The organism is bacterium (assembly GCA_035295165.1).
In the GTDB taxonomy this organism is placed as follows: Bacteria; Sysuimicrobiota; Sysuimicrobiia; order Sysuimicrobiales; family Segetimicrobiaceae; genus JAJPIA01.
In genome coordinates, this window is sequence record DATGJN010000103.1 from 56327 (window position 1) to 113997 (window position 57671).

Genomic DNA, 57671 nt, shown 5'->3' on the forward strand with positions numbered 1-57671 from the left:
TCCGGCTGATCGCGTCGGCGATGTCCTGCGCGGTAACCGAACCGAACAGGCGTCCCTCCTCGCCGGCGCGAGCGCGAACCTCGACGACGAGCGCTTCGAGCCGGGTCTTGAGCGTGGCGACCTCCTGGAGGACGCGGGTTTCGCGCTGCTGTGCGGCCTCGCGGGTCCGGGCGAGATTGTGCAGGCTGCTCTCCGTCGCCGGCGCCGCCAGGCCGCGCGGCAACAGGAAGTTCCGCGCGTAGCCATCCTTGACGTCCCGGACTTCCCCGGTGCGCCCGATCGACGGAACGTCTTTCAATAGAATGACCTTCATTATGGATGCACCGCCTTTGTCTGGTCGTCGCGCACGGCCCCGTCTGGGTCGGGTGCGTTGTTGGCCGGTTCCCGGCCTAGGGACTGGCCGGCGTCCGGGGCGTCGCCCCGAGCCTCCCCTGACGCTGTGGCGGGCGCGCTCAACCTGCGATAGTCGAACCACGTATCGAGCACTCCGATCATGGCAATGGCCGCAATGGGCAAGATGCCCCCCGAGATCAGGAGCATGCCTGCCAGCACGATCACAAATCGCGGGATCTGGCGCGCGGTGAGCCACGAGATGCCGACCAGGGCGCCCTGAAACCCAAAGACGAACAGCGTCACCAGCGTCGCGTCGAGCGGCGCCGTGGCCAGGAGCGGCACGCGCAGGCTCGCCAGCGAGAGGCCGCCGCCGGTCCAGAGCAGCACCGTCGCCAGCAGCGGCGGGACCCGCCACGCCAGAATCGGAGGCACACCGGGAAGCGTGTGGCCGATGCGGCGGAGCACGGTGCGGGCAACGACGTAGCAGAGATATGACCACAAGAGAGCGCCGAGTCCGAACATGACCGGGAGGGCAGCGTGCAGGAGCTTGGGCATCACCACAATCGCTTGCCGCAGCTCGTCGAGCTGCGGTGCGGGCGCCCCGAGCTTCTGCTGCAGAGAGATCGTCATCTGCATCGCGTCGACCTGGCTCTTGATGAACTGTCCGATGAGATCCTGGTGGAGCAGGGCCGTCGCGGCCAGGAGAGCGGCCACCGCTGACACGAGAAAGGCGACCGCGCCGGCCAGGATCGTGAGTTCGGCGCCGATTCCCCGCCACACCCCCCACCCAAGCGCGAGCCCGAGCGGGGCGAACGTGGCGGCGGCCGAGAGGGCGTTGACCGGACCGACGAACTGGAAAAGGACGGCCGATGCGACCACGGCGGCCAAGACTGCCGTGCGAGGTCCCCACCGGATGACTAACAGCATAATCGGGAGCGGGGCGAGCAGGACGCCGACGAACGGGGCGATCAGCCCCGCCGCGGCCACGATCACGGTGAGCGCGGCAAGGATCGCCCCTTCGGTCAGCCCTCGCGTAGGGTGGCGCCGTGCGTCCTTGGCCATCGCGGGGCTGGGCGAGGGAACCGATCGAGCACGGCCGCCGCGCAGACTACTCCCCCGTGTACGGCAGGAGGGCCAATTCTCTCGCGCGCTTGATCGCGACCGCTAGGGCGCGCTGGTGCTTGGCGCAGTTGCCGGAGACTCGGCGCGGCAGGATCTTCCCGCGTTCGGTGACGAACCGCCGCAGCCGATTCACTTCCTTGTAGTCGATGAACGTCGCCTTTTCCGTGCAGAACGAACAAACCTTGCGCTTAGGACGGCGGCGGTAGTCCCGGCGCGGGCGTGACTCTCCTCGATCCCTGCCTTCGGGCATTGCTCCCCTCCTTGCGTGATGTTTCGAGCCCACCGGTCGTCGAGTCCCGACGGCCGGTGGCGAGCACGGCCGTTAGAACGGGACGTCCTCGTCCTGGCTTGCTGGCGCCGGTTCCTCAGCAGATCCGGCCTCGCCAGCGCCCGCCGCGGCGCGCGTACGATCTGCGCGATCGAGGAACCGGACTCCATCCGCCACGACCTCGGCGACCTTTCGCTTCTGACCGTCCTGCGTCTCATACGAGCGGATCTGCAGGCGTCCCTCGACTGCCACCATCCGCCCCTTCGTCATATACTGGCTGACCTGCTCCGCCAGCTTTCGCCACGCGACGATGTCGATGAAGTCGGTCTCCCGGTTGCCCTGCTGGTCGCGGAATGGTCGGTCCACGGCCAGCGTGAACGACGCGACGGGGGCTCCGCTCGGCACGTACCGCAGTTCGGGGTCCCGAGTCAGGCGACCGATCAAAATGATCCGGTTATACATGGCCCGTGCCCGAAGGCGAGTCCGAGGGGTGCTCCTCCGTGGTCGGCGAAGCCGTCGCTGCCGGTTCGGCGGCGGTCGGGGCGGTGGGTCCCGCAGGGGGCGTGGTGGTGGGCGCCGCCGGTGCCGTCGCAGCGGGCGCCTGCGCCGGTGCCGTCGCAGCGGGCGCCTGCGTCGGTGTCGCCGCAGCGGGCGCTTGAGACGCCCGATGGGTGGCGACGGTAAACCGCAACAGCCCCTCGTGGAGGCCGAGCGTCTGGCGGAGCGGGCCCACCCGACCCGAATCGAGGTCAAAAACGGTCAGCACGTAGAAACCGTCGCGGTAGTTCTGGATGGGATACGCGATCCGGCGCTTGCCCCACCGATCGGTGGACTTGACGGTGCCCCCGTTCTCCGTGATCCGCTGGTGGATCCGCTCGATCGCGGCGTTCAGCGCATCCTCGTCGAAATCGGGACGAACAATGGAGACAATCTCGTAGGTGCTCAATCGCACCCTCCTTCCTCTGGGCTGTTCGGGTCTGGTCTGGATCCCGCGGCTCTGCTCGAACGACCCGGCGCGGCGTGCTCCGGGGCGGGGCAGGGCAGGAAGGCAGCGGCCGCGCAACACGCGGCCATCCGCTATGCAATTGTAAAGGGCTCGGCTAACCACGAGATTATACCACGTGCCCGATCGCGACCACAAGCGGCCATCCGCCTCGGAATGCGTGTGTTCCCCAGGCAGTCACGGTTACCTCACGGCCCGCGAAGGCAACCGCGGCGGTACGGTCGCCCGGTCACGACGCCGCGAACCGGAACGTGATCACGTCCCCGTCGCGGATTTCGTAGTCCTTGCCCTCGAGTCGCAGCAATCCGCGGTCGCGTGCCGCGGCGAGGGACCCGCAGACCACGAGGTCGTCCCACGCGATGACCTCGGCGCGGATGAACCCACGTTCCATGTCGGTGTGAATGCGTCCCGCCGCCTGCGGGGCGTGGGCGCCGGCCGGCACGTGCCAGGCCCGGACCTCCGAGGAGGCGATCGAGAAGAACGTCCTGAGGCCGAGGAGCGATTGGCACGCCCGCACCAGTCGCGGCAGCCCGCGCTCCGTGAGACCGAGCGCGGCGAGGAACTGGTGCGCCTCGTCGTTGGGCAGCTCGGACAGTTCCAACTCGAGTTTCGCGAAGATCCCCAACGCCGCCGCGCCGATGTGCGACGCGTAGCGCTCGACCGCCTCGAGGGCGGCCTGACTCTCGAGGTCGCGATCATCCAGGTTGGCGACGTACAACACAGACCGGGACGTCAGGAGGTGGAGCTGGTCGGTCACCAGCGCGGCGACGCCTCCGGCGCCCGGCATGACGAACGTCCGCGCCGGGCGCCCCGCGGCGACATGCGCCTCCAGCGCCGCCAGGATGGTGTCGTCCTCTCGCGCCGCGCGGTCGCCGCTCCGCGCCCGCGGCGTCACCTGCGCGCGCGCCCGCCCCACGGTGGCTAGGTCGGCGAGCAGCAGCTCCGTGTCGACGATACCGATGTCGCGCACCGGATCAACGCTGCCCTCCACGTGGGCGATGGAGCCGCCGAAACAGCGGACGACGTGGAGCAGGGCGTCCACCTCCCGGATGTGCCCGAGGAACTGGTTGCCCAGGCCCTCCCCGGCGTGCGCGTTTCGCACGAGCCCGGCGATATCCACCAGTTCGAGCGTCGTCGGTACGACGCGGTCGGGGTGCATGACCGCGGCGATGGCCGCGAGGCGGTCGTCTGGAATCCGAACGACGCCGACGTTCGGTGCGATCGTGGTGAAGGGGTACGGGGCGATGTCGGCGTCGGTGGCCGTGATCGCGCGAAAGAGCGTGGACTTGCCGGCGTTGGGAAGGCCGATCAGGCCGCAGGTCAGAGACACGGTGTATGAGGGGCCGTGCGCCGGATGCTCACCCGGACGTCGCCGCGACCGCGTTGCCGCCGGACTGCTTGACCGCGTACATCCGCCTGTCCGCCGCATCGACGAGGGCGTCCGGCGTCGCCCCGTCGTCCGGGTGGGTGGCCACGCCGAGGCTCAACGTGATCGACGCCGACTCAGTGCCGACGACGAACGGCGTGCGTTCGACCGTCCTGCGGATACGCTCGGCGACTGCGATCGCGGCGTCTTTGGCGGTGTGGGGCAGGCAGATCATGAACTCGTCACCGCCGTACCGGGCGACCACGTCCACCTGTTTCCGGTGCTCCCGCTCCAGCACGGCGGCGACCTTTCGCAGCACCTCGTCGCCCCGGAGATGGCCGTAGGCGTCGTTGTAGCGTTTGAACCGGTCGATCTCCACCATGATCAGCGACAGCGGCAGTTCGTACCGCTTCGCCCGCTCCAGTTCGTGGTCGAGGGCTTGCCGGAAGGCACGGTGGTTCAGCAGGCCCGAGAGCCCGTCCGTGATCGCCAGGTGCCGGGCCTGCTGGTACAGTTTGGCGTTCTCGATCGCCGCCGCACCGTACGCCGCGATCGTCGTGAGCAGCTGCCGGTCGCGGTCGCCAAACGATCCCGGCGTGTCGGAGCCGACACTGAGCACGCCCAGCACACGTCCTTCCCAGATCAACGGTGCGGCGAACGCGGCACCCGCCGGCCCGTGCGGGGTCCCGTCGCCCGCCGCCGACGTATCGGTGATCAACACGGGTCTCGCGTCCCGGGCGGCCCGGCCTTCGGCGCCCTGGCCAACGGCGATGCGCTCCCCGATCCGCGCCCGGCCGCCGTGGGCGGCGCGCACCTCCAGGCCGTCCAGCGCATCGGCCAGCGCGAACGTGGCGTGATCGTAGCCGAACCGCCGGCACGTCGCCGACGCGAGCGCTTCGGCGATCGTCGAGACCTCGAGGGAGGCGTTGAGTTCCTGGGCGATCTCGTACAGCGCCTGCAGGTCGTCCCGACGCTGCTGCGCCTCGGTGAACAGTTCGGCGTTGCGAAACGACGCGGTGACCTCGCTCGCCAACGTGGCGAGCAGATCGACATCCGCGCGGGTGAGCGTCGGCTCGACGACCTCGACGTTGAGCGCTCCGATCGCGCGTTCGTCCAACACGATCGGGACGCACGCCTGTTGGGTCACGCGCGGGTCGATCGCGACGTAGTCGGTATCGCGTGCCACGTCCTCCACGAGCTGCGGCCGTCCGGTGCGGATCGTTCGGCCGATCACGCCACGGGCGGCCGCCTCGGTGTCCGGCGGACGCGCGTAACCGCGATGGGCCATCACGTGAAGCTGGTCGCCCCGGACCAGGAAAATCGAGGCGAACGGGTACCCGCGCGCGGTGCGCAGTTCGTCGATGAGCGTCTTGCAGACTTCGTCGGGCCGGAGCGACGCGGCGACGCGGGTGACCGTTCGGTGCACCAACCCGAGCTGATGTGCCCGCTCCTCGGCCTGCCGCAGCAGGCGGGCGTTTTGGACCGCGATCGCCGCTTGGTTGGCGAAGGCCCGGCCGAGCGAGATCTCGTCGTCGCCGTACGCCCGGATGACGTCGTGATAGAACGACAGCAGGCCGATCACCCCGTCGCGGAAGACCAGCGGAAACATCGCGAGCGTTCGGTATCCGACCTGCCTGACGCCGGCCTGGTCGATCCGGGGATCCTCGAGCACGTCGGGGACGACTACCGGCTCACGCAGTCGCATCGCAACATTGCCGAGACTGGTCCCCGCCCGCAGCCGTTCCTCGGCGCTGCGCAGGTGGTCATCGGGCACGCCACGGGCATGCGTCTGAATGCTCCCCGTCTCCGATTCGACGAGGGAGATCGCGCAGCGATCGGCACCGAGCACATCGCGGGCGCTCTGCTCGATGAGCGCGAAGATCGCATCCAGATCGTGTTCGGTGTTGATCCGCTCGGAGATCTGTTCGAGCGCCTTCATCTGTTGCAGCTGGAGCGTGGTCGCGTGCGACAGCCGGGCATTCTCGATCACGATCGCGCCCTCGTTTGCGAGCGTCTGGAGCAACTCGATCTCCTCCGGAGTCCACTCGTGGGCCTCCGTTCGCCCCACGACGACGGTGCCGACCGGCCGGCCGCGAAACGACATCGGCACGGCGAGGAGCGCGATCGACCGTCCGGCCGGGAACGGCACGGGGGCGTCCGGCAGCCTGCGTCGGTCGGCGATGACCACCGCCCGCCCGGACTTCAGCGCCTCCGCGGAGACGCGCGTCTGCCAGAGGCCGCCGGGAGCCGCCGTGTTCCAGGCCGCCGTCTCCTCGGCTGTCAGGTTGTGAAACGCCACGCCCGTCAGCACGCGCGTCCCTGGATCGTACAGTGCCACGGCGCCGCGTTGAGCGCCAAGAGTCACGACCGCGGCGTCGACGATCGTCTGCTCGATCGCGTGCGGCCGGCTGTCGCCGACGGCCGCGCGGGCCACCTGTTGCAACGCGGCCATCCTCACCAGCGTGCGGCGCGACGCTTCATAGAGACGGGCATTGTGGATCGCGAGCGCGGCCTGGGCGGCCAGCGTGGTCACGACCCGCTCGTGGTACGGGGTGAAGTAGCCCGGGATGCGCTTGATCAGGTGCAGCGTTCCCAGGGCCGTCCCTCCGGCGAGGAGGGGAGCGACGAGCAGCGACCGCACCGCGCTGGCGCCGAAGACCTGCTGCGTGTCGGGCCTCCGGCGCACGTCCTTGGCGTAGTCGTCAACCGTGACCGCGCGCCGCGAGGCGACCGCGTCGCCCGCGACTCCGACGTCGCCGACCTCGAGCAGCGGCGCGACCGTCGCCGGGTCCACGCCTCGGGCGAGCGCGAGTCGTTTCGCGCCGCCGGATTCGTACAGGACGACACAGGTGATGTCGGGGGCGGCGAGACGCTGGATCCGATCGGCGAGCCTCCCGAGGAGCTCCTGCAGGTCGAGCGTCTGCAGGAGGTCGCTGACCGCGCGGCGGATGTCGGCGGACTCGCTGAGCGCCTGCCGCCGGACGCTGTAGACCAGCAGCACGAAACTCGCGATCATGAGCATCATCAGGGACGCCGCCTCGGACCGCGGCAGGCTTCCCGCGGTGACGAGCGAGATCGCCATGCCGGAGGCGCCGAGCACGAGGCTGATGGGGACCTGCCACGAGGCGTTTGCGCGCAAGATCGTCGCGACCGGTTCGCGGCGGCTCGCCGAAAGACGCAGCGTCACCTGCAGCGCGGTGGCCGCAGCGTACACGACCAGGGTCGCCGTCAGCGGGATTAAAATCAGTTGGTTGTCGGCCGCGCTCAGGCTTGGTCGGCCGAACTGGAGGTGGCCCGGCGAAAGCCCGGTCCATGCGACTCCGGCGAGCAGCATCGAGACGGCGCGCTGTCCGATGTTGAATACCGTCCGGACGAGGGACCGGTGCCTCAGCAGGCTGCCGCCGATCGCGGTCCCGACCACAGCTACGATCGTCGCCGGGACGGGGCCCAGGATCGCGATCGCGGGGATCGTGACGAGCGGGCCGAACGTGGTTGCGCCCCCAAACGCCAGCGTGACCTGGCACCACTCCGCGCCGACGGCGAGCAGGGCGAACAGGGCGAACGTGCTCGTCGGAGGGTATTCGACCGGGAGGAAGAGGTGGATGAGGAGCAGGGTGATCCCCGCGGCGATCGGGGCGCCAAACGTTGCGGTCCATTCCCAGCGGCGTTGTGTTCGGTCGTCCACGGTATGCCCCATGTGAGACGGCATTGACGCGAGCCCGCCTGTTGGGGCGGCGTCGAGCGGGGCGCACCGAGAAGACCCGGCGCGGCCAATACAGCCATTCTAGCATCTTTCCGTATCGGCGGCCGGGCGCGGAGGGCCGAGGTCAGCGCGTGTCGGAGGGCGCGGCCCCGGCGCCGGGGCCGCGTTTCGTAAACGCCTTGATCCGTCGCTCCAACTTCGTGCGCGGCATCAACACGTGCCGTCCGCAGCCGAGGCAGCGGATCCCGATGTCGGCGCCGAGGCGCACGATCTCCCACCGGTCGTCCCCGCAGGGATGGGCCTTGCGCGTCTGCACGACATCTCCGATCACGAGCTTGAGCACCGGCACGGCGCGTTCTCCGTCCTCGTCCCGGGTCACCGGCCGGCGGCGACGAGCACGTCGGTCGGCGCGTAGTCGTCGGTCAGCAATGGGACGTCTCCGGTCTCGATCGGGCCGTCGTAGAGGTCGCCCGCGTCGCGGACGAACCCGTCGATCCGGATCTGCCCGCGCGCCACCGCGCGCTCCGCGCGGGCGAGCACCTCCGCGCGGGTCTGTTCGGGGCCCGACGTACCGACCATGATGATGTTCTCCAACCCCTCGTCCCCGCCCCCGCCGACGGGAAACACGTACACGGCGGGGAACACCGATCGGAACGTCTTGTCGAACGCCCGGAAGAGCGGGCTCTGCGGCCCGCGGATCGCGCCGATCACGTTGCTCACGACGGCCCCACCCGGGGCGAGGTGGGCCGCAGCGCTCTCGTAGAACTCCCGCGTCGCGAGGTGAAACGGGATCGTGTCGATCAAGTACGCGTCGAGCACGATGAGATCGTATCGGTCCGCCGTCCGGCGGATCCACAGGCGGCCGTCCTGCACGTGCACCGCGAGGCGCGGCCCGTCGGGCAGGTCAAAGTACCGGCGGGCCGTCGCGACGACCGCGGGATCGATCTCGACCACGTCGATCCGGGCCTGCGGATAGTCCCGATAGAACCGGCTCGGCCCGGTGCCGCCGCCCATGCCGACGAACAGCACCCGCCGCACCGCCGGGACGAACAGCACGCCCAGGTGCAGGTAGTCCGTATACTGGAAGACCGTGTGCTGCGGCGCCCTCCGGTCAACGGCGCTCTGCCAGTAGCGGTCCAGTTTCAGGTACCGATACTCGCCTTCGTCGCTCACGCTGATCCGGTGGTAGATGGTATCGCGCGCGTAGATGACGTCCGGACCATCGGGAGGCACCACGCTGCCCGCGGCCACGACCGCCGCGATGATCGCGGCGGTGCCCGCAGCCGCCGGCACCCGCCGCGTCCACAGGAACCCGAGCAGGGCGAGCGCCATTTCCGTGGCCCCCAGGATCTGGACGATCGACCGGACGCCGAACATGGAGATCAGCACGAACGCGGCGAGCAGCGTGCCGACGATGCTGCCCAGCGTACTCAGCGCGTACAGGACCCCCGCGACGTTGCCGACCCCTTCCACGGACCTGGCGCTGAGGCGCACCGCGTAGGGAGAGATCGTGCCGAGCAGCGCGCTGGGGAGGAAGAAGAGCGCCGTCGCCCCCGCGATTGGGTTGGCGCGCGGTCCGTAGTCGTGCGCCGCGATCGCGCCGAGGATGTCCCCCGCGACGTGCGGGATCGGGTAGATGCACACGCCGGCGGCCAGCACCAATCCGAGAAACGGCCCCCAGGACGGCCAGCGCGTGGCGATGCGGCCGCCGACGAAGTAACCTAGGCTGAGCGCCGCCAGGAAGACGCCGATGAGACTCCCCCAGACGTAGATGGAGTTGCCGAAGTAGGGGGCCACGACGCGGCTTGCGACGATCTCGAGCGCGAGCAGGACGCCGCCGCTGACGAACACGATGACTTGAAGGATGGTCGCCCTCCACAGGAAGCGGGTGGGCAACACTTCCCCGCGAGGCGCGCGCCCCCTCCTGCGGGAGGAGGTGCGCGCCTCGCGGGGTGATGCAGGCGCGGTCAGACCGGGGTTGGGGCCGCCTTCTTGAACACGATCTCGCTCCCATGGGCGTCCACGAGGACCGTGTCACCCTCGCGGAACTCGCCGGCGAGCAGCTTGCGGCTCAACGGGTTCTCTACGACGCGTTGGATCAGCCGTCGCAGGGGCCGGGCGCCGAAATCGGGATTGTAGCCTTCCCGGGCCAGCAGCGCCTTCGCCGCGGGCGTCACGTCGAGCCGGACCTTCAGGCCCTCCAACCGTGCGACGAGCGTGCTCAATTGAAGCTCGACGATCTGCTCCAGATTTGCCCTGGTGAGCGGATGGAACACGATGATCTCGTCGATCCGGTTGAGAAACTCCGGCCGAAGCGTGCGCCGCAGTTCCTCCTGGATCTGGGCGCGGACCAGCTCGAACCCGGCCCGGTCGTCCGGCTCCAGATTGCGGAGGTATTGGCTCCCCAGGTTGCTCGTCATGATAATGATCGCATGCCGGAAGTCCACAGTGCGGCCGTGTCCGTCCGTCAGCCGGCCATCTTCGAGAATCTGGAGCAGGACGTTGAACACGTCCGGGTGCGCCTTCTCGATCTCGTCGAACAGGATCACCCGATACGGCCTGCGTCGCACCGCCTCCGTTAGCTGGCCGCCCTCATCGTAGCCGACGTACCCCGGCGGGGCGCCGATCAGGCGGCTCACCGTGTGTTTCTCCATGTACTCGGACATATCGATCCTGACCATCGCGTCTTCGTCGTCGAACAGGAGCACCGCCAGCGCGCGGGCGAGCTCCGTCTTCCCGACGCCGGTGGGCCCAAGGAACAGGAACGACCCCACGGGCCGCTTGGGGTCCGCGAGCCCCGCGCGCGACCGCCGGATCGCGTCCGCGACGGCCTGGACGGCGTCATCCTGGCCGACCACGCGCTCGTGCAGCCGCGCCTCCAACTGCAGTAGCTTCGCCATCTCGCCTTCCATGAGGCGCGTCACGGGGATGCCGGTCCAACGGCTGACGACCTCGGCCACGTCCTCCGCGCCGACTTCTTCCTTGAGCAGACGACCCTCGCCGAGCGCGGCCAGCTTGGCCTCCTGGGCCTTAAGCTGCTGCTCCAATTCCCGCAGCGTGCCGTACCGGAGCCGCGCCACCTTCTCGAGGTCAGCGGCGCGCTCGGCCTGGTCGATCTGGACGCGCGTTTCGTCGATCTTGGCCCGCGTCGCCCGCAGATCGGCGATGAGGGTCTTCTCCTGGTCCCATCGCACGCGCAGGGCCTGGCTCTGTTCGCGCAGCTCCGCGATCTCGCGCTCGATGCGGTCGAGCCGCTCGCGTGCGGCGGGATCCGTCTCCTTGCGGAGGGCCTCGCGCTCGATCTCGAGCTGCATGATCTTGCGGTCCGCCTCGTCGAGCGCGGCGGGTTTGCTGTCGATCTCCATGCGGAGGCGGCTCGCCGCCTCGTCGATCAGGTCGATCGCCTTGTCCGGCAAGAAGCGGTCGCTGATGTACCGATCGGAAAGCGTGGCGGCCGCGATCACGGCGCTGTCGGTGATCCGGACGCCGTGGTGGATCTCGTACTTCTCCTTGAGGCCGCGGAGAATGGAGATCGTCTCCTCGACCGACGGCTCCTCCACCAGCACCGGCTGGAACCGCCGCTCCAGCGCGGGGTCCTTCTCGATGTGCTTGCGGTACTCGTCGAGCGTGGTTGCGCCGATCGCGTGCAGCTCGCCCCGGGCGAGCATCGGCTTGAGCATGTTGCTCGCATCCATCGCGCCCTCGGCCGCGCCGGCGCCGACGACGGTGTGCAGCTCGTCGATGAAGAGGATGATCTCCCCCGCCGCGTCGGTCACCTCGCGCAGCACCGCCTTCAGCCGGTCTTCGAACTCGCCGCGGAACTTCGCGCCGGCAATCATCGCGCCGAGGTCCAGTTGCACGACGCGCTTGCGCCGGAGCCCCTCCGGGACGTCGCCGCGCACGATCCGTTGCGCGAGCCCCTCCACGATCGCCGTCTTGCCGACGCCCGGGTCGCCGATCAGGACCGGGTTGTTCTTGGTCCGGCGCGCGAGCACCTGGACGACGCGGCGAATCTCGTCGTCACGCCCGATCACCGGATCCAACTTGCCCTCGCGGGCCATCTTGGTGAGGTCCTTGCCGTACCGCTCGAGCGCCTGGTACTTCGATTCGGGGCTCTGATCCGTCACGCGCTGTCCGCCCCGCACCTGCGAGAGCGCGGCGTAGATCTTCTCGCGATCCACGCCCGCCTGGGCGACATCCCGACCCGCGGCGGTGTTCTGGTCGGCCGCGATGCCGAGCAGGAGGTGTTCTGTGCTGATGTACTCGTCCTTCAGGCGCTGCGCTTCCGCCTGCGCGGTCTCGAGCACCCGGCGCAGTTCCGGCGAGATCGTGGGATCCTGACCCCCGTGGATCTTGGGGCGCCGGGCGAGCTCCTGCTCGATGCGTGTCCTGAGCGCGCCGACGTCGGCGCCGACGCGCCCGAGCACCGCCGCGGGCACGCCATCCTGCGGCCCCAACAACGCGAGCAGCAGGTGATCGCTGTCGATCTGCGCGTGGTTCTGGTCGCGCGCCAGGGTTTGCGCCGCGACAAGCGCTTCCTGTGCTTTCTCGGTGAACCGGTCAAATTTCATCGCCATCTGCGTTTCCCTCGTCCCCTACGATTTCGCGGCGGGCTGTTCGTGCAGCCGCCGCATCTCTTCGAGCAACTCCCGGTCGCGCGGGGTCAGCGGATCCGGCAGCGTGAGCCGGACCTTCGCGAGGAGGTCGCCCGCGCCTCCACCGCGCAGGTGGGGCATGCCCTGTCCCCGCAGCCGGAACGTTCGTCCGTCACGGGTCCCGAGCGGGACCGTCATCATCACCCTCCCGCCGAGCGTCGGGACCTCGATTTCGCCTCCGAGCGCCGCAGTCCACACCGGTACGGCGACCTCGCACATCAGGTCGTCCTGGTCGCGCGTGAACCCCGGGTGCGGGAGGATCTGCACGACCAAATACAAGTCCGCGCCGTTCGCCTGGCCCGCCGCGCGGATCCGCTGACCGGCACGCACCCCCCGCGGGATCTTCACCTCGATCGAGCGGGGAGTCCCGCGGTCGTCGGGGATGGTCACCGTTCGGACGGTACCCGCGTACGCTTCCTCAAGCGTGATCTCGACGGTCCCCTCGACGTCCTCTCCTCCCGCGCGCCGTCCGGTTCTCGACGACCGGGTCTGCTGCCGGAGCACGTCCTCCACGTCCGGACCGGCGTCACGCCCCCGGCGCCGCCCGCCCGGCCGAAACGCGTTGCCGAACACCTGCTGAAAGAAGTCGCTGAACTGGCCGAGGCCTTCCGGTCCCATGCCCTCACTGAACACGGTGAACGTCCCGTCGCCGCCCGGCGCGGCGCCGCGCCGCAGCGCCTCTTCCCATCCACCGCCGCGCTGCCTGAGCTCGAGGAGCTGATCGTACTTCCCCCGGCGCTCGGGGTCGTTCAGGACTTGGTATGCCTCGTTGATCTCCTTGAAGCGCGCTTCCGCGTCCTTGGATCCGCGGTTGACGTCGGGATGGTGCTGGCGCGCCAGTTTGCGAAACGCCTGGCTGATCGCCTTTTTGTCGGCGGTTCGTTCCACGCCAAGGATCTTGTAGTAGTCTTTGAACTCCATCGCACCGTTCCCGAGCGGTTCGCCTCTCCGGACGAACGCGCTTCTCAGTCTAAAGGAGGTGACGCTCGGTTAACCCTCACGCGCTCCGTTCTCCCGTTCCGAGGCCACCGTCACCTTCGCCGGTCGAAGGACCTCGTCGTTGAGTCGATAGCCGCGAAGCACCTCTGCGACGATCGTGCCGGGAGCCTGGCCCCGTCCCTGCGGCGGGGCGATGCCCACCGCCTCGTGCAGGCGGGGATCGAAGGGCTTGCCGACCGATTCGATCGGCCGAACGCCGATCGCCGCGAGTTGGTCAAGCATCTGCCGGTGTGCCATGCGCAACCCATCGACCAGCGCCTTGCTCGCGCCATCGTGGTGCCCCGTGCCGAACGCAAGTGCGCGCTCCAGGTTGTCGAGGATGCCCAGCGCTACCCCGAGCACCTGCCGGCGCGTCCGTTCGACCGCGTCCTGCCGGTCGCGGATCGCGAGCTTCTTGTAGTTCTCCAGATCCGCCGCGGAGTGGAGAAACTGTTGCCAGTTCCGCTGCGCCTCGGCCCGAGCCTCGCGCACTCGCTCGCGCAGCTCCTCGGGAGACAGCCTGCCGAGATCGTCCGTCTCATCGGGCTGTCGCGCGGCCCGCGCGGCGCCTTCCCCCGCGGGGCTCGGTGTGCCCTCTGCCTCGGGTCGCCCGTCGGCGTGTTCGGTCGTCATGCCGCACCTCGATCGGTCTGAGCGTTGTCACTCGTGGGGCGGGCCGGCGCTACCCCGGCCCGCCCGTTGCGCGACGTGTTACGGCTTGTCGGACGGCTTGAACTCGGCGTCGATCACGTCGTCGCCGCCCGCGCTCCCTTGATCTCCCGCCTGTGCGCCGGGCCCGCCGGCGCCGGCTCCCGCGGTTGCCCCCGCGGTCGTCCGCTTGTACATCTCCTCGCCCAACTTGGAGCTGGCCTGCTGCAGCGCCTCGGTCGCCTGCTTGATGCGCTCGGCGTCGTCCGACTTGATGGCCTCCTTGAGCTCGGCGAGCGCGGTCTCGACCTTGCCCCGCTCGTCGGCGGAGACTTTGTCGCCGACTTCCTTGAGCATCCGCTCGGTCTGGTACGCGAGGCTGTCGCCGCGGTTCCTGGCCTCCGCGGCATCGCGCATCCGCTGGTCGTCGGCGGCGTGGGTCTCGGCCTCTCTGACGAGGCGGTCGACCTCCTTCTTGTCGAGGGTCCCGGTCCCGGTGATCTTGATCGACTGCTCGCGGCCGGTCGCCTTGTCCTTCGCCGACACGTTCAGAATGCCGTTGGCGTCGATGTCGAACGTGACCTCGACCTGCGGCGTCCCTCGCGGTGCCGGCATGATCCCGTCGAGGAGAAACTTGCCGAGCGTGCGGTTGTCCCGCGCCATCGGGCGTTCGCCCTGCAGCACGTGGATGTCCACCGCGGTCTGCCCGTCCTCGGCGGTGCTGAACGTCTCGGTCTTGCGCGTCGGGATCGTCGTGTTCCGCGGGATCAGCACCGTGTTGACCCCGCCGAGCGTCTCGATGCCGAGCGACAGCGGCGTCACGTCGAGCAGCACGACCTCCCGGACCTCGCCGGCGAGCACGCCGGCCTGGATCGCCGCGCCGACGGCCACGACCTCGTCCGGATGCACTTCCTTGTTCGGTTCCTTCCCGGTGAGGCGCCGGACGAGCTCCTGCACGCTCGGCATCCGCGTCGAGCCGCCCACCAGGATGACCTCGTCGAGATCCTTCTCGGAGAGCTTCGCGTCCGCGAGCGCCTGCTTGAACGGTCCGATGCACCGTTCCACCAGGTCGGCGGTCAGCTCGTCGAACTTGGCCCGGCTCAGCACCATGTCCAGATGTTTCGGGCCCGACGCGTCCGCCGTGATGAACGGCAGGTTGATCGACGTCTGCACCACGGTGCTGAGTTCGATCTTCGCCCGCTCCGAGGCCTCGCGCAACCGCTGCAGCGCCTGCCGGTCCGCCCGCAGGTCGATGCCCTGCTGCTTGCGGAACTCGTCGGCCAGCCAGTTGACGATCCGCTCGTCGAAGTCGTCGCCGCCGAGGTGGGTGTCCCCGTTCGTCGCCTTGACCTCGTACACCCCCTCGCCGATCTCCAGGACCGAGACATCGAACGTCCCGCCGCCGAGGTCGAACACGAGAATCGTCTTCGCGTGCTTCTGCTCGAGCTGCCGGCCGTACGCAAGCGCGGACGCGGTGGGCTCGTTGATGATCCGGAGCACCTTGAGGCCCGCGATCTCGCCAGCGTTCCGCGTCGCGGTGCGCTGGGCGTCGTTGAAGTAGGCGGGCACGGTGATGACCGCCTGCTCGACCTTCTCGCCCAGGTACGCCTCGGCGTCGGTCTTGAGCTTCTGCAAGATCATCGCGGAGATTTCCTCGGGTGTGAACGTCTTGCCCGCCGCCGGGATGTTGACCACCGCGGTGCCGTTCTTCCCCTCCTCGACCTTGTACGGCACGATCTTGCGCTCAGAGGCGACCTCGCCGAAGCGCCGGCCCATGAAGCGTTTGATCGAGTACACGGTGTTCTCGGGGTTGAGGATCGCCTGCCGCCGGGCCATCTGGCCCACCAAGCGCTCCCCGGTCTTGCTGAACCCGACGACGGAGGGCGTGAGCCGGCTCCCCTCGGCGTTCGGGATGACCGTGGGCTCGCCCCCAATCATCGCCGCGATCACCGAGTTCGTCGTACCGAGATCGATACCAACAACCTTTGCCATGCCCGTGCTCCTCCCGGCGGCGCCCCGCGCCGCGTGTAGGTGCCGGCCGGCGCCCGGCGCGAGCCGGGCGCCGGCCAGAGTGCGCCTAGCTGTCGATCTGGACCTTCACCGACGTCGGCTTCACCCGCTCCGACTTCGGCACGCTGAGCTCGAGGAGGCCGTCCTTGTAGGTCGCCTTGGCCTCCGCGCTCTTTACCTCGGTCGCGAGCGGCAGCGTCCGCGTGAACGCCCCGTACCGGAGCTCGCGCCGATAGAAGTTGCGGCCCTTCTGCTCTTCCCCGCGCTTCGTCTCACCCTTCAGGGTGATCGCGTCGTTGGTGACGGTGACATCGACCGTCTTCGGGTCGACGTTCGGCAGCTCCGCCCGGACGACGACGCTGTCCTGGGTTTCAAACATCTCCACGGCTGGCTCCCACACGATCGTCCCGGTCGCATTTCGCACCGCCTGCCGCGGTGTGAAGAACTCGTCGAACATCCGCTCCATCGACCGCCGCAGCGTGCCGACTTCGTCGAACGGATCCCAGCGCATAATGCTCATCGTCCTCGCCCTCCTTGCCTCCGTGTTCTATTGGTTTCGGCGTTGCCCATTGCCCGTGTGTCGTCGGGATGCCTCCCCTGCGCCTCGGTCTGCGGAAGCCCGCCCTCGAACACCCAGGTCAGCTCCTCGTGGTAGTGCTCCTGAATCTCCAGCAGCAGGCGCACCCCGGCGAGGTTCAGTCCCCGTTCCTCCGTCAAGAACCGGATCAGCCTGACCCGTTGGATGTCCTGCTCGGAGTACAAACGGATCCGGTGCCGGCGGACGGGCGTCAACAGCCCCCGCTCTTCATATATCCGCAGCGTCCTCGGGTGGCACCCCGTCAGGTCCGCGGCGATGCTGATCACATAGACCGGCGTATCCGGCGCTCGATCCTTCACGTTTCTCCCTCTGTCTTGTCCCAGGCACTACCCTAACACATGCTTCTATAGATGTCAATAGATCTGACAACGATAGTGTCAACCTTGTTGGACCCGCCGCCGCTCGCGTGCACCGCGCCGCCGGTGCTGCGGCCAAGGCCTGCGGAGGATCCTGGCCCCGGCCGGGGCGACGTCGGGACTCGAAGACTGGCGCCCGAGATCGTGTCGGCATCCCCCGGATGCGTCGTCCCTGGCGCGACCGCCCCCAACGGAAAGCGGCCACTCCGAGGAGTGGCCGCCCGACACCGCCGTGCGATTGCGCCGCTAGCTGAGCGCCGCGTCGATGCGCTTCTTGAGGGCCTCTTTCGGCATGTAGCCGACGATCCGCTCCACGAGTTCACCCGACCGGAAGATGCCGAGCGTTGGGATGCTCATGATGCTGTACCGCGCCGCGATCCCGCTGTTCTCGTCCACGTCGAGCTTCATCACGCGCAGCTTGCCTTCATATTCTCCCGCAATTTCCTCGACGATCGGGGCGATCATCTTGCATGGGCCACACCACGTGGCCCAAAAATCCACCAGCACCGGCGTGCCCGCCTTCAGCACATCGGTGTCGAACGTCTTCTCCGTCACGCTCGCAGGCTTCGTTGCCATACCCTGGCTCCTCTCCTTATGGGGTCACCCGATTCCTCACAACCCATCCCGGCCTCCATTTATTCCCTTTTCCCGACGCCTGTCACCACCGCGGCCAACGTGCCATCGCGACCAGCAGGAGGACGCTCATTCCCCCGGCGCCGAGGCATCCCATCCGGCCCGATCGCCCGGCGGCGGTGCCCTTCAGCGGGGCGTCCAGGCGGGAGCCTCTGGCCCCCGACCGGAGGGAGAGCCTCGTGGCAGTCTTGAACTCCCGCACCGCGTCGCCGACGCGGCCCTGCTGCTTGTACACGATCCCGAGATTCTGGTGGGCGATCCAGTAGTCCGGATCCATCGCGATCGCTTTTTGATAGCACGCCACCGCTTCGTCCAGCCGGCCGCGCTCGCGATAGACGTTCCCGAGGTTGCTGTGCGCTGGCGCGTATCGCGGGTCGAGTTGGACCGCCTTTGAGAACGACGCGTGCGCGTCATCCCACTGGCGCTTGTGGACGTAGGCGACCCCCAGTTTGCTGTGGGCAAGCGCCGACGACGGCGCGGCAGCGATGGCTTTCTGAAATGCCGCAACCGCACCGTCCCAATCCTCGACGGCCAGCCGCTCTTCTCCCTCAGCCAGAAACGGAGACGGACCTTGAGCGCTCATCTTCTCCAACGGTCACGCCGCCCGGGCGGATGCGGCGGTCACGGGACGCCCGGCGCGGCGTTGCTGCTAGGGTCTTCGCAAAGGGATTGTGGGGTTCCTTCGGTATCTCGGGGCGCGGAACGCGTGCGGGATGCGCGCCCGACGTACTATGCCGTCGAGCGTTCGAGAGGCGGCTGCGCCGCCCACAGGGGGAGATCTTCGACGGTGTCGTCCGTATCGTGTTCTCTCGCGGCCGCGGCCACGGCGGCCGCCTCATGCCCCCATGCGGTCGCGTCCGCTTTGACCCGGGCCGCGCGATATGCGTGCAGCAACGCGCGGATCTCCAGATACGGACCGACGTACGCCGGGTCGACGTCGCGGGTCCCGTTGATCTGCTCAACCACTTCGGGCGTGTCGCTGTGCACGACGACCCATCGCGATCCGAGGCGCCGGGAGTTCCACAGGGCGTAGAGGATGCCGCGGAACGCGGCAAGATCCCGGTTCTGAACCCCCTGGAGCGTGCGTCCGATGCGGCGCAGAATGCGCCCCTGCGCATCCACGAAGACCACGCCCATGCCGGCCCGGCCGTCGACTGGCGGTGCGGCGGCAACGTACACGTGGATCGTCTTTGTCGCGCTCACCCTACCCGTCGTCATCGCTGCACCATCCGTTCGAGCACGGCCGTTGCAATGACCAGTCCCGCCAGGAGCAGCAGCTTGACCCGTACGAGCCTGCGATCGTCCGCGAAGAGGCGGCACAGTTGCGCGACCGTCATCCGCGGCGCGGCCTCCGCCGGCACCCACGTCGCGTGGTGGAGTGTGGGATACGCGTGCCGCCGCGGCGACGATAGCGGTGCTCGCCTTACCGTTCGCCGCACGACCCGCCACCCCTGTGTCGACTCGGGGGCGGTCATGCCCATTCGGCGCGCCGTGCTTACGACCATCCGTGCACCCCCTGGTAGGCTCGGATGAGCCCGATGACCCGCCCGACGATTTGAAATTCCTCGCGGATGGGTCGGTACGCAGGGTTTGCGGGCATGAGCAGGGGCCGGCCTTCATCGAGTGCCAGCGTCTTCACCGTTGCTTCGTCCCCCAGGAGAGCGACCACGATCTCTCCCGGTGCGGCGACCGACTGTTTCCTGACGATGACCAGGTCGCCGGAGATGATCCCGGCCCCATTCATGCTATCCCCACGTACGCGCAGCAAGAAACATCCTCGAGCGTCACCGAGGAGGTGACGCGGTACTTCGACGTGCTCTTCGACATGTTCGTCGGCCAGAATTGGCGCCCCGGCCGACACGCGGCCGATGAGCGGGAGGGGGACGCTGTCACCGGTCTGGATGAGTGCCTTGTCGACTACTTCCAGGGCGCGCATCCGCTCGCCGTGGCGCCTGATACACCCCTTCTGTTCAAGGGCCACGAGGTGTTGGTGGACGGTGGACGGTGACTTCAGGCCGAGCGCATCACCGATCTCCCGAACAGACGGCGCATATCCCTTGTCCTGGACCTCTCTGACGAGGTAGTCCAGGATCTGCTGCTGCCGATCCGTGAGGCCCTGCCTTCTTCCCATGGATCCTGACCTCCCCCGCTGGTCCCTCGTCAATGTCATTATAGCGAACTAATGTACGGTATATCAATGTCAGATAATACGAACGTATGTACGAAACTATGGCGAAATCACCGTCATTCGGATCGAGATCTCCCAATGGCGACCTTGCTCGCTCGCGCGCCTGGTTTCTCGGATTCCCTCGTGGTTCTTGGCCTCATCGAGATGGTTCTTCGGACGGCGGTGGCGAGGTGCGATTCGGCGGGCCGACGAAAGTGAGGGATGCCTGGCCGTGGTGGGCGCCGAGGCGGCAGGACCGAATGCGGGGGAGGTCAGCGTGATGCGGTTGGCCGATCGTGTGGCATTGATCACCGGTGCCGGTTCCGGTATCGGCCGGGCCACGGCGCTCCTGTTTGCCCGGGAGGGTTCCCGCGTCGCCGTCGTAGACGTGGACGAGGCGGGCGGTCGGGAGACGGTCCGTGCGATCGAGGACGCGGGGGGATCGGCGATGTGGGCGCGGGCCGATGTGGCCGCACCAGAGGACGCGAAACGCGCGGCCGATGCGGTCGCCGCGTGGTACGGTCGGCTCGACGTCCTCTTTAACAACGCCGGCATCAGCCACGTCGGCGTGCTCCACGAAGTCCCGGAAGCCGAGTGGGACCACGTCATCGCCGTAAACGTCCGGGGTGTGTACCTGATGGCGAAGTACGTGGTCCCGCACATGCTCGTGCAGGGCCACGGGTGCATCATCAACATGTCGTCTGGCGCAGCGCTGTTCGGCCTCGAGCGGCGGGCGGCGTACTCGGCGTCGAAGGGGGCGGTGCTGGCGCTGACGCGCGCGATGGCCGTGGATTATGCGCCGCACCGCATCCGCGTGAACGCGCTCTGTCCGGGGACGGTCTACACCCCGTTTGTGGAGCGCTACCTTCACGCGTCGTACGCGGACCCGGCGGCGGCGCTCGAGCGACTCAACGAACGGCAACTCGCCGGTCGCCTGGGCCGCCCCGAGGAGATTGCGGCCGCGGCGCTGTACCTCGCGTCCGACGATGCCGAGTTTGTCACGGGGTCGCCGCTCATCATCGACGGCGGCATGACCGGCGGACGGCGCGCCTGAGGGGAGCATCGACGCGCAGGATTTGCACCGCCACGCGACGGAAGGAACGCAGCACGCCGCGACAGCGAGACACGGGCACGCGGCGGAAGGGAGCGGCGACGATGAAGATCACATATCTCGGCCATGCCACGTTTCTGTTGGAGAGCGATGCGGCCAGCGTCCTGATCGATCCGTACGACGAGAAGGTCGGATATCCCGTCCCGACCGTTCGCGTGGACGCCGTCCTGGTCAGCCACGATCATGGGGACCACACGAACGTGGCGATGGCGAAGGGGCAGCCCCGCGTGATTCGTGGTCTCGCCGACGGCCAATGGCGCACGGTGCACGAACAGGTCGATGGGATCAAGATCTCGTCGGTGCCGACCTATCACGATGACGTCCAGGGGGCGAAGCGAGGCCGGAACACGATCTTCATCTTCGACACCGAGGGCCTTCGCGTGGTGCACCTCGCGGATCTGGGCCACGGGCTGAGCCAGGAGGCGGCCAAGACGATCGGGCGCCCCGACGTGTTGATGATCCCGATCGGCGGACACTACACGATCGACGCCAGCCAGGCGCACGACGTCGTTGCGCAGCTCCGGCCGGGTATCGTCATCCCCATGCACTACAAGACCGAGGTGAACCCCGGGTCCCCGCTGAGCACCGTCGACGGGTTCACGGCGGGCGCGAAGACGTCGAAGCAGGTCGGCCACACCGTGACGGTCGAGAAGCGGTTGATCCCGAAGGAGTCAGAGGTTTGGGTCATGACGTGGAACTGACCGTCCCCCCAGCCGGAGGACGACGGTGAAGCTCGATTGCGCGTTGGCCATGGACGCGCTAGAAGATGCGCCCGCCGTCGCCCGCGCGGCGGAGGAGATTGGGTTCCAGGGTCTGTGGGCCAACGACACCAAGCACAACCCGTTCGTCGCCCTCGCTCTGGCGGCACAGGTCACCAGCCGTCTGGAGCTGGGCACGGGGATCGCCGTCGCGTTCTCGCGGAGCCCGATGGTGACCGCGCAGACGGCGTGGGACCTCGGCCGGCTCTCGGGTGGCCGGTTCCTCCTCGGGCTCGGCACACAGGTCAAGGCCCATATCGAGCGGCGGTTCGGGATGCCGTGGGATCCGCCGGTCCCCAAGCTGCGTGAGTACATCCACGCCGTCCGGGCGGTCTGGCGCACGTGGCAGGACGGAGCACCGCTGCGGGTCCAGGGGACGTTCTACAACCTCAATCTTATGGGGCCGTTCTTCAACCCCGGCCCGAACCCTCGCCCGCACATCCCGATCCTGATCGCGGGCGTCAACGAGGGGCTGTGCCGGCTCGCGGGGGAGGCGGCCGATGGGTTCATCGTGCACCCGATGCACTCGGTACCGTACCTCCGAGAGTTCGTGCTGCCGCATGTCGGGGAGGGGTTGGCGAAGGCCGGGCGAACGCGCAAGGACCTCGAGATCTACGCCCCGGTGATGATCGCGGCGGGAGAGACGCCCGACGAGCTCGCCGCCGCGGTGGCCCGGGCTCGTGCCCGCATCGCGTTCTACGGATCGACGCCGACATACCGGTTGCTGCTCGAGGTGCTCGGGCACGCGGACCTGGCGGACCGGCTCCGGCAGATGGTGGCGGCGAGGCGAGTGGATGACCTCGCCGCGCAGGTGCCGGACGCTGTCCTCGACGCGATTGTCGTCTGCGGTTCGTACGCCGAGATCGGCCGCCAGTTGAAGGCCCGGTACGCGGGACTCGCGGACCGCGTCGCGTCCTACTGGCCGTTCACCCCCGCCGACCGGGCGGGGTGGACGCGGATGGTCGAGGCCTTCCACGGAGCGAGGTGAGGCATGCGTGTCGCATATCAGGGGGAGCCCGGCGCGTACGGCGAGGAGGCCGTTCATCGGCTGTTCGGCGCGGTCCCGACCGTCCAGTGCACGTCGTTCGCGGGCGTGTTTGAGGCCGTGCAACGCGGTGACGCCGATCGGGGTGTGGTCCCGGTCGAGAACTCGCTTGCGGGAAGCATCAACGAGACGTACGATCTGCTCCTCGCGCACGAGCTGGTGATTACGGGTGAGCTGGATCTTCGCGTGAGCCACTGTCTGATGGGGCTGCCGGGACAGACGCTCGGCCAGATCAAGAAGGTGTACTCGCATCCGCAGGCGCTTGCGCAGGCGGACGCGTATTTGAAGCGGCTCGGGGCGGAGCTGGTGCCATACTACAACACCGCGGGTAGCGCGAAGATGATCCGCGAGCAGGGGCTGGAAGGGTGCGCGGCCGTGGCTAGCCGGCGCGCCGCCAGCCTCTACGGGCTCGAGATCCTTGCGGAGGCGATTGAGACCACGCCAAGCAACTACACCCGCTTTTTCGAACTGAGCACGACGCCGGCCGAGCGCGTGGAGCCGAGCAAGACCTCCATCGTGTTCATCGTGCGCAACACAGTCGGCACACTGTACGCTGCGCTCGGTGCGCTCGCGACCCGCCGCGTCAATCTCATCAAGATCGAGTCGCGGCCGGCGCGCCAGCGGCCCTGGGAGTACACGTTCTACGTAGACGTGGACGGACACGCTGACGTGGAGCCCCTGCGCGCGGCGCTCGTCGAACTCCGGCAGCACACGACGTTTCTGCGCGTGCTCGGATCGTACCCGAAGGCGTTGCCGCCAGACGCGACATAGCGGTCGAAGCCGGGGCCCGCCCGGACCCGGCACCGTCCTGACGTCCCATCGGATTCCGGGCTCCGAAGGCCGGTGCGGGGGATGCGGAGAATCTCCCTCCGACCTGCGAATGCGCGCGGACCCGTGTGCACGGCAGGAGGAGGCCGCAGATGGCCGCCCCGCGGTCCGGGACAACCACCGTACTCTTCAGCGACATCGAAGGGTCCACGGACCTGATCCAGCGCATCGGGGACGTGCGCTATTCGGACGTGCTCGCTGAACATCGTCGCGTGCTCCGCGCCGCGTTCACCGGCGGGGGCGGCACGGAGATCAGGACGGAAGGAGACGCGTGCTTTGCCGCGTTCCGCCGCGCCGGGGACGCGGTCGCCTCGGCGATCGCCGCGCAGCGGGCGCTCGCCGCACACCCCTGGGCTACGGACGTCACGCTGCGCGTGCGCATGGGGCTGCACACCGGGGAACCCGTCAACGTCGCGAGCGACTATGTGGGCCTGGACGTCCATCGCGCCGCCCGCATCTGCGCCGCGGGGCACGGGGGACAGATCCTCCTCTCGATCTCGACCGCCCTCCTTGTCGCGGACACGCTCCCGGCGGGGGCGAGCCTGCGCGATCTCGGACTGCATCGTCTCAAGGACGTGCGGGAGCCGGAGAGGATCTTCCAGGTTGTGCACCCCGTGCTCCCGTCCGAGTTTCCCGCGCTCCGGTCCCTCGATACGGTCGCGCACAACCTCCCCCGACAGCTCGATAGCTTCGTCGGCCGGGCGCGCGAGCTTGCCGAGGTGAAGCGCCTGCTCTCCACGACAGGTCTCCTCACGTTGACGGGGGCCGGCGGTTGCGGCAAGACGCGGCTCGCGCTGCAGTTGGCCAGGGACGTGCTTGCGGATCACGCGGATGGTGTCTGGCTGGTGGAACTCGCCGCGCTGACGGAGCCTGAGCTGGTGCCGCACGCCGTCGCGCACGTGCTCGGCGTGCGGGAGGATTCGGATCGGCCGCTGATCGACACCCTCGTCGACCACCTCCGCGCCAGACGTCTCCTGCTGATCTTGGACAACTGCGAGCACTTGATCGCCGCGTGCGCGGTCGTGGCCGAGCAGTTGCTCCGGGCGTGCCGATCGCTGACTGTCCTGGCCACGAGCCGCGAGCCGCTCCGCATCCCGGGGGAGATCGTGTGGAAAGTGCCCTCGCTGTCGTTTCCCGAGCACCAGCCGCTGCCGTCATCGGACACCCTGACCGAGTACGAGGCGATCCGGCTGTTCGTCGACCGTGCCACGGCCGCGCGCCCGGCGTTTGCGTTGACTCCGCAGAACGCGGCGCCGGTCGCCACGATCTGCCGGCGCCTCGATGGAATTCCCCTGGCGATCGAGCTCGCGGCGGCGCGCACGCAAGTGCTCTCCGTGGAGCAGATTGCGGCGCGGTTGAACGACCGGTTTCGGCTGCTCGGGGGCGCGAACCGGACGACCTTGCCGCGGCACCAGACGCTGCAGGGGGCGATGGACTGGAGCTACGCGCTTCTGCTGGAGGGCGAGCGCGTGATGCTGCGCCGGCTGTCGGTCTTCGCGGGCGGGTGGACCGTGGAAGCGGCACAGGCGGTCTGCACCGACGACGGCGACCCGAGTGACGTTCTCGATCTGCTGACGGGTCTGGTCTTGAAATCCCTGGTACTCGTGGGCGAGCAGGGGGGGCAGGCCCGGTATCGGTTCCTGGACACGGTCCGGCAGTATGCTTGGGAGCGATTGGTCGAGTCGGGCGAGGGGGACCTCTTTCGGGCGCGCCACCTCGCTTGGAGCGTGCGCCTCGCCGAGACGGCGGAGCCGGAGTTGGTCGGCGCCGGACAAGTGGAGTGGCTCAACCGTTTGGAGGCGGAGCACGACAACCTTCGGGTCGCGCTGGACTGGTCGTTGGACAGCAACGCGAGCGAAGAGGGGATGCGGCTGGCGAGCGCTGCGCGCCGGTTCTGGTACAGTCGGGGCTACCTCGCCGAGGGGCGGCGGTGGCTCGCGGCGCTGTTGGACGGAAGCCGCGGGGGCGCTCCTGTCCTGCGCGCCAAGGCGCTCAGAGCCGTCGGCGAACTTGCGTTTCTGCAGGCCGACTATGCCTATTGCCGCAGGGTGTATGAGGAGGGTCTGGCCCTATGGCGCCAGCAGGGCGACGCGCAGGGGATCGCGACCTTGCTGAGCGACCTGGCCGCTCTGGCCTTCAGCCAGGAGGACTTTCGGGCGGCGCACGACCTCTATCAAGAGAGTTTGGGGTTGCGGCGGGAGATGGGTGACACCTCAGGCGTCGCGGTCTCTTTGCACAACCTCGGACGCGTCGTCCACCGCGAGGGGAATCTCACGGCGGCACGCGAGCTGATGGAGGAGGCCCTCGCGCTGTCGCGGCAGCTTGGGGACAAGCAAAACGTCGCGGGGGCACTCACGAACCTGGGATTCATCGCGTTCAGCCGGCACGACTACGCTGCGGCTCGGTCACTCTTTGAGGAAGGCCTGACCATGCAGGAGGAGCTTGGAGACAGGCGAAGGATCGCCTATTCGCTCATGGGGTTCGCGTTTCTGGCCGCCGCCCAAGGACACGCCCGCCGGGCAGCGAGGCTCTTCGGAACAGAGGACGCCCTGCGCGAAGCCATCGGTGCTCCCCTCCCGCGCGTCGATCGAGCCGACTACGAGCGCATCGTGGCGTTGACACGCTCCGAATTGGGCGAGGAGGAGTTTGCCGCGGGGTGGACGGAAGGGCGCGCCACGACGCTGCGGTCGGCTATTGACGACGCGAAGAGGACCGATTGAGCGGGGCGCAGAACGAGCGACTGGTCGTCACGTTGGGGTCGCGCATCGCGGGCCGGAATGTCGGGAACCCACACAGCCGCCCCGTGAAGATGTGCCTGGGCAACCCCGTTGCGTTGCGCCCCTGTCGTTCCATGGAGGTGCCGAAGTGGGTTGCAACTTCGATCTGATTGTCGGGTACAAATTCAAGATCGCGAAGTACCTGTGCTGTGAACGGCTGCCGGCCGCCCAGACCGTTCATGCGGCGAGAGCGGAAATGCAGCGTGCGATCAACGCGTTAGAGGGCCCGGGGGGCGCGCATTTTCGGGTCGTCCGAGGCGTCGGGAACCCCTGCCACGGCATGCCGGGCGGCGGGATCGTCGACGACCTCGCCGAAGCGGCGGTGCAAAAGGCCTTCGGAACGGACGCGGCTCAGACATCGCAGCGGATCGTCGCCCTCGCGCTCGAGATCGCCGTGCGGAGCATCGCGAGCTCCGGGGCCACGCTGGAAGAGATCAAACGGGCGGGACGAGCGGTCTGCGATCTGCTGCGTGCCGCGTCCGTGCCGCTCGGTCCCTAGGCCGGTCGCGCCGCCTATCCCGCGATCAGCGGGAGCGATGCGACCGCGGCGACGATCCCGGCCGTCTGCGTGCGTGTCAGATGCTCGCGGAGCACCGCGCGCGCAAGCAGCGCGGTGAACGCCGGGTAGAGCGATCCGAGCACGGCGGCGACGTCCACGCGCCCCGCGTGCGCCGCGAGCACGAAACATGCGTTTCCGCCGGCGTCGAGCACCCCCGCGAGAAGCGAGATGCCGATGACGCCGCGGGGGACGCGTAATGTCTGGTGGCTCGCCACGGCGAGCCCGACCATGACCACGAGCGACGTGCCCGTCGAGACGGCCAGCGGCCAGAATACCGACGGCCCGTGCACCTGCGAGATCAGAAGGTAGAAACCTCCGAACGCAACCCCGGCCAGCGCGGCGAGGCCAAGACCGTGCGGCCGGCCCGCCCGCCCCACCGGACGGGAGAGGCACCAGACGCCGCCGAGCGCCAGGGCAAACCCGCCGAGGCGCACCGCCGGTGGCATCCCCTGGAACAGTGCGGCGAACAGCACCGGAAACGACGCGGCGAGCACCGCGGTGAGCGGGGAGTTGACGCCCATCTTGCCGACCGCCAGCGATCGGTAGAGCGCGACGAGCCCGATCGACCCGGACACGCCGGCGGCGACCGCCCAGGCCACCGCCGCCGACGACGGCGCGTGTTCCCGGAAAATGAGCGCGAGCGTGATCTGGGCCGCGATCCCCGTCACGCGGGAGAGGGGCGCCACGCTCAACACGTTCGCGCGGCGGGCCGAGAAGCCCCCGCTGAAGTCGCCGCCGCCCCACGACACCGCCGACGCGAGGCCGAACGTCGCGGCCGCCAGATGCGGTTCGCTCATGAGCGCGTGGATCCGCGGGAGCCGCCGCTACTCTTCAGGTCGCCAGCGTAGATTTGGCTTTCTCGCGGCCGTGACCTCGTCCAGCCGCGTGACGGCCGCCTCGTGGGGCGCCGTGCGCACCATCTCCGCGTCGGTTTCGGCCTCGTGCGCGATCGCCACCATCGCATCGACAAACGCGTCGAGCGTCTGCAGGCTCTCGGTCTCCGTCGGCTCGATCATGATCGCCTCCTCGACGATCAGCGGGAAGTAGATCGTCGGCGCGTGGAACCCGTAGTCCAGCAGGCGCTTCGCCATGTCCCGCGTGGTGACGTGGTGCAGATCGCGCTGCCACCGCCCCGAGAGCACGAACTCGTGCTTGCACACCCGGTCGTACGGGACCTCGAAATGGTCCCGGAGTCGGGCGAAGAGGTAGTTGGCGTTGAGCACCGCCATTTCCGAGGCCTCCCGCAACCCGGCCGCACCCATCGTGCGGATGTAGGTGTACGCGCGGACGAGGTTGCCGAAGTTACCATAGAATGCGCGCATCTTGCCGATCGTCTTCGGCCGGTCGTGGTCGAGTGTGAACCGCTGTCCGTCCCGCTCGACCGTCGGCGCCGGCAGAAACGGCACAAGGTGCGCCCGCACGCCGACCGCGCCCGCGCCCGGCCCGCCGCCGCCGTGCGGCGTCGTAAACGTCTTGTGCAGGTTCAGGTGCATGACATCGAACCCCTGATCGCCCGGCCGTGTGATCCCGAGGATCGCGTTGAAGTTGGCGCCGTCGAGGTACAGCTGCGCGCCGACGTTGTGGACCGCGCGCGCCACCTCGAGGATCTGCTCCTCGAACAGCCCGAGGGTGTTCGGGTTCGTGAACATCAGGGCGGCGACGTCGGGGTTCAGCGCGGCCCTGAGCGCGTCCAGATCGATGTTGCCCCGGTGGTCGCTCTTGACCTCGACCACCTTGTAGCCTGCGAAGGTCGCGGACGCCGGGTTCGTCCCGTGCGCCGAGTCGGGCACGATGATCGTGCCCCGGCGCTCGCCCTTCTCCTGGTAATAGCGGCCGATCATCAGGAGCGAGGTCAGCTCGCCGTGAGCGCCTGCGGCGGGCTGGAACGTGACGCGGTCCATCCCGGTGATCTCCGCCATGGCGTGCTCGAGCTCCCACAGCAGTTCCAGCGCGCCTTGGGCCAGGTCTTCTGGCGCGTAGGGGTGCAGCCGCGCGAACCCGGCTTGGCGGGCGGCGTCCTCGTTGATCTTCGGGTTGTACTTCATGGTGCACGAGCCGAGCGGATAGAACCCCTCGTCGATCGAGAAGTTGCGGTGGCTCAGTGCCGTGTAGTGGCGCACCACGTCGAGCTCGCTGACCTCCGGGAGCGCCGCCGGCCGCGAGCGGCGGTGCGCCGCGGGCACGACCGTGTCGAGCGGGACGTCGGGAACGTCGCTCTCAGGCAGGCTGTAACCCACGCGGCCGGGGGTGCCCCGTTCGAAGATCACGGGAACCGGTCGCTTCCGAAGCGAGGGCTTGCGCGTTGGGGCTTCCGATGTGCTCATCGCACGGTCTCCAGGTGGTCCACGAGATGGTCGATCTCCTGCCGCGAGCGCTGCTCCGTGACGCAGAGGAGCCAGCAGTCATCGTACTCCGGGTAGAATCGGCCGAGCGGGAGCCCGCCGAGAATTCCATGGGCCAGCAGCCGGCGGTTGATCTCTGCGGGCGGTACCGGGCACCGCACCACGAACTCGTTGAACGTCGGCGCGGCGAACGGAAGCGAGTAGCCGGGCAGCGCCGCGATGCGTTCACGGGCGTAGTGCGCCTTCCGCGCGCACAACTCCGCGACGCGCGCCATGCCTTGGCGGCCGAGCGTCGCGAGATACACCGCGGCGACGAGCGCGTTCAGCGACTCGTTCGTGCAGATGTTGCTCGTGGCTTTGGCGCGGCGGATGTGCTGCTCGCGCGTCTGCAGCGTGAGCACGTAGCCGGGCCGGCCGGCGGTGTCGACCGTCCGTCCGACCAGGCGCCCGGGAATCCGGCGGACGAACGCTTCGCGGGTGGCGATCATGCCGAGGTAGGGGCCGCCGAAGTTGAGCGCGTTCCCCAGCGCTTGACCTTCCCCCGTGACGATGTCGGCGCCGTACGCTCCCGGCGGCCGCAACATCCCCAGGCTGATCGGCTCGGCGATCGCGACCACGAGGAGCGCGCCTTTGCCGTGGGCGACCTTGGCGAGCGCTTCGCCCTCCTCGATGGCGCCGAAGAAATTCGGCGACTGCACAATGAGCGCCGCGGTGGCGTCCGTGACCGCGACCCGCGCCGCCTCGACGGAAGTGACGCCGTCGAGGGCCGGAAGTTCTCGCACGGTGATCGGCAGGTGACTGGTGTAGGTCCGCAGGACTTGCCGGTACTCTGGGTGCACAGCGGTGCTGATCAGCACCTCGGTGCGCTTCGTGAGATCCGCGGCCATGTTCGCCGCCTCGCCGGTCGCGCTGGCCCCGTCGTACATCGACGCGTTGGCGACATCCATCCCGGTCAGCTCGCACATCATGCTCTGGTACTCGTAGATCGCCTGGAGCTCGCCCTGCATGATCTCCGCCTGGTACGGGGTGTAGGCCGTCAGGAACTCGGGGCGCAGCGCGAGATGCGGTACCGTGCTGGGCACGAAGTGGTCGTAGGCGCCGGCGCCGAGGAAGCACGCGAGCCGATCGCAGTCCGTGTTGCGCTCCGCGAGCGCGCGGAGGTGTGCGAGCAGGGTGGGGTCGGGCACCGCGGGGGGGAGGTCCAACGGCCGCTTGAGGCGGGCCTCCTCCGGGATGTCCACAAAGAGATCCTCCACGGCGCGGACGCCCACCGCGGCGAGCATGCGCTCGCGTTCAGCCGCGGTCGCGGGAATGTACTTCATGACGGACTTTCGCCGACGTGGGCCGTGTACGCGTCGGCGTCGAGGAGCTGGTCGAGCTCCGCGGGGTTGCTCGGCTCCACGACCACCATCCACGCCGCGTTGTACGGGTCGGAGTTCAGGACTTCCGGTTTCTCGACGAGCGCCGTGTTGATCTCAACCACCTTACCGGAGACCGGCGCATACAGGTCGCTGACGGCTTTGACGGACTCCACGACCCCGAAGGGCTCCATGAATTTGAGCTCGGTGCCCACACTCGGCAGCTCAACATAGACGACGTCGGAAAGACGGTCCGCGGCAAACTTCGTGATCCCGATCCGCACGCGCTTGCCCTCGATCTTCGCCCACTCATGCTCCTTCGAGTACCGCAGTTCCTTGGGATACACGCGCCCCTCCCCCGAACCAGAATCTCACGCCGCGCCGCGCCCGGAGCTTCCCCCGGCCCCCGGCATCGCCGCGGATGGCTCAGCCGGCGATGTGGCGGTCCCGGCTATAGAATGGAAGCTTCGTGACCGTGCCCGGAACGGCGCGTCCGCGGATCTCAACGGCCAACGCCTGCCCGGGTGTGGCGTGCGCGGGGGGCACGAAGCCCAGCCCGATGCTCTTCTCCACGGTCGGGCCAAAACTCCCGCTGGTCACGTGGCCGACGGCCGCGCCGTCGAGCTGGATCGGGAACCCGTGGCGCGCGATCGCGCGCCCCTCCAGGATGAACCCCGCGAGGCGGCGGACCAGCCCCGCCGCCTTCTGCCGTCTGAGCGCGCTGGCGCCGACGAACTCGCCCTTCTGCAGCTTGACCGTCCACGCAAGTCCGGCTTCGAGCGGGCTGATCGTCTTGTCCATGTCGTTGCCGTGCAGCAACAAGCCCGCTTCTAACCGCAGGGTGTCGCGCGCGCCGAGCCCGGCGGGCATCACCCCATCGCGGCTGCCGGCATCCAGGATGGCGTCCCAGAGGTGCGTCGCGTCCTCGGCCGCCGTGTACAGCTCGAACCCGTCCTCTCCCGTGTAGCCGGTGCGGGACAAGATCACCGGTCTGCCCGCAACCTGGACATCGGGACGGAACCAGTAGTACTTGATCTCGCCGAGCGGGACCGCCGTCAGGCGTTGGAGGATTTCCGGCGCACGGGGCCCTTGAAACGCGAGCAGCGCAATTTCCGCCGACCGGTCGGTCACGCGGACGTCCGCCCGTGCATGATCGCGAATCCACCCGAGGTCCTCCGCCGTGTTCGCGGCGTTGACGACGAGCATCAGGTCGGTCTCGCTCATCCGGTAGACGAGCAAATCGTCGATCACCCCGCCCTCCGGCGTGCACATCGGCGTGTACATCGCCTGGCTGACGGCGAGTTTGGCGAGATCGTTCGTCACGAGTCCTTGCACAAATGGAATCGCCCCGGGGCCGACCACGTCCACCTCGCCCATGTGGCACACGTCGAACAAACCCGCCCGCGTCCGTACCGCGCGGTGCTCCTCGATGATGCCGACGTATTGCACCGGCATCTCCCAACCGCCAAACGGCACCATGCGTGCGCCGGCCCGAACGTGCGCCTGGTAAAGCGGTGTGCGTTTCAGCGTCTCGTCCATCGTCTACAGCACCTTCCGCTCCCAGGCGCGCGCGAGGCAGGCGGTCACCTCGTCGTCGGTGGTCTGGGTGAAGTCTTCGTAGAACCCGCCGACCGCGGTAAACTCGGTCGGGTGCAGCACGCAGATCACGCGGTCGGCTTCCTGCTCGATCCGGCGCAGCGCATCCGGGGGCCCGACCGGAACCGCGACGACCACTTCTTGCGCGAGCCCGTGGCGCAACACGCGCACGGCCGCGATCGCGGTCGCGCCGGTCGCGAGGCCGTCGTCCACGAGTATCGCCGTCCGCCCTCGCGCGTCGAACGGTGCCCGGCCGCCGCGGTAACGCTCCTCCTGGCGCGCGATCTCCGCGATCTGCGCCGCGATCTCCCCTCGCAGGTAGGCGTCGTCCACCCGCAGCGCGCGTGCGAGCCTCGCGTCCAGGTACACCGTGCCGTCGCCCGCCACAGCGCCGAACGCCAGCTCGGGGTTCCCGGGCGCCCGGAGCTTGCGCGGGACGGTGAAGTCCAGCGGCCACCCGCACCGCCGGGCGATTTCATCGGCCACAATCACGCCGCCCCGCGGGATCGCGACGACGACGCCCGAACCGCAGATCCGGAGCTCCGCTAACGCGGAGGCGAGCTGGTCGCCGGCGTCACGCCGATCTCGAAATCGCATCGCGCCTCGCTCACGCTGCGTCGCTCCGGCCGGTCACGGACCGGGCCGGCCGGGCGAGCACGGTCATCGCACACCCTCTTGGCGTGGTCCGCGCGCGGCGGCAAGTGCCTCCAACTCCTCGGACGAGAGCGGGTGATTCGACCGACCGGCCTCGATCGGCTTGCCGTACACGCGGGCGCTGTCCCGATTGTTGAGCACGCTCACCACCACCCCGTTCGCCTGACCGTCGAGCAGCGCGAGGCTGAAGCTCATATTGCCGCCCATGTCGGGAAACGGATTGTAGCGGACCACGCCGACACCCTGAATCGCCTTCGGCAGATGGTTCGTGATCTGCGCCACGCTGTGCTCGAGCGTCTCGAGACGGCGCCGGACCTCCACCAGTTCACCGCGCATGCTTTCGTCCATCGGGGGGAGTATCCGGGGCGTGCTGGGTCGCCGGCGGCGGAGCAGGTGCCCGATGACAAGCACGATGAGGATTCCGCAGACCGCGGCGAGAACGATGAGAATCTCTTCCGGGTGCGCCTCGAAGGCGTTCGGCACCGCATCCTCCCTCCGAGGGAATCAACATTGTGCAGTTCGCTGGCGGTGGAACCTTTCCCTTCGGTATCCGCCTGTGACGTGTTTCTTCCGCGGGCGCGGTTGCGATCGCGCGGCGCGCGCAGACGCACGTTCGGGATTGACGGAAGCTGCAGTGATGTCTATAAGTATAGATGTTCACATACTTCGACCACACAGGCGTTACGGCGATGGCGGCAGGAATTTCTCACAGCGCGCGCGCTCATCGGGGTGTGTGCGGAACGCTGGTGGCGGCGCTGGCCGCCGCAGCGGTTTGGGGCGCGCCGCCCGACGTGGATCGGGCGCGCGCGGCCGGGCCCGCGCTTGGCGGCGTGGTGATCGAGCCTGACGGCGAGGGCGCCCGCATTCGGATTGCCGTCGGCGCCCCGGTGCGCTATGCGGTCTCCACGAGCCCCGGCCGTGTGCTGATCGCGCTCGAGGGCGTGGCCGTGGAACCGGCGTCGTACCGGTTGGCGGTGGGACCGGTGGTTGGGATCTTCGTGCGTCCGATCGGCGGCGCCGGTTCGCGGTCGGAGATCGAGATCGCGACGCGCATCGCGATGCATGCGACGGCGAGGCTCGTGGACGGGCGCGTACTTGTGGTGGTCGTGGCACCCCCCACGCGGTTGCCCGTTCCCGACACGCCGTCGGCACACCCGGGAAGCTCGCGGACCACGACGCGCGGGGCCGCCACACCGCCCCCGGTCGGATCGGGCGCTCCGCAGGCGATGACGCTCCAGGAGGGTAGCGGGCGCCTGCTGTCCATTGCGGGACTGGTGCGCGTTGCGGTCGCGGACCCGCGGGTGCTCAGCGTCGTTCCCGTGACCGATCGCGAGTTGCTGGTCACGGCCCGCGCGGCCGGGCGCACGACGATGTACGTGTGGGACGGTGCGGGGCGGGTCTCGGTCTACGCTGTGGAGGTGGCCTCGGCACCGGACCGTCTGGCCGCGCTGCGGCACCTGCTTTCGACGATGTTCCCCGGCGCGGCCCTCGTTGTGACCGAGATCCCCTCGGGCGGCGCTGCGACGAACGGCCCGGCGGCGCCCCCTGCCGGTACATCGGGCGGAGTGCCCGCGCCCGGCAGCGCGGCGGGTCCCAGGGCCGGCCTCGACGTGGCGGTCCCTCCATCGCAACCCACGCTGGTGGCCGTGCCGGGGGGCACCGGCGCTTCGACGCCACGTCCCGGCGCCCCGGTTGCCCGTCAGCCTTCCTCTGCGACGTCCTCCGGTGTCGTGTTGAGCGGTTCCGTCGAGACCCAGATGGATCGTCAGCGGATCGAGGAGATCGCCCGGGCGTTCGTCCCGCTTGTGGTCAATCTGCTGAACGTCCGGCGGCCGGTGCAGATCAAGCTCCAGGTGGAGGTGGTTGAGCTCGACCGCAGCGCGGCGCGCGCCCTCGGGGTGACATGGGGCGGTGGCCAGGCCGCGCCGGGCGCCGCGCCGTCGCTGAACGGCGGCGTGTACAACCTGCAGCTGACGACGAATCCGGGAGCTGGGGCGGCCGGTCTGGATCTCCTGATCGCCCAGCTTCAGGGGCTGGTCCAGGACGGCCGCGCGAGGCTGCTCGCCGAGCCCAGCTTGATGGTGATGGCCGGGACCCCGGCGTCCATGCTGCTCGGCGGACAAGTCCCGATTCCGATCGCCGGCCCGAACGGGTCGGTTACCGTTGAGTACAAGGATTTCGGGGTCATTCTCACCGCGCGCCCCGACTATCAGGACGACGGTCGCGTATTCATGCAGGTTGCGCCCGAGGTGAGCACGCTTGACTTCACGGATGCCATCAAGGTCAACGGGTTTACGATCCCGGCGCTTCGCGTCCGGCGCGCGCAGACCGCCGTATCGATGCTCCCAAACCAGACGCTGGTGCTTGGCGGGCTCCTGCAGCGGCAGGACAGCGAATCGGTCCAAAAGATCCCCGTGCTCGGCGATCTGCCGGTGATCGGCGCGCTGTTCCGCTCCACGCAGTTCCAGCACGACGAGACCGAGCTCGTGATCTTCGTCACTCCGATGCTCGTCGACCCGAGCGACGTGCCGGCGCCCCGGCCGTGAGAGGAGGATCCCGCATGCAAACGACGTGGTGGTGCGCCCGCCGCCGAGGCGGCGGCCAGGTGAGGCGCTCCGTGCCTCCGGCGGCCCAGGCGGCGTCGCCCCGGCGGAGATGGGCCGGCCAGGCCGGCCAGGGGATGATCGAGTACGCGCTCATCGGCGGCATTCTGATCGTGGGCGCGGTGGCCGTGTTGACGGCGCTCTCCAAGAGCCTGAACGACCTGTTTTCGGCGATCTCCTCGACGCTCTCGCAATACTGAGGACACGTGGGCCGATGCGGCGGGATCGCGCACAGGATCGCGGCGCGCGCGGCCAGGCGCTCATCGAGCTCGTGCTTGTGCTGCCGATCCTGCTGGCGGTCGCGAGCGCGGTGATCGACGGGGGATGGGCGGTGCACGAAGCCGGTATGGTCGCGGCGGCCGCTCAGGCCGCCGGTCGTGCGGTCGCCATCCAGGAGGCGGGCACCGGCCACTGCGACGGCGCCCCGCCGGCGTCCGACCAGGCCACCGCGTCTGCCGCCGCCCGCGGAGCGGCGCCGCGTCTCGACCCGGCGGTGATGGACGTCGCGCTCGAGTATCTCGAACCGGCCTGCGCCGGGAGGATGCGCACCATCGTGGTGTCGGTGGCATATCCGATCACGTCGCTGACGCCCTGGTTCGCGCCCCTGCTCAACGGGCGGCGACTCACTGCGGAGGCAGCCGGCACGATCGAGGAACTGCCGCCGCCGTGGTGGGGGCAGGCGGACGAGGTCGCAGCGCAGCAAACGCAGATCGCGACCCTCCAGGCTCAGGTGGCGTCGCTCACCTCCGCCTACCAGGCAGAGGCCGGGCAGGTGCAGGGGCAGCAGTCCGAGATCGCCGCATTGACCGCCGCGGATCAGCAGGCCGGCGCCCAGGCCGCCTACTGGTCGCAGACTGCGAGTTACTACTACTCCCTGTGGCAGGCGCTTCTTCAGCAGCAACCAAACGGGGGTGGAAACGGTGGCGACCGGAACTAACGGACGGGTCATGGCCCTCGGGCCGCTCGCGCTCCAGTTCCTCGCCCGGCGTCGGCGGTGGCTTCGCTCGACCGCCGTGGCGGTGCTGTTGCTGGTGATCGCGTCTGCGGTCGCGCACGTTCACCGGCGCCCTCTCACGCGGACCGCCGCGGTGCCCACGTTCGTGGCGCGGCGTCTTCTTCGACCCGGGCACGTGCTCAGGGCGAGCGATCTCCGCGCCGTTCCCCAGTCGTTCGGAACCGCCGAGTCGGGCGCCCGACCCGCGCAAGTGACGGATCTGGTCAGGCACGTGGTCGTCCGCGAGATCGCCCGCGGAGAAGCGGTCACAGGCCGCGACGTGGTCCCCGCGCTCCGCTACTACGGCATCGGGGCGCGCGTGCCGCCCGGCATGCGCGCGCTGACCCTCGTCGTGCCCCCGGCGGCGACGTTCGGCGGCGAACTCGTCCCCGGCAGTCGCGTCGACCTGATCGGTGCCTTCGATCCGGAGCGGGGGGAGGGCTTCGTGACGCCGCTGACCACGGGCATCGTGCTGCGGGTCGCCGCCGCCCGGGACCATGCCGCGCCTGGGCCCGAGCGCCTCGCCGTCGCGGTACCGGTCGGACAGGGGAGCGCATCGGTGGACGTCGAGATCGCCGTGCCCCGCGATCGCGAGCGAGAGATTGTGCTCGCGCAGGCGTTCGGACGCATCTTTGTCGCCGCGCACCCGGCGCCGGCCGACGCCCCGGGCGAAGCCGTTCCCGGGACGCTGCGCCTGTTTCCGTACCTCGGCGCGTCGCGCGGCGGTACCAGCGGGCCGCCGGTGCCCACCTTCGTCGGGACGGCGCCGGCCCGCGGCGCCGCGGTTCGCCACCGCGGGCCGGCGGCAGCTTCTGCCACAGCGCCGCCGCGCCCGCAGGGGGTGAGCGCGCCCGTCTGGGTCGTGGATGTGATCGAAGGTGACGTGCGCATCGGCGAACCCGTACCCCGTGCGGGCGATGGGGGGCGCCCCGCGGGAGGCGTCCCCGCGTGGGACGGAGGTGCGCCATGAGCGCGACCGGGCGCTTGCGATCGCATCCGGCGCGGCCGCGCGGGCGTTGTGATGCAGGCGAGCACGGCGGTGTGCTGCTTCTCGTGGCGACGCTGTTGCCGGTGCTGTTGAGTTTCACCGGCGCCGCGGTGGACGTGCGCAACGGGTACGTCGTACGGTCCATGCTGCAGCACTCGCTCGACGATGGTGTCCTCTCGGCGCAGCGATGGAGCGCACAGACGGACGATACCTCGGGTGCTGCCCCCGGCGGAATTGAGCAGGGTGCCATTGCCGAAGCACTCGTGGTCGCACGCCAAGAGCTCGCCTCCGAGGGGCTCTCGCGAGCCACCGTCACGACCGCCATGCCGTCCGGCGGTCGGCTCACGATGACCGCGGAGACACCGGTGCCGACCTTCTTTCTCGGAGCCCTGGGCATTCGCTCGTGGACGGTCGTGGCCCGTGCAGACATCGCGCTGTGGAGCGGGCGGACCATCGCGCCCACCGCCGGCGCGCCGATCGGGTCAGAGGTGAACGGCCCCGCGCCCGCGTTCTTCACCGGCTGGGGCGCGGGCTCCGCGGGTGCCCTTCCGCCTGCGCGGTCCGCTGGCGGCGACCGCGGCACCGCGCCTGGGACGGCATCGACCCCAGCGGGTCCCTCCACGCAGTCGGACGCGAGCGCCGGCATCGGGGCGGTCGACGCCCCCGCCGCATGCAACTGCGACGCGATCGTGGCCGGTGATGCGGCCTCGGCGGCGGCCGCACTCGACCGCATGGGCGTCACGCCGGCCGACCCTGGGCCGTACGCTGGCGACTTCACGGCGGGGCTGGGACTGGGGGAGATGCAATCGCAACAGCAGGCGGACGCAGGAGCATCCGCCGCGTCGGACGGCAATCCGGGTGACGGTGGGGGAGATTCCTCTGGCGCGGGTTCGGACGACGGCTCGGGCGACGGCGGAGCGTGGTGACGGATGACGAATGGGGCGATCCCGCGGTCCATCGTGGTGCACCACAGGGATCCCGCGGGGAGGGAGGCTCTCGCGCGAAGCCTGGCGGACGTGGGCCGCGTCGAGCACGCGGGGTCGCTTCCGCACGCGCTCGAGCTCGTGGCGTTGAACGCCGCGGCGTGTCTTCTCGTGGACCTGCCCGAACCGCGGCGTGAGCGTATCGCGCTCGCTCAGATCGCGGCCGCCTATCCGCAGACTCGGGTGTTCGTGTTCGCCGCGACGCTGCCGTTCGACGCCGTGCGCGAGCTTGTTCGCGCCGGGGTGCGGGATGTGCTTCCGCTCCCGCTCGACGCGGAGGCGTGCGCGGACGCGGTGCGCGAAGCGCTGGTGGAAGAAACCGGCGTCTCCGGTCGACTTCGGGGCATGTCCATCGCGGTGGCGTCGGGAAAAGGCGGCGCGGGGTGCACCGTCCTCACGCTGAACCTCGCCGCGGCGCTTTCGACGCACGGTGCGGTGATGGCGGTGGACGCCGACGCCCCTCCGTGCGGCACGTTGGGCGTCGCCGGTGACCTCGACCCCGGCGGGACCGTCACCTGGCTGGTACGCCAGCGGCTTCCGATCGAACCGCGCGTCCTGCGTCACTCCGCCACGCCGCACGCCGCGGGGTTCTCCGTGCTCACGTTGTGGGCCGATCCGGAGGATCCGGCGGAGATGGAGGGCGTCGTCCCGGCCGTGCTCGACGCGTGCACGGCGATCTCGTCGTTCGTGGTCGTGGACGTGGGCCGGCCCGTGCTGCCCGCGCAGCGGTTGCTGCTGCGCCGGGCAGCGCTCACGTTGGCGGTGACGACGCTCGACTTGCCCGCGTTACGCAACCTTCGCCGGCTCGCCGACATGCTGGCGGCCGAGGGAGGAGGCGGCGCGCCTCCGACGCTGGTGCTCAACCGTTTGGGCCGCGACGCGTCGTACGGAGCCGACCAAGCGGCGGGCGCGTTGGGCCGGCCGTTTGCCGCGGTGCTGCCGTACGCGGAGCCCATGCGTGCGCGTCTCGATCGCGGAGAGCTCGTCCTCGTGACGGATCCGCAACATCCGTGGTGCGCGGCGGTCCGCCGACTGGCGCAGGTGATCGTCGCGCGGCGCCGCGACAGCCTCAGGAACGCGCTGGGCGACGGCGGCGTGGCGGCGGGCGGGCCGGGCGATGGCTAGTCCGGCGGAGCGCCATGCACGCGGCGGGGAGATTCGTGCGGCGCTGCACGACCGACTGCTCGCGGACGTGGAGAAGCACGCACTGGCCGGGCAGGACCGGGCGGTGGTGCGGGGCTACCTCGAGGAGACGCTCGCCGGCTACCTTCGGGACTATCCGCTCCTCGGGGAGGCCGAGACCGCACGGATCGTGGCCGAGCTCTGCGACGATATCGTCGGATTCGGGCCTCTGGAGCCGCTGCTGCGCGATCCGCACATCACGGATATCATGGTCAACCGGTACGACCTCGTCTACGTGCAGCGTCATGGAATCAAGACGGAGAGCCCGATCCGCTTCCGAGACGAGGCGCACCTGTGCTATATCATCGCCCGCATCGCGGACCTCGCGGGGCGCCGGGTTGATGCCACGACCCCGATGGTGGACGCCCGCATGCCGCAGGGGTTTCGGACCCACGCTGCGCTGCCGCCGGTTGCGGTGAGCGGGCCGTGTCTTGCGATCCGGTTGTTCCCGGCGTCGCCGATCACGCTGGACATGCTCATCGATGCGGCCACGTTGAGTGCGCCGATGGCCGGCTACCTCATCACCGCGGTGCGCCACCGCGCGAATCTGTTGTTCACGGGCGGCACCGGCGCGGGCAAGACGAGCATGATGAACGCGTGCGCGGCGTCGATTCCCGCCGCAGAACGGGTGCTGACGATCGAGGAGGCCGCCGAGCTCCGCCTGCCGGTTGTGAACTGGATTCGGTGGGAAACGCGCCCGGCCAACGTGGAGGGCAAGGGCGAGATCACGCAGACCCACCTGCTCCGCAACGCGCTCAGGCAAAACCCCGATCGGATCATCGTGGGCGAAGTGCGCGGCGGGGAAGCGCTCGACATGCTGCAGGCGATGAGCACCGGACACGCCGGGAGCATGAGCACGCTCCACGCGAGCAGCCCGGTGCAGGCTTTGGACCGCCTCGAGGTGCTGGCGCGATGGAGCTCCGGTCTCCCGGGCGACATCGTGCGCCGGTTGACCTCCGCGGCGGTCGAGGTGATCGTGCACCTGGAGCGCCTCCCGGACGGGCGGCGCGTCGTGGCCGAGATCGCCGAGGTGGTCGGGTTGGGCGGCGACGCCGTGCAGACGCAGACGCTCTTCCGCTTCGACCGCGCCCAGGCGGCGTTTGCGTGGATGGGGATCCCTTCGCGTCTCTGCGAGCGGCTCCGGCGCGCCGGCGTTCCGGTGCCGGGATTCTCCGCGGCTCCACCGCTCGCGCGGCCGGGCGTCCCGTGACCGCGCTCGCGGTCGCGGCGGCCGTGGCGTTGATCGTGTGCGAGGTGACGGCGCGGCGCGGGGCCTCCGTGGCGGCATGCCGGCTCGAGCGCCACGTCGCGCGCCGACCGGTCCGATCGCGCCGGGCAGGCGGCGTCCTGCGGCGGGTCGACCGTCGGCTCGTTCGGATCCAGATCGGGGCGCTCATTGAGCAGCGTCTGCGCGAAGCCGGGGTGCCGTTTTCGGTGTCGGAAGCGCTGCTCGCCGCGGCCGCCGGTACCGCGGCCGCGGGCGGAGCCGCCGCGGCGTTCGGCGGCCCCGGGGCCTGCGCCGCGGCGTTCGTGCTCTGTCCCGGCATCACGTGGCTCGCGCTCGGTGCGGCGCGCGACCGGCGATGTCGTCGCCTCGACCTGCAGCTCCCCGCCGCGCTGGATCTCCTGGTGGGCCAGTTGCGCGGCCACCGATCGGCGGCGGAGGGCGTCGCGGAGATCGCGCGGCGGCTGCCGGCTCCCCTGCGGACGGAATGCGCCAGGGTGTCGGAGGAGATCGCGCTCGGGGCTTCACTGTCCGAGGCGCTCGCGAGGCTGCGGCGACGCGTGCCCAGTCCGTCGCTCGGCGCGGTCGTCACGGCGATTCTCGTGGCCGACCGCAGCGGCGGGAACTTGGCCGAGTGCCTGTCCCGGCAGTCCCAGGCCGTGCGCGAGCAACTGGCGTTTCTTCAGGAAGTTCGCGCCGTCACCGCGCACGCACGGGGCACCGCGACCGTTCTGACGCTGTTTCCCTTCGGCGTGGCCGCCGCGATGATGCTGCTGGACCCCGCGGCGATGGACGGGCTCTTCGCCTCCCGCGCCGGCCGAGCTCTGCTGGCGCTGGCGGCGGCGCTGCAGCTCGTCGGCTGGTACACCATTCGGGCGATGATCCGGGGTGCGACGCGGTGACCGGCTGGTGGGACGTCTGGGGCCTTGGGGCCCTGGATGCGCTGCTCTGGGCGGCGGCCCGCGGGGAGGAGCCGTCCTCGCCAGCCCTCCGGCGTCTGCGACGCTACCTGTCTGACAGGCGGCCGACGGAGCGTCGCGCTCCGTCCCTGTGGCGCAGGGTTGGACAGCCCGCCGGCACACGAGCCGTCCTGGCGCTTCGGCGTTTGACCTCTCAGGCGCGCCGGCGGCGCGCGGCGGACTATTTGGCGCGGGCCGCGCTCGAATGGGCGCCGGAGACCCTCGTCGCGCTCGCGCTGGCCTCGGGGGCGGCCCTGGCGCTCGCCGCGCCGGCGATCGTCCACCTGAGCGGCGCGCCGGGTCCAGATTGGGCGTGGGGCGCGTTCGGGTGGGGGATCGGCTATCTTCAACCCGGCCTGTGGGTGCGGCGGCGAGGCGCCTTCCGGATCCGCGAGTTCGAGCGCGAGCTGCCGGGCGCGCTGGATATGCTGGTCATCGGGCTGCGCGCGGGCCTGAGCCTGCCGGCCGCGGTCGCCGAGTACGCGGGGAGCGGACGGGGCGTTGCGACTACGGCGTTCCACGCGTACCTCACCGACCTGGCGCTGGGCCGAACGCCGGAGGAGGGGATGGCCGAGATGGTGCGGCGCTATCCCGGCGACGCGCTCGCGGTGGTGGCGGCGACCCTGGCGCAGAGCGTGCGTCTGGGCTCTCCGCTCGCCGACGCCCTGGAGGCGCAGGCGTCGCACCTGCGGCGGCTGATGCTCCGGCGGGCGGAAGAATCGGCGCGCGGTCTCGCCGTGAGGCTCGTGGTCCCGCTCGTGGTCTGCGTGTTCCCCCAGGTGTTCATCGTCGGACTCGGACCGGTCGCGCTCAAGCTGCTCGGCCCCGGCGGGGTTCTCCACTGATGCGCCACCGGCTTCACGCGGCCGGATCACGGCCGGTCGGCCCGCGACGCGCTGCGGTCGCGCATCGAGAGTCCGGTCGAACGCTCGCCGGCCGGTGTGACGTGGCGAGCACCTGCTGGAGTCGGGTCCGCGGATGGATCGGCCGGCGCGCCGCCGCGGGCGATGCGCTCTGGCTTGTTCCGTGCGCGTGGGTGCACACCGTCGGCATGCGATGCACGATCGACGTGGTGTTCTGTGCGCGCGACGGGACCGTCGTGCGGGTGGTCACCGACGTGCGGCCGGGTCGAGTGGTGCGGGCCGCCGGCGCGGCCGTGACGTGTGAGCTGCCGGCGGGCGGCGCCGCCGGAGTGCGCCCGGGTGATCATTTGCATCTCGTTCACGGAGCGATCTCGGGGTCTCCCGGTTGGTGTCGCACCGATCGCTCGCCGGAGAAAAGGGGTGGGCGCGAGGCAGTTTGAACCAACCGGCGATACCCAACCCGGTTGTGTGAAGGAGGCTGCGATGCCCAAGCGGATAGCGGTGACGGCCACCGGCGATTCACTCATCACGCGGCGGATGCCGGTCTACGACGATCCGCCGTTTGCCGATATGCTCCGTCTCATCCAATCCGCCGATGCGAGATTCACCAACATGGAGATGGTCTTGAGCGGGTATCGGGGAACGCCGGTCGTCGAGAGCGGGGGAATGAACCTGTCCGCGACGCCCGACGTGGCCCGGGACCTGATGCGCATGGGGTTCAACCTGACTGCGTTCGCCAACAACCACACGCTCAACTACGGCGAGGAGGGGTGCCTGCGGACCGTCGAGGCGCTGCGGCAGATGGACTTCGTCTGCGCCGGCGCCGGGCGGAACCTGGCGGAGGCGAGGATGCCCGCGTTCCTCGAGACGCCGAGGGGTCGGATCGGGCTGGTCGCCTGCGCATCCACCTTTGCGCCTGGACAGCGCGGCGGGGCGCAGCGCCCGGACGCTCCGGGCCGCCCCGGGCTCAACCCGCAGCGCTTCGATACCCTGTACGTCGTCGATCAGGCGCACATGGACGCCATCCAGCGCATCGCCGAGCGGACGGGAGTCGAGCGGCAGCGACAATGGCGCATCTGGATGGGGTTTGGACACCCGCCGAAGCGCGAGGGCGAGTTCTCGTTCGCGGACCGCTCGTTCATCGTGGGCGAGGAATTTGGCGTGCGCACGGAGCCGCACGAGGGCGATCTCCTCGGCAACACGCGCTCGGTACAGGCGGCGACCGAGGTCTCGGATTTGACACTGGTCAGCATCCACGCGCACGAGGAGGGGACCGAACGCTGGCTGCCGGCGCAGTTCATCACGACGTTTGCCCGCGCCTGCGTCGACGCCGGGGCTGACATGGTGCTCGGTCACGGTCCGCACCTGCTACGCGGGCTGGAGCTCTATAAAGGAAAGCCGATCTTCTATTCCCTCGGCAACTTCATCTTCCAGCACGAATACCTCGAGCGGATCCCCGCCGACGACTACGAGACGCTCCGGGTGGATCCGAGTCGGTCCGCGCCGGAGCTGTTCCGCGAGTTGTCCAAGGACGGCTCGCAGAGTTTCGCCGCGGACCGCCGGTACTGGGAAGCCGTGCTCCCCCTGTGCGTGTTCGAGGACCGCGTGCTGCGGCAGATTCGTCTCCATCCGGTGTCCCTCGGCTTTGGCATGCGCTGGCCGGACCGCGGCACCCCGCGGTTGGCCTCCGCAGCGCTCGCCGGGGAGATCCTGGATCGGTTCGCGGCGCTCTCGCACGCCTTCGGGACCGAGATCACGGTCGACGGGCAGGTAGGCGATGTGCGCATTGCGTGATCCGATGCGGCATGACGCGCGCGCCGGCGTCATCTTGACCTGACCTGACCCTGCGCGCGCTCCCTCGCGGTGCGCTGGTCGGGGAGGTTGTTGGCGCAGACCACCGGACCGCGGTTCTGTCAGATGAGGTGTGTGCAGGTCGGCGTTCGAACGCTGAGCCGTGCGCTCGCCGCCGCGATGCCGATCCGAGAAGGGGGTAGTGCACGGAACGTCGTCATCGTCCGATCGCGCTCTCCCGTCGACAACTCCTCGGATCGGCAACGGCCGCCGCGGCGGCGGTGACGGCCGGCGCAGCACTCGCACCGGCCGGCGCCGTCGGGGGCGCCGCCCCTCGACGCTGTGTTGAAAGAGTTCGAGACCTACGCCGAGCGGGCGCGTGTCCAGTGGAGTGTACCGGGCATGGCGATCGCGGTCGTGCACGACGACGCGGTCGTGTACGCTAAGGGATTCGGTGTGAAACAGCTCGGGGCGTCGGTGCCGGTGCACACGCACACGCTGTTTCAAATCGGATCCACGTCCAAGGCGTTCACGTCGACGCTCGTGGCGATGCTCGTCGACCAGGGGAAGCTCAAGTGGACCGACCGCGTGATCGACCACGACCCGGAGTTTGCGATGTACGATGCGTGGGTCACGCGGGAGTTCATGATCCAGGACCTCATGGTGCAGCACAGCGGGATGGCGCCGTATGCCGGCGATCTCATGGCGCTCATCGGATTCGACGCGGCCTACATCCGCAGGCAGATCCGCGAGATGCGCCCGGTTTCGAGCTTCCGCAGCGAGTTCGGCTACGTGAACAACCTGTTCCTCGTCGCGAGCGCGATCATCGAGCGGCTGACCGGCACGAGCTGGGAGGAGAACGTGCGCCGCCGCATCTTCACGCCCCTTGGAATGGCCGCCAGTTCGACTGGGCTCGGTCCGTTTCAACAGGCCGCGGACGCGACGCACGGTCACCGGGTTCTCGACGGCCAGGTGCGTCCGCTGGCGATGGACTATCCGTTCCTCGGCTGGGTGTACACGTACGCGCCGGCGGGCGGCGTCAACTCGACCGTATTGGACATGGCGAACTGGGTGCGCCTCCACCTCGCGCGCGGACGGTTCGGACAGACGCGGTTGGTCGGCGAGGCGAACATGGACGTCGTCCACGCCCCGCGGACGGCGCTTCCGCCGTCGACCGACGCGGCCGGCACCTCGATGTCGGAGGCCAAGTCGTTCTACCGCGAAGGGTGGCTGTTCACCAGCGCGCGCCCGCTGCCGATCGTCTGGCACAACGGGGACACGAACTTCATGCGCGCCGCGGTCGGGCTCAACCACGGCGGCGACCTCGGGGTCGTCATTTTGACCAATCGCGGCGAGGTGCCGCTGGCCGAGGCGCTGGTGTTCGAGCTGCACGACCTCTACTTCGGCAACCCGCGAAGCGACTGGAGTGCGCTCATGTATCGCAAGTACGAACAGGGGGTCGAGGCCCGCCGCAAGGCTGTGGGTGCACGGCCGCAACCGCCGGCCCCGCCGCTCTCGCTCGAGCAGTATGCGGGGACGTTCCGCAACACCGTGTACGGACGCGCCACGGTGGCCACGAGCGGCAGCGGGCTCTCGTTCTCCGTCGGGCCGAGGCCCGCCCGTATGCTCCTGGCGCCCTGGGACCGCGACGCCTTTCTCGTGTCCTGGCCGCTCGTCGATGCGTTCGCCGGTGACTCAGGATTCGCGCGGTTCGTGTTCGGCCAGGACGGCAAGGTGATGGGGGTCATGATGGACGCGTTCTCGGACGTGGACAACGGGCTGTTCGAGCGCGTCGCCGCCAAATCGTAGGCCGGCGGTGCCCCTCCGCCTCTGCGCGCTCCTGACAGCGACGCCCGCCGGTTCATCGGGTCCTGGCCGGCGGGGGGACGGACCCCGCCCCCGGCCCCGCGATCGAGTCGCACAGGGTCGCGGCGGCGCGAGACGCCGTCTATCAGCCCGCGACGATCACAGGGTGGAGTCCCGCCTACTATTAGAAGTAGAATCCCGACCCCGGCAGCGCTTGCCCGAGCCCCTTCGCGAGGAGCTTGGCCCAGTACTTCGCAAGGTCGACCGTCCCCATGCCCGTGTCCTGGGCATCGGCCGGCATGACGGTGAACACGAGAACGTCCCCCACCGAGATCGTGGCGGCGGCGCCGGCCTGGCGGACGACGACGTTGCCGCCCTGCCGGAACCGCGGGGCGCTCAGGACCTCCGTGATGCGCTGGTTGATCTGAGTGGCGCGCTCGTACGACGTGTATCCTGGGGCGTCGTGCGTGATTCGACAAATGAAGATGCCGCCGACCGAGATGTCCCGCGCGTCGGCGAGCGCGGGCAAGGCCGCTCCCAGCATCACCGCGACGGCAAGCAAGACGGCGGGAACCCCGGCGCTCCTGCGGATCGACTGCATCGACTCGTCCCCCCTTTGGCACCGCACCGCGGTGCTGTCTTAGCTGCTGGCCCACCCTAAGAATTCGCTCAAACGATGCGAATCCTTGGTCCCCTCACGCAATGTTCCACGAGGGATCCGCGGGCACCGCGGTCCTTGCGCGCCGCAGGTGCCGTCACGATACGGGTGATCCGCTCGGGACGTCGCCGTCCACGCCCAGCAGCACGACGCGGCCGTCGTGGCTCGCGGCGAGAAGCATGCCCTGCGACTCGACCCCGCGGACGCGCCGCGGTTCGAGGTTGGCGACGACGACGATCTTGCGGCCGACCAGGGCCTCGGGCGCGTAGTGCTGGGCGATCCCCGCAGCGAGGGAGCGCGTCTCGTCGCCGATCTTGATGCGCAGCTCGAGGATCTTGTCGGCGCCGGCCACCCGCTTCGCTTCCAAGACCTCGGCGACCCGCAGCTCGACCTTCTTGAACTCGTCGATCGAGATCGTTCCCACCGGTGTGCCTCCTTTGGCCGTCCGCGCCGCGCCCCGGCTCCCGGGCGCCGGACGGGTTTCGATCCGCGGAAAGATCGGCCTGCCCGGGCGGGTCCGCGTGCCGACGGGCAGTCCGCCCCAGCGTACCGCGTCCGGCAGCCGCTGCGAAGAAAGCGGCGCATCAAGGCCGAGCTGCTCCCACGCCCGCGCGGCCGCGGTCGGGAGCCACGGCGAGAGGAGCACGGTCGCGACGCGCACGGCTTCCAGCGTATTGTACAAGACCGTCCCCGCGCGATCCAACCGGCCCGCCTGGATCGACCGCCACGGCGCTTCCTCGTCAAGGTATTTGTTCCCCGCCGACAGGATTCGCCAGATCTCTTCGAGCGCATTCCGGAAGTCGAGGCGATCGATCGCCGGTTCCACCGCGGTCGCGACCGCGGCGGCGACCTCGCGCAGCGCCGCGTCCCCGCCTTCCTCGGGACCGCGCGGCGGCACGCGCCCCTCGAAGTGCCGCTCGAGGATGGGCAGCGACCGGTTCAGCAGGTTGCCGTAGTCGTTGGCGAGATCCGCATTGAACCGGTGGATCAGCGCCGGCTTGCTGAAGTCGCCGTCGGCGCCGAACGGGATCTCCCGCAGGAGGAAGTATCGCAGCGCGTCCACCGCAACCCCGAACTCCGCGCCGGATTCCTCGGCGATCTCGCGGGACAGGGCCGCCGGGTCGATCACGGTGCCGAGCGACTTGCTGAACTTCTTGCCGCCGAGCGTCAGCCAGCCGTTGGCGAACGTTTGCTTCGGCACGGCGATCCCCGCGGCGTGCAGGACGATCGGCCAGATCACGGCATGGAAGCGCACGATCTCCTTGCCCACGAGATGGACGTCCGCGGGCCAGTAGCGACGGAATCGCTCCGGGTCGTCGAGCACCCCGGCGGCGGTGATGTAGTTCGTCAGCGCGTCGATCCAGACGTAGACGACGTGCTTCGGATCAAACGGCACGGGGATGCCCCACGTAAACGTGGTGCGGCTCACGGCGATGTCCTTGAGTCCCGCGCGGAGCAGCGCGAGCACTTCGTTCCGCGAGCTGTCCGGGGCGACGGCGTGGGGATGGGTCTCGATGTGTTGGAGCAACCAGTCCCGGTACGTCGACAGGCGGAGCAGATACGATTCCTCGGCGGTCCACTCGAGCGTGAGACCGGTATGCACCGGACACGTATGGTCCGGCCCCAGCTCGTTCTCCGGGTAGAAGCTCTCGCAGGAGGGGCAGTACCAGCCCTCGTAGGTGCCGAGATAGATATCGCCCTGTTTGAAGAGGCGTTCGAAGATGTGCTGGACGACCTTGCGGTGGCGGGGCTCGGTCGTCCGGATGAAATCGTCGTTCGAGATGTTGAGCACCTGCCACAGGCGCCGGAACTCGTCCGCGATCCGGTCGGCCCACGCCTGCGGGGACACCCCGTTCCGCTCGGCGACTCGGGCGATGTTGATGCCGTGCTCATCGGTGCCGGTCAGGAAGAACACGTCGTAGCCGCTCAGGCGCTTGAAGCGTGCCGCAACGTCGGCCGCGATCGTCGTGTAGGCGTGCCCGATGTGCGGGTCGCCGTTCACGTAGTAGATCGGCGTCGTGATGTAGTAGGTCTTCATCGTTCTCGCCTCGCTCCCCCAAAATAACATGCCTCCCGTCCTTGGGACGAGAGGCACACGCCTCCGTGATACCACCCACGTTCGCCCGCCCGAGCGGGCCTGACCGCTTCGCGATTCGAAGGGTCGCCTGGTTACGCGGGCGCCGCGGCGTCGCCTACTGCGCGGTGGCCTCTCGGCATCCGCGGTTGGTCGCGCAGCTCCGGAGCCATGTTCCGCCCGCCGCTCCCGCCGGCTCGCACCTCATCCGGCTCTCTCGGGCCGCATTCGCGGCTTCGGGCCGGCGGCGGACGTACTCCCGCTCCCTCATCGCTTTGAGCCCATGCTACGGGGCGCCGGGAGGGTTGTCAAGAACGCGATGCGGTGGTGGCGTGGCGGGGTCGAGGAGCCCCCCCACCGGAGCGGAGCCGACCCCGAGGAGGCGCCTCCCGGCGCCGCCGGAGGGTCGGTCCGCGGCGGAGCCGTGTGCATCGCCGTGGATCTCCCCTTGCGCTAGCCCTTGTCTCCCAAGCGTTTCCGGTGCCTAGCGGTAGACGGGTAGCTCGGTGGTGGCATCCGGTGCCGGGCCTCCGTAAGCGCTCATCGCCGACGTATGGTCCGGGTGGCGCCGCCAGAGGTTTCCCCTAATTGTCCGCCTGGCGGCTTCGCGGCGACTGCCCCTGTGCGGAGGCCACCCCTGCAAAACCCTCGGGGCACTCCTCTGTGCCCCACCTGTTTCCTAACTCCCTGCCGATGGTGAGGCTCTCTCCGAAAAGTGCCGCCGCCCGCCCATAGTCGCCCCGACGGAGCGCCAGATTGCCTAAGCCGCGAAGAGCATGGGCAAGTGGAGTCGTTGATGACGAGGCACCGAGACGGAGGACGGTTGTCGAGCAAGCCACTTTGTCCGCTTGGCAACTGCTGTTTTCGCAACCCGCTTCCTCGGCCGACGACCCATTCGTCAGCCTCCCGGACCAGGATCGCCGTCAACGTTGGACATTGCGGTTCGGCAGATGGAGACTGCGGTCCTTTCCGGTCTATTCAGTCGGGATCTGGAGGCTAGTTTCAGGGACGACTCCGATGCGCAATCCACGTCCCATCAACCCTTCCTCGTCGGAGGTGACGTCAAACCCAGCGGCCCGAAACGCCGCCAGATATTCTTCGTGAGAGAGGGGTTTCTCAACCTAGCCGGGAATGAGCCTCCGCGATTCCGGGTGATCGACACGCGCAGGTTCGGGGGAGGCCGTGCTCCCCGAGGGGGTGGATCACCCATTTTGAAGCTGATCCTCGCGATCGTCCAGGAGAAGGACTCCCGGCGTCTGATCGACGCGCTAATGGACGCGCAGTTCCAGACCACGATGCTTGCCAGCACCGGCGGGTTCCTCCGCGAGGGTAACACGACGATCATCATCGGCACCGACGAGGGCCGCGTCGACGATGCCCTTGCCGTCATCCAGAAGATCTGTTGTGTGCGGGAGAAGCTGATCAGTCCGGTGCCGCCGGTGGTGGACCCCGTATCCTACATCGTGGAACCCGTCAAGGTAAAGGTCGGAGGCGCGATCGTGTCCGTACTAAATGTGGACCGGTCGGTCAAGATCTGATCGCGTCAATAGGACTTACAGCCCCTGTCGTGTCAGGTAGTCGCGCCCGCGGTTGGTAATCGTCGCGAGCCCTGTCCGGTCCTTCTTCTTTTCCCAGGTCGCGAGCGCGTAGTCGGTGCAGTATAGGAGGTGGCGTTCGACCGCATCCAGCGGTAGGCCGAGCATCTCGCCCAATTCTGAGCTCCGGACACCTTGGGGGTGATCCCGAAGAGCGACCAAAACCTGGTTCCGATCGTTGTTGATTGGCATGCCGTTGCCCCCGGGAGTGGCGTTCCCTCTCACACAACGAGAATAGCGTGGCGGTGGTTCCAGGGCCCCGCGCCGCGCAAATCGGTACTCTTACCCATTCAGCAGCGTAAACTGTCATTCAGGTTCTTGAGATCCTCCCACCATCGCGCGTGCGGCACCACCGTCCCTTGCCGGATGCGCGCGCGATAAGGTACGGACAGGCCACCTCGTGCGGATTGGTGTCAACAGGGCACAAATGTAGCGCCGGCAGGAGCTGGAGTTTGGGCGGACGAACATGTTGGCCCGCAAGTTGGTCTGTCCGGTGACTTGGGAGGCGCCGTGCGTCACGCTTCCAACGTTATGGATCGCCCTCGCGAATTGTCACGTTTCGGCAAGATCCTCCTGCTACTGCTCGTGGCGTACGTTACAACGCTCATCTTGCCCGATACACTGCGCCCGAGTGCGCTGTATCAACAACTCTATTCGTTTGTAGGATTAGATTCGCATCACCAACCAACGGCCGGCTGGTACCCTTTGGGGGTCGTCTGCTTTGATGCTGACAATAACGGCAAGGTCACGTCCGTCCACGGCTGCGCTCCCGCGCGGGGCCACTTGCAAGAAGGCGATCAGATCGACCTCCGCGCAACAGCGATGACTGATCGTCGCGCGATAATAGAAGGCGGCGGGCGGGTCGCGCACGATCGGCCCGTGGTCTTACAAATCATCCATGCCAACCGTGCTCGGGAGACAGTAGAGTTGATGCCGAGGCCAGAAGACCTCCGATTCTTTGGTACGAAATGGCCAAATACGTGGACCCTCATGCTCGATCAACTGGCTGGCCTTTTCTTCATCGGACTGGCTGCGCTCTGCGTTTGGCGGGCGCCATCGCCCGTTACTTGGGGGTTCTTCGTGTACGCCCTGTATTTCAATTCCGGCGATCTCGAGGTGTGGTGGGCAAACCTTCCGGCCGAGGCAGTTCGCTGGCTCGGCTGGTCGCTGGCAGTGATCGCCAGTGCGGGTCTCGCCGGTATTCTGATGTTCGCTCTGTACTTCCCGCGTCATTCGGTTAGAAATTGGCGGCGCGCGGTTGTGTGGCTGTTCTTCCCGTTCGCGACGCTGGCTGCACTGAACCTCTGGTCGTTTCGCAACTACACTGAAGGGATCTCAACTGAAGCTGTCTACGATGCCTACTACTATTTGTTTCTCGCCACTTACCTTGCGGTCTTCGCTTTGTTCTTTCGCACGTACGTCACTCAACCTGCGGATCGACCGAGGATACGCTGGGTCATCTTAGGCGCACTGTCCGGCCTCTTGTGCTTCATCCTTGCCGAAGTCTACACTCAAACCTCGATGCTCAATAATTTGCCCCTGACGATTCATCAATGGCAATGGCAAACGCTTTACGCAGTGAATGTATTGTTCCCAATAGCCGTCACTTATGCGATATTACGTCACCGGGTGATCAATGTCCGATTGGTACTCAATCGCTCGGGCGTCGCGGCATTCGGATTCATCGTAGTGCTTGTAGCGTACGAGTTACTCTACCTCACATTTCACAGGAGAGTAGAGCGTTGGCCCTGGATCGCGCTTGCCGTAGGACTAATCTCCATACTCGCTCATGAACGCCTGCGAAAGATTAAGGACTTTATGAATTGGCTGTTCTACCGTAAGTGGTACATTGCTGAGCGCGACTTGAAGAAGGCAGCGGAAGGCCTAACTCGAGTCACCCAGGTTGAGGCAGTCAATCACGCGCTTATCGACGTGCCAGCGAACGACCTTGATCTCACTCTCGCAGGGCTATTTGAACGCAAAACGGATGAGGCCTTCTACCGTGTTCATGCGACCCCATCGTGGCCCGGAACTCTCTTGCAGGTGATTCCCGCGCACGACTCATTGCTTGCTTCGCTCCAAGCCCGTCCTCTAGTGCTTTCAGACGGCTATTGGAAGGGAAAGCTACCGGCGCCCCAGCCATACCCCGTTCAGATGCCCATTCTCGCGGTGCCTATCGCGATCGGACGAGTGCTGAGCAGACTTGCGCTTTTCGGCCCGCACGCTAACGGCGAGACATTTGATCGCGATGAGGTTGACATCATTGACAAGCTGGCGCAATCTGCGGGCCTTGCTTACACTACGTTGCAAGCCGAAGAAGTGGAGACTCTGCGTAGTCAGATTCGAGACTTGCAGGTACCGTTGAAAGAAACGCCAGGGCTTCACCTCAAGGACTAGCCGGCCCCCCGAGGTGCCCCAGCAGCGATCGCCGAGGTGCCGTGCCGTTGGCACCACTCCCGGAGAACATCGGGCTCTGGAAGATCTGGCTCGTACACGGTGCGTGTTCGATCCGCCAATCCAGTCCGAGCGTCGTCCGGCGCTTGGCACAGCCGCCGCGGTCCCGCCGAGGCGCCGGCGGCCGCCGCGCTGCTACGGGCCCGAGGTTGCGGCGCTCCTCACCCGGTCCGGTGGCGTTGAGAACCAAACGAGGGGTATGTGCCGAGCAGCTCACATAGGTGGCATGTTGGCCGGCTTTCCCAACCACGACGCGGTCAATGTGGCCATGCCAAAAAGGACAAGGCCGAGGCCGGCCACCCGGCCGATGAGCGGGCCGTGGCGGAAGATCTTCTCGGCGAAGATGACGGCCGCCAATAGCACCATCCAACCCAGATTCATCAATCCTACCGCGAACAGTACGACCATGAGACCCCAGCAGCAACCCACGCAGTAGGCGCCGTGCCGAAACCCCATGGTAAACGCGCCGCCATAGCCGTCGCGCCAGGACTGGAGCAGGAAGCCCAAGGGTGAGCGGCAATGCTGCAGGCAAACCCCTTTCAAGGGGCTCCATTGGTATAGGCCGGCCAGAACGAGCACAATGCCTGCGACCGTCGGACTGTACGCCCGGAGACCGGGTGCCGTCATGCTCACAGCCGGCACCGCCAGTGACAGGAGATAGGCGCCAAGGCCAAAGAGACTCCAGATCGCTAAATAGCCGGCCAGGAACACCCAAGTCGGCACCGCCGACCTGGCGGTGATGCGTTGGTTGCGCCCGACGGTGGAAAAGAGCGACACCATGGGCGCCACTGACGGGAACATCATCGCCACCATCATGCTGACCCAGACCGGCAAGAAGAGCGTGACCGGAGTCGGTCCCATTGCCATGTTCCGCATATCGGCGATGTTCCCCATGCCCTGGGCCTGGATCACCGTGATCGTCCAGCCGATCGCGGCGAGCAGCAGCAAGGCCAGCCAGAGCCAGATCCGCGGCCGCTTGGATATCCCGAGGGGTGGGGTTGCCATCGTGCCTCAGGCCGCGCAGGGTAGTCGCGGCCCCGTCACGTGCTGGACATACGGAGCCTCAACGATCATGCGGCCCAAGAGAACGGAGCAGAGTGGCCATTCTTCCCGTCGTTCGAGAACTCCAACCCGAAGGCTTTCACTCGCGCCTTTGTCGCTTTGGCGATCGTGAGCGTCGAGTTCGCTGGATGAAACGCCCCTGTGATTTTGGATACCTCTCCCGTCGGACTCCCTGGTGGCACGAAGTCCTCGATCTCAATCTCGGCGGCGTCGCCGATCTTCACTCGGTGCCGGCGCCCGTCGTCCTTGTACTCAATGGGCACCACTTCCATCCCCAACATCTCTCCGATGAGCGGTGCAAGGCCTGCCATTGGTCCACCGAGTTTCCCGGAGAAGACGGCACCAAGTTTTTCCTGTTGCTTCGGGGAGGCAGCCGCATCCATGAACACGCCGACCCGCCACTTGCCTTCGAGCATCTGGCGCGGCGTGTCAGCCAGCACGGCGATGGTACGGTTGCTGACATCCACCCCTTCGATCTCGCCTGAGGCCACATGGAATACGAGCACGACCCGGCACCGCTCGTTGTCCGCGGGCATGGTCAGGCCAGAGGTGCTGCAGGGGCAGACCATGTTGCAGTTACAGTTTTCAAAGTACGTACCGTTAAGGCGCCACGCCATAGCGCTTCGCCTCCTTTGTCTTAGACGGTCAGGGACTTCCGTTTTGGTGCCTGAATCCCTCCCATTGAAACGCACCCAACCTTACGGACCCTGAGGCACGAATGGTGCACACCCAACTGACACTTTCCCTGCAAAGGCCCCCATGCGCAAACCCGTATAGGACAAGGATTGGCGCGCGATGAATCGACTCCTCAGGTGTCGGGTTGCGGCGAGCGGTGAAGGACCGCCGCAGCACGCCGCACCGAAAGCGACAGGCGCTCAGGTTCGGTGCCGAGTTTACCGGATCGCGCGCTGCGCCATACATGGCAAGGTGCCCGGCGCGTGCTTTCGCAGGATGAAGTGCGGGGGCGCTTGGCATGCGTGGCGATCGGGCCCGGGTGCTGGCCCGGCGCTTCTCGGATGCCTAGCGGCAGCCAAAGACCGAGCACGGCATCGCCCCGTGCGCTAGGTATTGAAAACCATGGTTTTCTGCGTCTCGGAAATACGGAGGGAGACTTCAGTGCTGGGGGTGGTGCGCGGGGGCTCGAGGTGCCGGCGCGGCCGCTCCGGGCATCTTCACGAGCTGTGCCACCCGGCGGGCGCGCCTTGGCCCGAGTGCCACCTCGGGGGAACGGGCTCGAGGGCCGGGAAGGCCGGGCGGGTACCTTTGGGGAGGGGTTCAGGCGTAAAAATGGAAATGTGTGCTAACTCGTCGCCGAAGGGTCCGACATGGCGCGCGCGGAGCTGGTTAGGGCAAAGAGAGCCACGACGCGATTCTCGATCCGGGAGCTTGGGCCACGGACGTGGCGCGACTTCGCGCAAATCGTTGGGAAGCACAACGGTGTGTGGGGCGGCTGCTGGTGCGTCACTTTCCACCGCAGGCCCGGTGAGCGCTACGGAACGCCGGCGCACAACGCGGCGCTCAAGGAGAGACTTGTTCTCGCGGGTCGATCCCACGCGGCTCTCGTCTACGATGGGACCCAGATAGTGGGATGGTGTCAGTTCGGACCCCCCGCCGAACTCCCGGGCCGGATGACTGGGTACGGCAAGTTGGGCCTCGACCTGCCCGACTGGCGAATACCGTGCTTCTTCGTCGACCGCGACCGGAGGCGGGATGGAGTCGCCAAGGCCGCGCTGCGAGGGGCGCTGCGCATCATCGCGGCCAAAGGTGGGGGGACGGTCGACGGATATCCAATTTCCGTCCGCGGGAAATCGTACTCGAGTTCGTTCCTATGGGGCGGAACCGAATCGATGTTCGCCGAGGTTGGATTCAGTCTCGTCGGCCGCTTGGGCACGAGCAAAGTGGTGATGCGAAAAGTCGTTCGTAGTCGGTAACAAATACCAACCAGCATCCTGCGACGTGCACTTGCACTCGTGTCTGCGATTCCCCAGCGTCCGGCTTAACGCGTGCAATTTGTAAGCATTATCGTTACGCGTGCACACAGGTATGCGTGGATGTGTGCACGGCGAGGCGCACCCGAGTGCATAGCGCGCCCCGCCCGAAACGACGCAGAACACGCGCCAACAATTGCACCTCGAGTGTCTACCCCAGCGACCCAGCGCGAGCCCATGACTGAGCGTGTTCTCTACCGCCTCAACAGTAACACCGGCCCAGCACCTACGGGCGGGGTCCGCCGTGTCGATGAACAGACCAAGACGAACCGCACTCATGGCGCGGGGCGGGACGGAGCGGGGCGCGCTCGAGGACCGCGTCAAGAACGCGATGGGATCTGTGCGCCGTGGCTCCAACACGCGTAACCGCTCAGCACAGAGTCTCCTTATGGCTCCGGGCGACATACGCTTCCGACTTGGTTTGCTCCGCAAGGATTTGTCCGAGCGACGGCAAGGCCGATCTGTCCACGTGGGTCATCGGGTCCCACAAGTGGGACCGCATCAGGGCTTTACCACCCGCCATCATCCCACACCCTCCCAGCGCGACACGGGCCGCGAAACCGATGAGTGCGCCCCCGGGGCACCCCGTGACGGATCCCCCGCGCATGCGTCACCGCGCCCCATTGAGCCCCCGCAGGTTCGGCAATCGATCCCATACGGCCTCACAATGCGAATTGAATTAGACCGAGAGTGGCGTTTCTTGACGCAATCTTGCGATGTCCTTGGTCGGCGCACTGCCGAACACCCGACCGTAGTCTCTAGTGAACTGCGAAGCGCTTAAATATCCAACGAGGCGGCTCGCAGTGCCGGCGTCCATCATGTTGGACAACATCAGGCGCCTCGCCTCTTGGAGGCGCAGTCGCTTTTGATAGTGCAGCGGGCTCATCGAGGTGACTGACTTAAAGTGCTCGTGGAACGAGGAGACACTCATGTGTACCAGCCCCGCCAAGTCTTCGACCCTCATGGGTTGGGAGAAGTTGGCGCGGAGCCAAGAAATCGCCTCCGCAACTCGGTGCACGCCAGACTCTGCAAAGCCCATTTGAGCCACGCGAACACCAAGAGGGCTGCGTAGCAGCCAGATCAAGATCTCATCCACCACGAGCGGGGCGAGTAGTTCAGCGTCCCCGGGCTGCGCGAGACTCTCCACTAACCGCGTCGCGGCGTTGACGATACTCACGTCGACCGGAGTGACGTACACGGCGCGCCTCTCTTGAACCGGAGCCAGACCGTTCGGATACACCTTCAACACCAGCTCCGCAATCTTTTCGGGGTAGAGGTCCAGTCTTAGAGCGAGGTACGGCTCGGAATGGCTGGCTCGCGTGATCTGGGCAGCAACCGGTAAGGCTACCGAGAACACAAGCATACGCGACGCGTCGTACTCGTAGGCCTCCTGACCCACGATCACGGATTTCGCTCCTTGTGCGATGATGCACAAGGAGGGCAGCTGGACGGCATGCACACAGTCCGTGTGCGTTCGTGAAAAACGACTGGCGTGCAAACCGGGGATGTGAAGGTCGAACACGCCGTCGTGAGGGGCATAGGCGCAGATCAGGCGTGCGAGGTTGGTCACATCTCGTT

The 57671-nt window shown here is 68.2% G+C and carries 54 protein-coding genes (2 of these 54 running past the window's edge); 21 read left to right on the forward strand and 33 right to left on the reverse strand.

The window, feature by feature from the left end; all coding sequences use genetic code 11:
- The 20 genes from rplI to lexA form a co-directional block, all read right to left on the reverse strand.
- On the reverse strand, positions 1-313 hold the 5' portion of the coding sequence (gene rplI / locus VKZ50_17595) for a 50S ribosomal protein L9 (GenBank protein ID HLJ61540.1). 134 nt of this gene lie to the left of the window's left edge; only the first 313 of its 447 coding nucleotides appear in the window; the start codon lies at positions 311-313; the stop codon falls past the left edge of the window.
- Positions 313-1395: a DUF2232 domain-containing protein gene (locus VKZ50_17600; GenBank protein HLJ61541.1), complete on the reverse strand. Its 1083-nt coding sequence runs from the start codon at positions 1393-1395 to the stop codon at positions 313-315. Before VKZ50_17600 ends, rplI begins: the two co-directional genes overlap by 1 nt.
- A 46-nt stretch (positions 1396-1441) precedes the next feature.
- The gene (gene rpsR / locus VKZ50_17605) at positions 1442-1705 is read right to left on the reverse strand and encodes a 30S ribosomal protein S18 (GenBank protein HLJ61542.1); all 264 of its coding nucleotides are present in this window, start codon (positions 1703-1705) and stop codon (positions 1442-1444) included.
- 72 nt (positions 1706-1777) lie between these two features.
- Positions 1778-2185, reverse strand: coding sequence for a single-stranded DNA-binding protein (gene ssb, locus VKZ50_17610; protein HLJ61543.1), 408 nt, complete (start codon positions 2183-2185; stop codon positions 1778-1780).
- Positions 2178-2669: a 30S ribosomal protein S6 gene (gene rpsF / locus VKZ50_17615; GenBank protein HLJ61544.1), complete on the reverse strand. Its 492-nt coding sequence runs from the start codon at positions 2667-2669 to the stop codon at positions 2178-2180. Before rpsF ends, ssb begins: the two co-directional genes overlap by 8 nt.
- Positions 2670-2955: 286 nt before the next feature.
- A complete protein-coding gene (gene ychF, locus VKZ50_17620) occupies positions 2956-4056 on the reverse strand; it encodes a redox-regulated ATPase YchF (GenBank protein HLJ61545.1) in 1101 nt (366 codons plus the stop codon).
- Between the two features lie 28 nt (positions 4057-4084).
- The gene (locus VKZ50_17625; protein HLJ61546.1) at positions 4085-7777 is read right to left on the reverse strand and encodes a GAF domain-containing protein; all 3693 of its coding nucleotides are present in this window, start codon (positions 7775-7777) and stop codon (positions 4085-4087) included.
- Between the two features lie 142 nt (positions 7778-7919).
- The gene (locus tag VKZ50_17630; GenBank protein HLJ61547.1) at positions 7920-8144 is read right to left on the reverse strand and encodes a DUF951 domain-containing protein; all 225 of its coding nucleotides are present in this window, start codon (positions 8142-8144) and stop codon (positions 7920-7922) included.
- 26 nt (positions 8145-8170) lie between these two features.
- Positions 8171-9691 (reverse strand): fused MFS/spermidine synthase, encoded by a 1521-nt coding sequence (locus tag VKZ50_17635; protein HLJ61548.1) that lies wholly within the window; start codon positions 9689-9691, stop codon positions 8171-8173.
- A 71-nt stretch (positions 9692-9762) separates the two neighbouring features.
- Positions 9763-12366, reverse strand: a complete 2604-nt coding sequence (clpB, locus tag VKZ50_17640; GenBank protein HLJ61549.1) for an ATP-dependent chaperone ClpB — start codon at positions 12364-12366, stop codon at positions 9763-9765.
- A 24-nt stretch (positions 12367-12390) separates the two neighbouring features.
- A complete protein-coding gene (locus tag VKZ50_17645; GenBank protein HLJ61550.1) occupies positions 12391-13371 on the reverse strand; it encodes a DnaJ C-terminal domain-containing protein in 981 nt (326 codons plus the stop codon).
- Positions 13372-13440: 69 nt separating this feature from the next.
- Positions 13441-14061 (reverse strand): nucleotide exchange factor GrpE, encoded by a 621-nt coding sequence (locus VKZ50_17650; protein HLJ61551.1) that lies wholly within the window; start codon positions 14059-14061, stop codon positions 13441-13443.
- A gap of 78 nt (positions 14062-14139) precedes the next feature.
- Positions 14140-16068 (reverse strand): molecular chaperone DnaK, encoded by a 1929-nt coding sequence (gene dnaK / locus VKZ50_17655; protein HLJ61552.1) that lies wholly within the window; start codon positions 16066-16068, stop codon positions 14140-14142.
- An 85-nt stretch (positions 16069-16153) separates the two neighbouring features.
- On the reverse strand, positions 16154-16606 hold the full coding sequence (locus VKZ50_17660; GenBank protein HLJ61553.1) for an Hsp20/alpha crystallin family protein: 453 nt from the start codon (positions 16604-16606) through the stop codon (positions 16154-16156).
- Entirely contained in the window at positions 16603-16983 is a 381-nt protein-coding gene (locus tag VKZ50_17665; protein ID HLJ61554.1) for a MerR family transcriptional regulator, read from the reverse strand. Before VKZ50_17665 ends, VKZ50_17660 begins: the two co-directional genes overlap by 4 nt.
- A 303-nt stretch (positions 16984-17286) precedes the next feature.
- On the reverse strand, positions 17287-17616 hold the full coding sequence (gene trxA, locus VKZ50_17670) for a thioredoxin (protein HLJ61555.1): 330 nt from the start codon (positions 17614-17616) through the stop codon (positions 17287-17289).
- A gap of 82 nt (positions 17617-17698) precedes the next feature.
- Positions 17699-18256 (reverse strand): tetratricopeptide repeat protein, encoded by a 558-nt coding sequence (locus VKZ50_17675; GenBank protein ID HLJ61556.1) that lies wholly within the window; start codon positions 18254-18256, stop codon positions 17699-17701.
- 146 nt (positions 18257-18402) lie between these two features.
- Positions 18403-18891, reverse strand: coding sequence for a reverse transcriptase-like protein (locus tag VKZ50_17680; protein HLJ61557.1), 489 nt, complete (start codon positions 18889-18891; stop codon positions 18403-18405).
- Complete coding sequence (locus tag VKZ50_17685; protein ID HLJ61558.1) at positions 18888-19010, reverse strand: hypothetical protein; 123 nt, start codon at positions 19008-19010, stop codon at positions 18888-18890. Before VKZ50_17685 ends, VKZ50_17680 begins: the two co-directional genes overlap by 4 nt.
- Before the next feature lie 158 nt (positions 19011-19168).
- Positions 19169-19804, reverse strand: a complete 636-nt coding sequence (gene lexA, locus VKZ50_17690) for a transcriptional repressor LexA (protein HLJ61559.1) — start codon at positions 19802-19804, stop codon at positions 19169-19171.
- A gap of 316 nt (positions 19805-20120) precedes the next feature.
- Between lexA and VKZ50_17695 the strand changes: the two genes are divergently transcribed.
- The 6 genes from VKZ50_17695 (at position 20121) to VKZ50_17720 (ending at position 26858) form a co-directional block, all read left to right on the forward strand.
- Positions 20121-20894: an SDR family oxidoreductase gene (locus tag VKZ50_17695; protein ID HLJ61560.1), complete on the forward strand. Its 774-nt coding sequence runs from the start codon at positions 20121-20123 to the stop codon at positions 20892-20894.
- A gap of 101 nt (positions 20895-20995) precedes the next feature.
- The gene (locus VKZ50_17700; protein ID HLJ61561.1) at positions 20996-21652 is read left to right on the forward strand and encodes an MBL fold metallo-hydrolase; all 657 of its coding nucleotides are present in this window, start codon (positions 20996-20998) and stop codon (positions 21650-21652) included.
- Positions 21653-21677: 25 nt separating this feature from the next.
- Positions 21678-22697 carry a TIGR03617 family F420-dependent LLM class oxidoreductase gene (locus VKZ50_17705; protein HLJ61562.1) on the forward strand — a complete coding sequence of 340 codons (1020 nt, stop codon included), beginning with the start codon at positions 21678-21680 and terminating at the stop codon, positions 22695-22697.
- 3 nt (positions 22698-22700) lie between these two features.
- Entirely contained in the window at positions 22701-23525 is an 825-nt protein-coding gene (gene pheA, locus VKZ50_17710; protein ID HLJ61563.1) for a prephenate dehydratase, read from the forward strand.
- Between the two features lie 149 nt (positions 23526-23674).
- On the forward strand, positions 23675-26302 hold the full coding sequence (locus VKZ50_17715; GenBank protein ID HLJ61564.1) for a tetratricopeptide repeat protein: 2628 nt from the start codon (positions 23675-23677) through the stop codon (positions 26300-26302).
- Between the two features lie 145 nt (positions 26303-26447).
- Positions 26448-26858 (forward strand): hypothetical protein, encoded by a 411-nt coding sequence (locus tag VKZ50_17720; protein ID HLJ61565.1) that lies wholly within the window; start codon positions 26448-26450, stop codon positions 26856-26858.
- A gap of 14 nt (positions 26859-26872) precedes the next feature.
- Here VKZ50_17720 and VKZ50_17725 read toward each other — a convergent pair whose 3' ends face one another.
- The 7 genes from VKZ50_17725 to VKZ50_17755 form a co-directional block, all read right to left on the reverse strand.
- Positions 26873-27715, reverse strand: coding sequence for a DMT family transporter (locus tag VKZ50_17725; GenBank protein ID HLJ61566.1), 843 nt, complete (start codon positions 27713-27715; stop codon positions 26873-26875).
- A gap of 27 nt (positions 27716-27742) precedes the next feature.
- Complete coding sequence (gcvPB, locus tag VKZ50_17730) at positions 27743-29242, reverse strand: aminomethyl-transferring glycine dehydrogenase subunit GcvPB (GenBank protein HLJ61567.1); 1500 nt, start codon at positions 29240-29242, stop codon at positions 27743-27745.
- Positions 29239-30582 (reverse strand): aminomethyl-transferring glycine dehydrogenase subunit GcvPA, encoded by a 1344-nt coding sequence (gcvPA, locus tag VKZ50_17735; GenBank protein HLJ61568.1) that lies wholly within the window; start codon positions 30580-30582, stop codon positions 29239-29241. The genes gcvPB and gcvPA overlap by 4 nt, the downstream gene beginning before the upstream one ends.
- Positions 30579-30965 (reverse strand): glycine cleavage system protein GcvH, encoded by a 387-nt coding sequence (gene gcvH, locus VKZ50_17740; protein HLJ61569.1) that lies wholly within the window; start codon positions 30963-30965, stop codon positions 30579-30581. The genes gcvPA and gcvH overlap by 4 nt, the downstream gene beginning before the upstream one ends.
- 79 nt (positions 30966-31044) lie before the next feature.
- Entirely contained in the window at positions 31045-32157 is a 1113-nt protein-coding gene (gene gcvT / locus VKZ50_17745; GenBank protein ID HLJ61570.1) for a glycine cleavage system aminomethyltransferase GcvT, read from the reverse strand.
- A gap of 3 nt (positions 32158-32160) precedes the next feature.
- Positions 32161-32811, reverse strand: coding sequence for a phosphoribosyltransferase family protein (locus VKZ50_17750; GenBank protein HLJ61571.1), 651 nt, complete (start codon positions 32809-32811; stop codon positions 32161-32163).
- Positions 32812-32874: 63 nt separating this feature from the next.
- Positions 32875-33351: a DUF4446 family protein gene (locus VKZ50_17755; GenBank protein HLJ61572.1), complete on the reverse strand. Its 477-nt coding sequence runs from the start codon at positions 33349-33351 to the stop codon at positions 32875-32877.
- Between the two features lie 206 nt (positions 33352-33557).
- Between VKZ50_17755 and VKZ50_17760 the strand changes: the two genes are divergently transcribed.
- The 12 genes from VKZ50_17760 (at position 33558) to VKZ50_17815 (ending at position 46265) form a co-directional block, all read left to right on the forward strand.
- On the forward strand, positions 33558-35414 hold the full coding sequence (locus VKZ50_17760; GenBank protein HLJ61573.1) for a pilus assembly protein N-terminal domain-containing protein: 1857 nt from the start codon (positions 33558-33560) through the stop codon (positions 35412-35414).
- 14 nt (positions 35415-35428) lie between these two features.
- Positions 35429-35671: a hypothetical protein gene (locus VKZ50_17765; protein ID HLJ61574.1), complete on the forward strand. Its 243-nt coding sequence runs from the start codon at positions 35429-35431 to the stop codon at positions 35669-35671.
- Between the two features lie 14 nt (positions 35672-35685).
- A complete protein-coding gene (locus tag VKZ50_17770; protein HLJ61575.1) occupies positions 35686-36408 on the forward strand; it encodes a TadE family protein in 723 nt (240 codons plus the stop codon).
- Positions 36392-37435 carry an RcpC/CpaB family pilus assembly protein gene (locus tag VKZ50_17775; protein HLJ61576.1) on the forward strand — a complete coding sequence of 348 codons (1044 nt, stop codon included), beginning with the start codon at positions 36392-36394 and terminating at the stop codon, positions 37433-37435. Before VKZ50_17770 ends, VKZ50_17775 begins: the two co-directional genes overlap by 17 nt.
- Positions 37432-38379 carry a pilus assembly protein TadG-related protein gene (locus VKZ50_17780; protein HLJ61577.1) on the forward strand — a complete coding sequence of 316 codons (948 nt, stop codon included), beginning with the start codon at positions 37432-37434 and terminating at the stop codon, positions 38377-38379. The genes VKZ50_17775 and VKZ50_17780 overlap by 4 nt, the downstream gene beginning before the upstream one ends.
- A 3-nt stretch (positions 38380-38382) precedes the next feature.
- Positions 38383-39561 carry a hypothetical protein gene (locus tag VKZ50_17785; protein ID HLJ61578.1) on the forward strand — a complete coding sequence of 393 codons (1179 nt, stop codon included), beginning with the start codon at positions 38383-38385 and terminating at the stop codon, positions 39559-39561.
- Positions 39554-40828 (forward strand): CpaF family protein, encoded by a 1275-nt coding sequence (locus tag VKZ50_17790; protein ID HLJ61579.1) that lies wholly within the window; start codon positions 39554-39556, stop codon positions 40826-40828. Before VKZ50_17785 ends, VKZ50_17790 begins: the two co-directional genes overlap by 8 nt.
- The gene (locus tag VKZ50_17795; GenBank protein HLJ61580.1) at positions 40825-41745 is read left to right on the forward strand and encodes a type II secretion system F family protein; all 921 of its coding nucleotides are present in this window, start codon (positions 40825-40827) and stop codon (positions 41743-41745) included. The genes VKZ50_17790 and VKZ50_17795 overlap by 4 nt, the downstream gene beginning before the upstream one ends.
- A complete protein-coding gene (locus VKZ50_17800) occupies positions 41742-42647 on the forward strand; it encodes a type II secretion system F family protein (GenBank protein ID HLJ61581.1) in 906 nt (301 codons plus the stop codon). The genes VKZ50_17795 and VKZ50_17800 overlap by 4 nt, the downstream gene beginning before the upstream one ends.
- Positions 42647-43105, forward strand: a complete 459-nt coding sequence (locus VKZ50_17805; protein ID HLJ61582.1) for a DUF192 domain-containing protein — start codon at positions 42647-42649, stop codon at positions 43103-43105. Before VKZ50_17800 ends, VKZ50_17805 begins: the two co-directional genes overlap by 1 nt.
- 43 nt (positions 43106-43148) lie before the next feature.
- Positions 43149-44459 (forward strand): CapA family protein, encoded by a 1311-nt coding sequence (locus tag VKZ50_17810; GenBank protein ID HLJ61583.1) that lies wholly within the window; start codon positions 43149-43151, stop codon positions 44457-44459.
- Between the two features lie 342 nt (positions 44460-44801).
- Complete coding sequence (locus VKZ50_17815) at positions 44802-46265, forward strand: serine hydrolase (protein HLJ61584.1); 1464 nt, start codon at positions 44802-44804, stop codon at positions 46263-46265.
- 181 nt (positions 46266-46446) lie between these two features.
- On the opposite strand, the gene VKZ50_17820 is transcribed toward VKZ50_17815, so the two are convergent.
- Both VKZ50_17820 and metG read right to left on the reverse strand, forming a co-directional pair.
- Positions 46447-46863 carry a hypothetical protein gene (locus tag VKZ50_17820; GenBank protein ID HLJ61585.1) on the reverse strand — a complete coding sequence of 139 codons (417 nt, stop codon included), beginning with the start codon at positions 46861-46863 and terminating at the stop codon, positions 46447-46449.
- A gap of 154 nt (positions 46864-47017) precedes the next feature.
- On the reverse strand, positions 47018-48958 hold the full coding sequence (gene metG / locus VKZ50_17825; protein ID HLJ61586.1) for a methionine--tRNA ligase: 1941 nt from the start codon (positions 48956-48958) through the stop codon (positions 47018-47020).
- Positions 48959-50205: 1247 nt separating this feature from the next.
- Here metG and VKZ50_17830 point away from each other — a divergent pair.
- Positions 50206-50532, forward strand: a complete 327-nt coding sequence (locus VKZ50_17830) for a cyclic-di-AMP receptor (protein ID HLJ61587.1) — start codon at positions 50206-50208, stop codon at positions 50530-50532.
- A gap of 15 nt (positions 50533-50547) precedes the next feature.
- Here the strand turns inward: VKZ50_17830 and VKZ50_17835 are convergent, their stop codons facing one another.
- The gene (locus VKZ50_17835) at positions 50548-50706 is read right to left on the reverse strand and encodes a hypothetical protein (GenBank protein ID HLJ61588.1); all 159 of its coding nucleotides are present in this window, start codon (positions 50704-50706) and stop codon (positions 50548-50550) included.
- 393 nt (positions 50707-51099) lie between these two features.
- Here VKZ50_17835 and VKZ50_17840 point away from each other — a divergent pair, with 393 nt between their 5' ends.
- A complete protein-coding gene (locus tag VKZ50_17840; protein ID HLJ61589.1) occupies positions 51100-52986 on the forward strand; it encodes a hypothetical protein in 1887 nt (628 codons plus the stop codon).
- A gap of 270 nt (positions 52987-53256) precedes the next feature.
- Here the strand turns inward: VKZ50_17840 and VKZ50_17845 are convergent, their stop codons facing one another.
- Complete coding sequence (locus tag VKZ50_17845) at positions 53257-54048, reverse strand: DUF2182 domain-containing protein (protein ID HLJ61590.1); 792 nt, start codon at positions 54046-54048, stop codon at positions 53257-53259.
- A gap of 65 nt (positions 54049-54113) precedes the next feature.
- Positions 54114-54722, reverse strand: coding sequence for a DUF1326 domain-containing protein (locus VKZ50_17850; protein ID HLJ61591.1), 609 nt, complete (start codon positions 54720-54722; stop codon positions 54114-54116).
- A gap of 708 nt (positions 54723-55430) precedes the next feature.
- Between VKZ50_17850 and VKZ50_17855 the strand changes: the two genes are divergently transcribed.
- Complete coding sequence (locus VKZ50_17855; protein ID HLJ61592.1) at positions 55431-56036, forward strand: GNAT family N-acetyltransferase; 606 nt, start codon at positions 55431-55433, stop codon at positions 56034-56036.
- A gap of 736 nt (positions 56037-56772) precedes the next feature.
- On the opposite strand, the gene VKZ50_17860 is transcribed toward VKZ50_17855, so the two are convergent.
- On the reverse strand, positions 56773-57671 hold the 3' portion of the coding sequence (locus tag VKZ50_17860; protein ID HLJ61593.1) for an AraC family transcriptional regulator. The gene runs 94 nt beyond the window's last position; only the last 899 of its 993 coding nucleotides appear in the window; its start codon lies off the right edge, out of view; its stop codon occupies positions 56773-56775.

Bases quoted from the DNA above. Each gene is read 5' to 3' on its own strand.
- VKZ50_17845 (HLJ61590.1), bottom strand. From the start codon at position 54,048: ATGGCAACCCCACCCCTCGGGATATCCAAGCGGCCGCGGATCTGGCTC.
- VKZ50_17660 (HLJ61553.1), bottom strand. From the start codon at position 16,606: ATGAGCATTATGCGCTGGGATCCGTTCGACGAAGTCGGCACGCTGCGG.
- trxA (HLJ61555.1), bottom strand. From the start codon at position 17,616: ATGGCAACGAAGCCTGCGAGCGTGACGGAGAAGACGTTCGACACCGAT.
- VKZ50_17790 (HLJ61579.1), top strand. From the start codon at position 39,554: ATGGCTAGTCCGGCGGAGCGCCATGCACGCGGCGGGGAGATTCGTGCG.
- VKZ50_17680 (HLJ61557.1), bottom strand. From the start codon at position 18,891: ATGACGACGGGTAGGGTGAGCGCGACAAAGACGATCCACGTGTACGTT.
- VKZ50_17650 (HLJ61551.1), bottom strand. From the start codon at position 14,061: ATGACGACCGAACACGCCGACGGGCGACCCGAGGCAGAGGGCACACCG.
- VKZ50_17760 (HLJ61573.1), top strand. From the start codon at position 33,558: ATGGCGGCAGGAATTTCTCACAGCGCGCGCGCTCATCGGGGTGTGTGC.
- VKZ50_17780 (HLJ61577.1), top strand. From the start codon at position 37,432: ATGAGCGCGACCGGGCGCTTGCGATCGCATCCGGCGCGGCCGCGCGGG.
- VKZ50_17715 (HLJ61564.1), top strand. From the start codon at position 23,675: ATGGCCGCCCCGCGGTCCGGGACAACCACCGTACTCTTCAGCGACATC.
- VKZ50_17805 (HLJ61582.1), top strand. From the start codon at position 42,647: ATGCGCCACCGGCTTCACGCGGCCGGATCACGGCCGGTCGGCCCGCGA.
- VKZ50_17855 (HLJ61592.1), top strand. From the start codon at position 55,431: ATGGCGCGCGCGGAGCTGGTTAGGGCAAAGAGAGCCACGACGCGATTC.
- gcvPA (HLJ61568.1), bottom strand. From the start codon at position 30,582: ATGAAGTACATTCCCGCGACCGCGGCTGAACGCGAGCGCATGCTCGCC.
- VKZ50_17725 (HLJ61566.1), bottom strand. From the start codon at position 27,715: ATGAGCGAACCGCATCTGGCGGCCGCGACGTTCGGCCTCGCGTCGGCG.
- VKZ50_17645 (HLJ61550.1), bottom strand. From the start codon at position 13,371: ATGGAGTTCAAAGACTACTACAAGATCCTTGGCGTGGAACGAACCGCC.
- VKZ50_17785 (HLJ61578.1), top strand. From the start codon at position 38,383: ATGACGAATGGGGCGATCCCGCGGTCCATCGTGGTGCACCACAGGGAT.
- ssb (HLJ61543.1), bottom strand. From the start codon at position 2,185: ATGTATAACCGGATCATTTTGATCGGTCGCCTGACTCGGGACCCCGAA.
- VKZ50_17850 (HLJ61591.1), bottom strand. From the start codon at position 54,722: ATGGCGTGGCGCCTTAACGGTACGTACTTTGAAAACTGTAACTGCAAC.
- dnaK (HLJ61552.1), bottom strand. From the start codon at position 16,068: ATGGCAAAGGTTGTTGGTATCGATCTCGGTACGACGAACTCGGTGATC.
- rpsR (HLJ61542.1), bottom strand. From the start codon at position 1,705: ATGCCCGAAGGCAGGGATCGAGGAGAGTCACGCCCGCGCCGGGACTAC.
- VKZ50_17750 (HLJ61571.1), bottom strand. From the start codon at position 32,811: ATGCGATTTCGAGATCGGCGTGACGCCGGCGACCAGCTCGCCTCCGCG.
- VKZ50_17700 (HLJ61561.1), top strand. From the start codon at position 20,996: ATGAAGATCACATATCTCGGCCATGCCACGTTTCTGTTGGAGAGCGAT.
- VKZ50_17770 (HLJ61575.1), top strand. From the start codon at position 35,686: ATGCGGCGGGATCGCGCACAGGATCGCGGCGCGCGCGGCCAGGCGCTC.
- clpB (HLJ61549.1), bottom strand. From the start codon at position 12,366: ATGAAATTTGACCGGTTCACCGAGAAAGCACAGGAAGCGCTTGTCGCG.
- gcvPB (HLJ61567.1), bottom strand. From the start codon at position 29,242: ATGAGCACATCGGAAGCCCCAACGCGCAAGCCCTCGCTTCGGAAGCGA.
- lexA (HLJ61559.1), bottom strand. From the start codon at position 19,804: ATGGGAAGAAGGCAGGGCCTCACGGATCGGCAGCAGCAGATCCTGGAC.
- VKZ50_17685 (HLJ61558.1), bottom strand. From the start codon at position 19,010: ATGACGGTCGCGCAACTGTGCCGCCTCTTCGCGGACGATCGCAGGCTC.
- pheA (HLJ61563.1), top strand. From the start codon at position 22,701: ATGCGTGTCGCATATCAGGGGGAGCCCGGCGCGTACGGCGAGGAGGCC.
- gcvT (HLJ61570.1), bottom strand. From the start codon at position 32,157: ATGGACGAGACGCTGAAACGCACACCGCTTTACCAGGCGCACGTTCGG.
- VKZ50_17675 (HLJ61556.1), bottom strand. From the start codon at position 18,256: ATGAGCGCTCAAGGTCCGTCTCCGTTTCTGGCTGAGGGAGAAGAGCGG.
- VKZ50_17600 (HLJ61541.1), bottom strand. From the start codon at position 1,395: ATGGCCAAGGACGCACGGCGCCACCCTACGCGAGGGCTGACCGAAGGG.
- VKZ50_17820 (HLJ61585.1), bottom strand. From the start codon at position 46,863: ATGCAGTCGATCCGCAGGAGCGCCGGGGTTCCCGCCGTCTTGCTTGCC.
- metG (HLJ61586.1), bottom strand. From the start codon at position 48,958: ATGAAGACCTACTACATCACGACGCCGATCTACTACGTGAACGGCGAC.
- VKZ50_17695 (HLJ61560.1), top strand. From the start codon at position 20,121: ATGCGGTTGGCCGATCGTGTGGCATTGATCACCGGTGCCGGTTCCGGT.
- VKZ50_17810 (HLJ61583.1), top strand. From the start codon at position 43,149: ATGCCCAAGCGGATAGCGGTGACGGCCACCGGCGATTCACTCATCACG.
- VKZ50_17765 (HLJ61574.1), top strand. From the start codon at position 35,429: ATGCAAACGACGTGGTGGTGCGCCCGCCGCCGAGGCGGCGGCCAGGTG.